Source organism: Paraburkholderia sp. XV, from assembly GCF_020177535.1.
Classification (GTDB): Bacteria; Pseudomonadota; Gammaproteobacteria; order Burkholderiales; family Burkholderiaceae; genus Paraburkholderia; species Paraburkholderia caribensis.
This window is the reverse complement of record NZ_JAGUUD010000014.1, coordinates 57,532-108,818: the sequence shown is the minus strand read 5'-3', so window position 1 is coordinate 108,818 and position 51,287 is coordinate 57,532. Positions and strand designations below refer to the sequence as shown.

The 51,287-nt window shown below is 64.3% G+C and carries 43 protein-coding genes; 14 read left to right on the top strand and 29 right to left on the bottom strand.

The window, feature by feature from the left end; translation table 11 throughout:
- Positions 1-129 precede the first annotated feature (129 nt).
- The 3 genes from KFO72_RS10685 to ppsA form a co-directional block, all read right to left on the bottom strand.
- On the bottom strand, positions 130-1,056 hold the full coding sequence (locus KFO72_RS10685; RefSeq protein ID WP_054934483.1) for an SPFH domain-containing protein: 927 nt from the start codon (positions 1,054-1,056) through the stop codon (positions 130-132).
- A 67-nt stretch (positions 1,057-1,123) separates the two neighbouring features.
- Positions 1,124-1,576 carry an NfeD family protein gene (locus tag KFO72_RS10680; RefSeq protein WP_225032003.1) on the bottom strand — a complete coding sequence of 151 codons (453 nt, stop codon included), beginning with the start codon at positions 1,574-1,576 and terminating at the stop codon, positions 1,124-1,126.
- Between the two features lie 119 nt (positions 1,577-1,695).
- Positions 1,696-4,098, bottom strand: coding sequence for a phosphoenolpyruvate synthase (ppsA, locus tag KFO72_RS10675; protein ID WP_062915258.1), 2,403 nt, complete (start codon positions 4,096-4,098; stop codon positions 1,696-1,698).
- A 12-nt stretch (positions 4,099-4,110) separates the two neighbouring features.
- On the opposite strand from ppsA, the gene KFO72_RS10670 reads away from it, so the two are divergent.
- Entirely contained in the window at positions 4,111-4,611 is a 501-nt protein-coding gene (locus tag KFO72_RS10670; RefSeq protein WP_156516589.1) for a hypothetical protein, read from the top strand.
- 22 nt (positions 4,612-4,633) lie between these two features.
- Positions 4,634-5,449, top strand: coding sequence for a pyruvate, water dikinase regulatory protein (locus KFO72_RS10665; RefSeq protein WP_060601265.1), 816 nt, complete (start codon positions 4,634-4,636; stop codon positions 5,447-5,449).
- Between the two features lie 28 nt (positions 5,450-5,477).
- Here the strand turns inward: KFO72_RS10665 and KFO72_RS10660 are convergent, their stop codons facing one another.
- The 16 genes from KFO72_RS10660 to rpsB all read right to left on the bottom strand — a co-directional run bounded on the left by KFO72_RS10660 (position 5,478) and on the right by rpsB (position 21,713).
- On the bottom strand, positions 5,478-6,263 hold the full coding sequence (locus tag KFO72_RS10660; RefSeq protein WP_054934484.1) for a TrmH family RNA methyltransferase: 786 nt from the start codon (positions 6,261-6,263) through the stop codon (positions 5,478-5,480).
- A 69-nt stretch (positions 6,264-6,332) separates the two neighbouring features.
- Positions 6,333-7,082, bottom strand: coding sequence for a ribonuclease HII (gene rnhB / locus KFO72_RS10655; protein ID WP_107200943.1), 750 nt, complete (start codon positions 7,080-7,082; stop codon positions 6,333-6,335).
- Positions 7,079-8,248 carry a lipid-A-disaccharide synthase gene (gene lpxB / locus KFO72_RS10650; protein ID WP_054934480.1) on the bottom strand — a complete coding sequence of 390 codons (1,170 nt, stop codon included), beginning with the start codon at positions 8,246-8,248 and terminating at the stop codon, positions 7,079-7,081. The genes rnhB and lpxB overlap by 4 nt, the downstream gene beginning before the upstream one ends.
- Before the next feature lie 3 nt (positions 8,249-8,251).
- Positions 8,252-9,040: an acyl-ACP--UDP-N-acetylglucosamine O-acyltransferase gene (gene lpxA, locus KFO72_RS10645; protein WP_054934479.1), complete on the bottom strand. Its 789-nt coding sequence runs from the start codon at positions 9,038-9,040 to the stop codon at positions 8,252-8,254.
- A 172-nt stretch (positions 9,041-9,212) separates the two neighbouring features.
- A complete protein-coding gene (fabZ, locus tag KFO72_RS10640) occupies positions 9,213-9,674 on the bottom strand; it encodes a 3-hydroxyacyl-ACP dehydratase FabZ (RefSeq protein WP_035990836.1) in 462 nt (153 codons plus the stop codon).
- A 169-nt stretch (positions 9,675-9,843) separates the two neighbouring features.
- A complete protein-coding gene (gene lpxD, locus KFO72_RS10635; protein WP_060601273.1) occupies positions 9,844-10,920 on the bottom strand; it encodes a UDP-3-O-(3-hydroxymyristoyl)glucosamine N-acyltransferase in 1,077 nt (358 codons plus the stop codon).
- Positions 10,921-11,031: 111 nt separating this feature from the next.
- Positions 11,032-11,568 (bottom strand): OmpH family outer membrane protein, encoded by a 537-nt coding sequence (locus KFO72_RS10630; RefSeq protein ID WP_176052539.1) that lies wholly within the window; start codon positions 11,566-11,568, stop codon positions 11,032-11,034.
- A 41-nt stretch (positions 11,569-11,609) separates the two neighbouring features.
- The gene (gene bamA / locus KFO72_RS10625) at positions 11,610-13,922 is read right to left on the bottom strand and encodes an outer membrane protein assembly factor BamA (protein ID WP_225032002.1); all 2,313 of its coding nucleotides are present in this window, start codon (positions 13,920-13,922) and stop codon (positions 11,610-11,612) included.
- A 65-nt stretch (positions 13,923-13,987) separates the two neighbouring features.
- Entirely contained in the window at positions 13,988-15,376 is a 1,389-nt protein-coding gene (rseP, locus tag KFO72_RS10620) for an RIP metalloprotease RseP (RefSeq protein WP_060602707.1), read from the bottom strand.
- A 7-nt stretch (positions 15,377-15,383) separates the two neighbouring features.
- Positions 15,384-16,589 carry a 1-deoxy-D-xylulose-5-phosphate reductoisomerase gene (locus tag KFO72_RS10615; RefSeq protein WP_054934476.1) on the bottom strand — a complete coding sequence of 402 codons (1,206 nt, stop codon included), beginning with the start codon at positions 16,587-16,589 and terminating at the stop codon, positions 15,384-15,386.
- Positions 16,590-16,610: 21 nt separating this feature from the next.
- On the bottom strand, positions 16,611-17,432 hold the full coding sequence (locus tag KFO72_RS10610; protein ID WP_225032001.1) for a phosphatidate cytidylyltransferase: 822 nt from the start codon (positions 17,430-17,432) through the stop codon (positions 16,611-16,613).
- Complete coding sequence (uppS, locus tag KFO72_RS10605) at positions 17,426-18,208, bottom strand: polyprenyl diphosphate synthase (RefSeq protein ID WP_054934474.1); 783 nt, start codon at positions 18,206-18,208, stop codon at positions 17,426-17,428. The genes KFO72_RS10610 and uppS overlap by 7 nt, the downstream gene beginning before the upstream one ends.
- A gap of 73 nt (positions 18,209-18,281) precedes the next feature.
- Positions 18,282-18,842, bottom strand: coding sequence for a ribosome recycling factor (gene frr / locus KFO72_RS10600; RefSeq protein WP_054934473.1), 561 nt, complete (start codon positions 18,840-18,842; stop codon positions 18,282-18,284).
- 94 nt (positions 18,843-18,936) lie between these two features.
- Complete coding sequence (pyrH, locus tag KFO72_RS10595) at positions 18,937-19,650, bottom strand: UMP kinase (protein WP_012400732.1); 714 nt, start codon at positions 19,648-19,650, stop codon at positions 18,937-18,939.
- Positions 19,651-19,890: 240 nt separating this feature from the next.
- Positions 19,891-20,772, bottom strand: a complete 882-nt coding sequence (tsf, locus tag KFO72_RS10590) for a translation elongation factor Ts (RefSeq protein ID WP_054934477.1) — start codon at positions 20,770-20,772, stop codon at positions 19,891-19,893.
- Positions 20,773-20,960: 188 nt separating this feature from the next.
- Positions 20,961-21,713: a 30S ribosomal protein S2 gene (rpsB, locus tag KFO72_RS10585; protein ID WP_054934472.1), complete on the bottom strand. Its 753-nt coding sequence runs from the start codon at positions 21,711-21,713 to the stop codon at positions 20,961-20,963.
- A 441-nt stretch (positions 21,714-22,154) separates the two neighbouring features.
- Here rpsB and map point away from each other — a divergent pair, with 441 nt between their 5' ends.
- Genes map through KFO72_RS10570 form a run of 3 tightly spaced genes read left to right on the top strand, consistent with a single transcriptional unit; the run spans position 22,155 to position 27,635 of the window.
- On the top strand, positions 22,155-22,967 hold the full coding sequence (map, locus tag KFO72_RS10580) for a type I methionyl aminopeptidase (protein WP_054934471.1): 813 nt from the start codon (positions 22,155-22,157) through the stop codon (positions 22,965-22,967).
- 24 nt (positions 22,968-22,991) lie between these two features.
- Positions 22,992-25,571 (top strand): [protein-PII] uridylyltransferase, encoded by a 2,580-nt coding sequence (locus tag KFO72_RS10575; protein ID WP_225032000.1) that lies wholly within the window; start codon positions 22,992-22,994, stop codon positions 25,569-25,571.
- 6 nt (positions 25,572-25,577) lie between these two features.
- Positions 25,578-27,635 carry a pseudouridine synthase gene (locus tag KFO72_RS10570; RefSeq protein ID WP_225031999.1) on the top strand — a complete coding sequence of 686 codons (2,058 nt, stop codon included), beginning with the start codon at positions 25,578-25,580 and terminating at the stop codon, positions 27,633-27,635.
- 79 nt (positions 27,636-27,714) lie between these two features.
- On the opposite strand, the gene def is transcribed toward KFO72_RS10570, so the two are convergent.
- Positions 27,715-28,248, bottom strand: coding sequence for a peptide deformylase (gene def / locus KFO72_RS10565; protein WP_007580570.1), 534 nt, complete (start codon positions 28,246-28,248; stop codon positions 27,715-27,717).
- The gene (gene ligA, locus KFO72_RS10560; RefSeq protein ID WP_224100961.1) at positions 28,245-30,296 is read right to left on the bottom strand and encodes an NAD-dependent DNA ligase LigA; all 2,052 of its coding nucleotides are present in this window, start codon (positions 30,294-30,296) and stop codon (positions 28,245-28,247) included. Before ligA ends, def begins: the two co-directional genes overlap by 4 nt.
- A gap of 251 nt (positions 30,297-30,547) precedes the next feature.
- Between ligA and KFO72_RS10555 the strand changes: the two genes are divergently transcribed.
- On the top strand, positions 30,548-31,387 hold the full coding sequence (locus KFO72_RS10555) for a hypothetical protein (RefSeq protein ID WP_224100960.1): 840 nt from the start codon (positions 30,548-30,550) through the stop codon (positions 31,385-31,387).
- Between the two features lie 229 nt (positions 31,388-31,616).
- Here KFO72_RS10555 and KFO72_RS10550 read toward each other — a convergent pair whose 3' ends face one another.
- From KFO72_RS10550 to KFO72_RS10535, 4 genes are all read right to left on the bottom strand, one after another.
- On the bottom strand, positions 31,617-32,855 hold the full coding sequence (locus KFO72_RS10550; protein WP_060601283.1) for a cell division protein ZipA C-terminal FtsZ-binding domain-containing protein: 1,239 nt from the start codon (positions 32,853-32,855) through the stop codon (positions 31,617-31,619).
- A gap of 170 nt (positions 32,856-33,025) precedes the next feature.
- Positions 33,026-36,544, bottom strand: a complete 3,519-nt coding sequence (smc, locus tag KFO72_RS10545; RefSeq protein WP_225031998.1) for a chromosome segregation protein SMC — start codon at positions 36,542-36,544, stop codon at positions 33,026-33,028.
- A gap of 167 nt (positions 36,545-36,711) precedes the next feature.
- Positions 36,712-37,689 carry a DMT family transporter gene (locus KFO72_RS10540; protein ID WP_060601287.1) on the bottom strand — a complete coding sequence of 326 codons (978 nt, stop codon included), beginning with the start codon at positions 37,687-37,689 and terminating at the stop codon, positions 36,712-36,714.
- On the bottom strand, positions 37,686-37,844 hold the full coding sequence (locus KFO72_RS10535; RefSeq protein ID WP_225031997.1) for a hypothetical protein: 159 nt from the start codon (positions 37,842-37,844) through the stop codon (positions 37,686-37,688). The genes KFO72_RS10540 and KFO72_RS10535 overlap by 4 nt, the downstream gene beginning before the upstream one ends.
- Positions 37,845-38,122: 278 nt before the next feature.
- On the opposite strand from KFO72_RS10535, the gene dapC reads away from it, so the two are divergent.
- The 6 genes from dapC to cls all read left to right on the top strand — a co-directional run bounded on the left by dapC (position 38,123) and on the right by cls (position 44,554).
- A complete protein-coding gene (dapC, locus tag KFO72_RS10530) occupies positions 38,123-39,340 on the top strand; it encodes a succinyldiaminopimelate transaminase (protein WP_225031996.1) in 1,218 nt (405 codons plus the stop codon).
- A 95-nt stretch (positions 39,341-39,435) separates the two neighbouring features.
- Positions 39,436-40,263 (top strand): 2,3,4,5-tetrahydropyridine-2,6-dicarboxylate N-succinyltransferase, encoded by an 828-nt coding sequence (gene dapD, locus KFO72_RS10525; RefSeq protein WP_035990804.1) that lies wholly within the window; start codon positions 39,436-39,438, stop codon positions 40,261-40,263.
- A gap of 2 nt (positions 40,264-40,265) precedes the next feature.
- Positions 40,266-40,634 carry an ArsC family reductase gene (locus KFO72_RS10520; protein ID WP_054934458.1) on the top strand — a complete coding sequence of 123 codons (369 nt, stop codon included), beginning with the start codon at positions 40,266-40,268 and terminating at the stop codon, positions 40,632-40,634.
- 130 nt (positions 40,635-40,764) lie between these two features.
- Positions 40,765-41,904 (top strand): succinyl-diaminopimelate desuccinylase, encoded by a 1,140-nt coding sequence (dapE, locus tag KFO72_RS10515; RefSeq protein WP_060602712.1) that lies wholly within the window; start codon positions 40,765-40,767, stop codon positions 41,902-41,904.
- A gap of 15 nt (positions 41,905-41,919) precedes the next feature.
- The gene (gene prmB / locus KFO72_RS10510) at positions 41,920-42,807 is read left to right on the top strand and encodes a 50S ribosomal protein L3 N(5)-glutamine methyltransferase (protein WP_054934457.1); all 888 of its coding nucleotides are present in this window, start codon (positions 41,920-41,922) and stop codon (positions 42,805-42,807) included.
- Positions 42,808-43,114: 307 nt separating this feature from the next.
- The gene (cls, locus tag KFO72_RS10505; protein ID WP_054934466.1) at positions 43,115-44,554 is read left to right on the top strand and encodes a cardiolipin synthase; all 1,440 of its coding nucleotides are present in this window, start codon (positions 43,115-43,117) and stop codon (positions 44,552-44,554) included.
- A 7-nt stretch (positions 44,555-44,561) separates the two neighbouring features.
- On the opposite strand, the gene KFO72_RS10500 is transcribed toward cls, so the two are convergent.
- Positions 44,562-45,053: a glutathione peroxidase gene (locus KFO72_RS10500; protein WP_054934456.1), complete on the bottom strand. Its 492-nt coding sequence runs from the start codon at positions 45,051-45,053 to the stop codon at positions 44,562-44,564.
- Between the two features lie 126 nt (positions 45,054-45,179).
- Between KFO72_RS10500 and KFO72_RS10495 the strand changes: the two genes are divergently transcribed.
- Both KFO72_RS10495 and KFO72_RS10490 read left to right on the top strand, forming a co-directional pair.
- Positions 45,180-47,117 (top strand): ATP-binding cassette domain-containing protein, encoded by a 1,938-nt coding sequence (locus tag KFO72_RS10495; RefSeq protein ID WP_224100956.1) that lies wholly within the window; start codon positions 45,180-45,182, stop codon positions 47,115-47,117.
- Between the two features lie 57 nt (positions 47,118-47,174).
- Positions 47,175-48,302 carry a CaiB/BaiF CoA transferase family protein gene (locus tag KFO72_RS10490; protein ID WP_098021538.1) on the top strand — a complete coding sequence of 376 codons (1,128 nt, stop codon included), beginning with the start codon at positions 47,175-47,177 and terminating at the stop codon, positions 48,300-48,302.
- Here the strand turns inward: KFO72_RS10490 and KFO72_RS10485 are convergent.
- The 3 genes from KFO72_RS10485 to alr form a co-directional block, all read right to left on the bottom strand.
- A complete protein-coding gene (locus KFO72_RS10485) occupies positions 48,299-48,562 on the bottom strand; it encodes a DUF2866 domain-containing protein (RefSeq protein WP_035991350.1) in 264 nt (87 codons plus the stop codon). The genes KFO72_RS10490 and KFO72_RS10485 overlap by 4 nt on opposite strands.
- Before the next feature lie 139 nt (positions 48,563-48,701).
- Positions 48,702-50,078 (bottom strand): DNA repair protein RadA, encoded by a 1,377-nt coding sequence (radA, locus tag KFO72_RS10480; RefSeq protein WP_035990795.1) that lies wholly within the window; start codon positions 50,076-50,078, stop codon positions 48,702-48,704.
- Positions 50,079-50,123: 45 nt separating this feature from the next.
- Positions 50,124-51,194, bottom strand: coding sequence for an alanine racemase (gene alr, locus KFO72_RS10475; RefSeq protein WP_054934454.1), 1,071 nt, complete (start codon positions 51,192-51,194; stop codon positions 50,124-50,126).
- Positions 51,195-51,287 lie beyond the last annotated feature (93 nt).

Here is a 51,287-nt window from a genome sequence, read left to right as displayed (position 1 = left end):
AAAGAAAAGTAGGTGCCGCCCCGCACAGGGGCGACGCCTGAAGCACGCTAACAATTCGCGGATGCCAGCGAAAACACAATTCGCGGATGCCAGCGCGCCCCCCCAGCCTCGCCGACACAAAAACCCTAATCACCCGGCACTCTTCGCCTGCTTCACGATCGTCAACGCCGACGCAATCATCGACCCCATATCCGCCATATTCCCCGGCACGATCAACGTATTCCCGGCCTTCGCCAGATTCGCAAAAGCACCCACATACTGCTCAGCGACCTTGAGATTCACCGCCTCCATCCCGCCTGTAGACTGAATCGCCGCCGCAATTTTTTGGATTGCCTGAGAATTAGCCTCGGCGACCGCCAAAATCGCCGCCGCCTGGCCCTGCGCCTGGTTAATCGCCGCCTGCCGTTCGCCCTCCGACTTCTGGATCGCCGCCTCACGCCCGCCCGACGCGATATTGATCTGCTCCTGCTTGCGCCCTTCCGATGCCGCGATCAGCGCGCGCTTCTCGCGCTCCGCCGTGATCTGCGCCTGCATCGCGTGGAGAATCTCCTTAGGCGGCGTCAGATCCTTGATCTCGTAACGCAACACCTTCACGCCCCAGTTCGACGCCGCTTCGTCGAGCGCCGACACGATCGAATGATTGATGAAGTCGCGCTCCTCGAACGTCTTGTCGAGTTCGAGCTTGCCGATCACCGAGCGCAACGTCGTCTGCGACAGCTGCGTGATCGCGAACACGAAGTTGCTCGACCCGTATGACGCCTTCATCGGATCGGTAACCTGAAAGTACAGCACGCCGTCCACCTGCAACTGCGTGTTGTCGCGCGTGATGCAGACCTGGCTCGGCACGTCGAGCGGAATTTCCTTGAGCACATGCTTGTACGCAATCCGGTCGATGAACGGCACCACGAAACTCAAGCCCGGCGTGAGCGTCGCGTGATAGCGCCCGAGGCGCTCCATCACCCACGCGTGCTGCTGCGGCACGATCTTGATCGTCTGCGCAGCGACCACGATCACGACAATCAGCAACACCAGTCCGACGATACTCGACGATTCCATTCCTGCACCCCCATCTGCTTTTGAATTGTTGTGCGCGTTCAGTTGCGCCTGCACTGCATCTGACGGCTCAGGCCCTCGCCGGCGCACGCTTGCTCGCGACAACGACGAAACAGTTGCCTCGCAATGCAGTGATTTCATAGAGACTGGCGTCTTCCGGCTCGCCGGGCGCGAGTTCGACATCCCATGACGCGCCACGATACCTGGTGCGCGCGTGTCCATCGTGCCACGCGCGCACGGTCAGCGTCGAGCCGATATCGAGGTTCACGTCGGGATTGCGCGCGGCTTCGGCGCGCGCTTTCGTTTTCCGTCCGAAGCGCGACTTGCGCAGCAACAGCATCGCGGCAAGCGCCACGGCAGCCGCAATGCACAGTTGCAGCGGCAGATCAGCCCCTGCGAGACGCGCCAACGCCGCCGCAATAAAGCCGAGCGCCACCATCAGCAGATAGAACGTGCCGTGCATCAGTTCGAGCACGATCAGCACGCCTGCGCCGATCCACCAGAACAGTCCACTTTGGAACACTCGCGCCTCCACAAAGCAAAACACCCCGGATCTACCGGGGTGTTTATAGCATGAAGCGCCAGCGTTTTATCGTTCGTAGCAGCACCTTTTACGCGCCGCTACAAATCGATGCGCAATGCTTACTTCGTCACTTTTGCCAGCGCCTGCCACGTATCGATGATCGTGTCCGGGTTCAGCGAGATAGACGCAATGCCTTCCTGCGTCAGCCACTCGGCGAAGTCCGGATGATCCGACGGGCCCTGGCCGCAAATGCCGACGTACTTGTCCAGACGCAGGCAGGTTTCGATCGCGCGCTTGAGCAGGAACTTGATGGCGGGATCGCGCTCGTCGAAGTCCGCTGCCAGCAATTCCATGCCGGAGTCGCGGTCGAGGCCGAGCGTCAACTGCGTCAGATCGTTCGAACCGATCGAGAAGCCGTCGAAGTACTGCAGGAACTCTTCCGCGAGGATCGCGTTCGACGGCACTTCGCACATCATGATCAGGCGCAGACCGTTCTCGCCGCGCTTGAGGCCGTACTTCGCCAGCAGCCCGACCACGCGCTCCGCCTGCTTCAGCGTACGCACGAACGGCACCATGATCTCGACGTTGTCGAGGCCCATCTCTTCACGCACGCGCTTGAGCGCGATGCACTCCATTTCGAACGCCTGCGCAAAGTCTTCCGCGATGTAACGCGACGCGCCGCGGAAGCCCAGCATCGGGTTTTCCTCGTCCGGCTCGTAGCGCGAACCACCGATCAGCTTCTTGTACTCGTTCGACTTGAAGTCCGACAGACGCACGATCACGGGCTTCGGATAGAACGCAGCGCCGATCGTCGCGATGCCTTCCGTCAGCTTGTCGACATAGAACGCACGCGGCGATGCGTGACCGCGCGCGACGCTTTCGACGGCCTTCTTCAGGTCCTGATCGATGTTCGGGTACTCGAGAATCGCCTTCGGGTGAACGCCGATGTTGTTGTTGATGATGAATTCGAGGCGAGCAAGACCGACGCCCTTGTTCGGCAGTTGCGCGAAGTCGAATGCGAGCTGCGGATTGCCCACGTTCATCATGATCTTGACGGGAATGTCCGGCAGTTCGCCACGCTGGATTTCCGTCACTTCCGTTTCGAGCAGACCGTCGTAGATCTTGCCTTCGTCGCCTTCCGCACACGAAACGGTCACCAGCGCGCCGTCCTTCAGCACGTCCGATGCATCCCCGCAACCCACCACGGCGGGCACACCCAGTTCACGCGCGATGATCGCCGCGTGGCAGGTACGGCCGCCACGGTTCGTGACGATCGCGGCTGCGCGCTTCATCACGGGTTCCCAGTTCGGGTCGGTCATGTCCGCGACCAGCACGTCGCCCGGCTGCACGCGCTCCATTTCCGAAGGATCGTGAATCACGCGCACGGGGCCCGCGCCGATCTTCTGGCCGATTGCCCGGCCCGTCGCCAGCACCTGCGACTGGCCCTTCAGCTTGAAGCGCTGCTCAGCCTTGTTGCCGCCCTGGCTCTTCACCGTTTCGGGGCGCGCCTGCAGAATGAAAATCTTGCCGTCGCGACCGTCCTTGCCCCACTCGATGTCCATCGGACGCTGGTAGTGCTTTTCGATGATGACCGCGTACTTCGCCAGTTCGATCACGTCTTCGTCAGTGATCGAGAAGCGGTTGCGCTGCTCGTGCGGCACGTCGACTGTCTTCACGCGGCCTTCTTCGCCCGCCTTCGTGAACTCCATCTTGATGAGCTTCGAACCGATCGAGCGGCGGATGATCGGGTACTTGTTCTGTGCGAGCGTGGTCTTGAAGACGTAGAACTCGTCCGGATTCACCGCGCCTTGCACGACGGTTTCGCCGAGGCCGTAGCTCGACGTAATGAACACGGCGTCCTTGAAGCCCGATTCCGTGTCCAGCGTGAACATCACGCCCGCTGCGCCGACGTCCGAGCGCACCATGCGCTGCACGCCCGCCGACAACGCGACTTCAGCATGCGTGAAGCCCTTGTGGACGCGATAGGAGATGGCGCGGTCGTTGTAGAGCGACGCGAACACGTGCTTCATGCGATCGAGCACGTCTTCGATGCCGACCACGTTCAGGTAGCTTTCCTGCTGACCGGCGAACGATGCGTCCGGCAGGTCTTCCGCCGTCGCTGACGAACGGACCGCGAACGACAGTTCCTCAGGCGAGCTCTTTTGCAGCGTGTCGAAGCCTGCGCGGATTTCCTGTTCGAGACGCGCCTGCAGCGGGGCGTCGACGATCCATTGACGGATCTCCTTACCCGCAGCGGCGAGTGCCTTCACGTCGTCGACGTCGAGCGTCTCGAGACGTTGGGCGATACGTTCGGTCAGGTTGTTGTGATGCAGAAAGTCGCGGAATGCGAGCGCCGTTGTCGCGAAACCCGTCGGCACGCGCACACCCGCTTCGGCGAGCTGACTGATCATCTCGCCGAGCGAAGCATTCTTGCCGCCGACGATTTCCACGTCGGTCATTCGCAACTGCTCGAATGGAACTACATACGCCTGATCCTTAGCAACGTTAACTGCGTTAGTCATACAAGCCCCTAAGTGGAAAAAATGCTCGATTGCGCAAGTGGGCTCGAACACGAGGCGCCCATTGGGAGCGTGACTCGTGCCTTGCGCAACCTGTTGGAGAAGCAATCGCGGAAGGCTTCAGGCGCGGCACGAAGCCCGACGAAGCAGAAGATTGAACGAATTTGCAGCGTTGCCGTGCAACTTACGAACAAATCACGACGCAATCAAAGAGCGATAACAGATAGTTACACGCGATTTGGCTGCAATTGCTTATCCAACAGGTTGCCGCTATTCTACCGTGCCGACTCTCAAAATGTGACAGTCGGACGAGAAATGCGCCTCGAACGGCGCGCGCGGCTTGCCGACGGGGTTTGCGTGACAGCCCGCGGCGTCAACCTGGCCGCGCGTGGGGCTGTTTGCCCGTTCGGGCGCACGCTGCGCCGCGTGTCGTCTGGTGTTGCGCCGCTGCCGTTTTCCGGCCAGCCACCGGGCAGCGCGCGCCACGCGGCAATGTCTGATTCGAGCGGATTTTGACGCTCATGTTCCCTGCCCACTGATGCCGCCCACCGTATTCATCGTCTCCGACGGTACCGGGATCACTGCCGAAACCTTCGCGCATTCGATCCTCTCCCAGTTCGACCAGAAATTCCGTCTGGTCCGTGTGCCCTTCGTCGATTCGACGGAAAAAGCCTACGCCACGCTCGAAAAAATCAACGAAGCCGCGCATCACGAAGGCCGCCGCCCAATCGTCTTCACGACCCTCGTGGACAGCGCGTCGAACCAGATCGTGAAGGATTCGAACGCGCTCGTGCTGGACATGTTCCAGACCTTTGTCGAGCCGCTCGAACAGGAACTGGAACTGAAGTCGAGCCACGCCATGGGCCGCGGCCACCAGAACGCCGACACCGAGGAATACAAGAACCGCATCGAGGCGATCAACTTCTCGCTTGCGCACGACGACGGCCAGTCCAATCGCAATCTGGAAGAAGCCGACGTGATCCTCGTCGGCGTGTCGCGCAGCGGCAAGACGCCGACCAGCCTCTACCTGGCGATGCAATACGGCGTGAAAGCGGCAAACTATCCGCTGATCCCCGAAGACTTCGAGCGCGGCAAGCTGCCCACGCCGCTGCTCGCGCATCGCACGAAGATGTTCGGCTTGTCGATCGATCCGCAGCGGCTTTCGGAAATCCGCAACGAGCGGCGTCCCGGCAGCAAATATGCGGCGCTCGAAAACTGCCGCTACGAGATCAACGAAGCCGAGACGATGATGCGCCGCGAAGGGATCAAGTGGCTCTCGTCGACGCACAAGTCGATCGAGGAAATCGCGACGACCATCCTGCAGGAAATCAGGCTGGACCGGTCGTCGTATTGATGGCGCGAGTCGATTTCGATAAGTGAATTCAGCCGGCAGCGCGCTGCTGCCGGCACTGCTCGAAAAGACACACGGCGGCGGCCGCCGCCACATTGAGCGACTCCATCCCGCCGGGCTGCGGAATCGTCACGCGGTATGTCACCGCGTCGCGCCATGGCTGCGAGACGCCCGCCCCTTCATTGCCGAACACCCACGCGACAGGCCCCGACAGATCGGTGTCGTAGATTGCCTGCGCGCCGTGCGAATCCGTGATCGCGACGGGCACGTCTAGCCGTTCGATCAACGTCTGCGGCTCGATGTCCTCGTGAATCTGCAGCAGAAAATGCGCGCCCATCCCCGAGCGAAGCACCTTCGACGACCACGCGTACGCGGTGCCCGGCGCGCAGAACACATGACCGATGCCCGCTGCCGCAGCGCTGCGCAGAATCGATCCGACATTGCCTGCGTCCTGCACGCCGTCTAGCACGACGCAGCCCTGCGTCACGCGCCCGGGCAGCGGCAGGTCGAGCTTCTCGACGAGCAGTAACAGGCCGACGCCGTTGACGACGTTCGACAGTTGTCCAAACAGCGCGTCGGGCAGCGTGACGATGCGCCGTTCCTCGATCCGCGCGACCAGCGCCTGCGCCTCGTCGTGGCGCAGCGCGCCTTCCGTGACGACGCACATTTCCGGCTGGCCCGCGACGTCGAGATACGCGCCCGCCAGGTGAAACCCTTCGAGCAGCGCATGGCCGCTCTTGCGCTGTTGATGCGTCGAGCCGGCCAATGCCTTCAGACGCTTGTAGAGCGGATTGTCCCGCGAGGTGATGGCTTTCACAGGCAGCACGAAAAGAATAGCGGTGAAAAGAAAAGCGCCCGCAGGCGCTTGATCGTGTTTTGCGTGGCGTCAGAACGGCGCGCTGTCGTCGGCGAGGAATGCTGTGTCGGCGGCTGCGGGCGGCATGACGATCGCCCCTTCCTGCAAACCAATGGCGGTGCCGAGCCGCACATGCGCTTCACGCACGGGCGCGAACGAGCGCCGGTGATGCTCGCACGGACCATGCTCGCGCAGCGCCGTCAGATGCTGCGGCGTGCCGTAGCCGGCGTGTGCATCGAAGCCATATACCGGGAACATCTGATGCAGTTCGAGCAGCATCCGGTCGCGCGTGACTTTCGCGAGAATCGACGCGGCCGAAATGCACGGCACCAGCGCGTCGCCGCTGATGATCGCCTCGCTGCGAATGCTCAGCGTCGGACAACGGTTGCCGTCGATCTTCGCCAGCGTCGGCGTGACCTTTAGCCCTTCGACTGCGCGCTTCATCGCGAGCATGGTTGCGTGCAGGATGTTCAGCGAATCGATTTCTTCCACGGAAGCCGACGCGACGCAATACGCAAGCGAACGCTCGATGATCTTCTCGTAGAGTTCGTCGCGCTTTTTCGCCGTCAGCGCCTTGGAATCGTCGAGGCCGCGAATGCGCGGCTTCGACGGATCGAGGATCACGGCGGCAGCAACCACGGGTCCGGCCAGCGGACCGCGCCCCGCTTCGTCGACGCCGCAAATGACGTCTTCCGGCGACGAAAAATCGAGGCCGCCCTGGTCCGCTTTGTTCGCCGACGCTTTGCGGCGCGGCGCAGCCCCGCCCGTCGCGCGGGTCATGGACGCCCCCGGCGCGCTTCGATGACGGCGACGACCGCTTCCGCAGCCCGCTGCGCGGTGTTTTGCCTGAGCACGTGATGCATCTCGGTGAAAATTTCCGTCAGCGTGCGCCGGTTTGCGTCGTCGCGCAACTGGGTCAGCGTGGCATCCGCCAGCGCTTCGGGCGTCGCGAAGTGCTGCAGGATTTCCGGCACGACGAAACGGCCGGCCAGAATATTCGGCAAGCCGACGTACGGCAGATAACCCTGCCGGCGCATGATCTGCCCCGTGAGCCAGGGCACCTTGTACGAGATCACCATCGGCTTTTTCAGCAGCGCCGCTTCCAGCGTGACCGTGCCGCTTTTCACGAGAATCGCGTCGGCGGCCGTCATGGCGATCTGCGCGTTGCCGTCCGTCAGCGTCAACGGCAGCTTCGGATGCGCTTCGACGAGCGGCTTGAGCAGTTCGCGCAGCGCCGGCGTCGCGGCCGGCATGACGAAACGCACGCCCGGCTCGCGCTGCAACATCAGTTCCATCGCGTCGAAGAACGTCGGGCCGATCAGTGAGATTTCCGAGCGCCGGCTGCCCGGCAGCACGGCGATCACCGGGCCGCTTTCGGGCAGCCCGAGCACGCGGCGCGCGCCTGCCGTGTCTGGTTCGAGCGGGATCTCGTCAGCGAGCGGATGACCGACATAGGTCGCCTTCACGCCCGATTTCTCGAGCAGCGCCTTTTCGAACGGGAACACGCACAGCATGTGATCGACGGCCTTGACGATCTTCTTGATGCGGCCGCCGCGCCACGCCCAGATGGATGGGCAGACGAAGTGAATGGTCGGTATGCCCGCGTCGCGCAACGGATGCTCGAGGCCGAAGTTGAAGTCGGGCGCATCGACGCCGATAAAGGCGGACGGCGGCTCGGCCAGCAACTGGCGCTTCAGTTCGTTGCGAATGCCGAGAATCTCGGGAATGTGCTTCAGCGCTTCGACGTAGCCGCGCACCGACAGCTTTTCCATCGGAAAATGCGCGTCGAAGCCCTTCGCGATCATGCGCGGGCCGCCAATGCCGAAGTACTGTGTGGTGTCGGGCAGACGGGCGGCGAGCCCGTCCAGCAACGAAGCCGCCAGCAGATCGCCCGACGGCTCGCCGGCCACCATTGCGAGCCGCAGCGGACTGGTAGGCAACGGCATCGGTTAGCGGATGATGCCGCGCTGCGACTGCTCGACGAATTCGACGAGCGCGCGCACCGGCTCGTCGCCGTCGCCGCCCGCCGCTGCGAGTTCGCGCAACTGCACTTTTGCCTCTTCGAGCGACAGACCGTTCTTGTACAGCAGACGGTAGGCCGAGCGCAGTGCCGAAATCGCATCCGGTGAAAAGCCGCGACGGCGCAGCCCTTCGACGTTGATGCCGTGCGGCTCCGCCTTGTTGCCCGCCGCGATCACGAACGGCGGAATGTCCTGCACGAGCGCCGACGCGCCACCGAGCATGGAATGCGCGCCGATCCGCACGAACTGATGCACGCCCGACATGCCGCCGACGATCGCGTGATCGCCGATGATCACGTGACCCGCCATCTGCGCGTTGCTCGACAGGATCACGTTGCTGCCGATCTGGCAGTCGTGGCCGATATGCACGTAGGCCATGATCCAATTGTCGTCGCCGAGCGACGTGACGCCCTTGTCCTGCACGGTGCCCGTGTGGATCGTGGTGAACTCGCGGATCGTGTTGCGATTGCCGATCACGAGCCGCGTCGGCTCGTCCCTGTACTTCATGTCCTGCGGACGCCCGCCGACCGATGCGTAGTGACCGATCCGGTTGTCTTCGCCGATCGTCGTGTGACCTTCGATCACGCTGTGCGAACCGATGGTCGTACGTGCGCCGATCGTGACGTGCGCGCCGACAATGGCGTACGGTCCGATTTCGACCGATTCGTCGAGCTGCGCGCCCGACTCGATGATCGCAGTAGGATGAATCCTGCTCATGCGCCCTCGCTAGTATTTCCGCGTATCAGTTACATACCGCCGATGACGCTGCGGCGTCATCCGACGCGTTGAAGCGGTCACGATGCAACCCGTTTTGTGACCGCTCAAGGTTTCGATGGTTCTGCCTCGCGCGTGCCCGGACACGCCGCTCACGGCTGCCCGGCCGCCGGCATCACTCGCTGTCCGTCTGGCGCACCGCGCACATCAGGTCGGCTTCGGCAGCCACCTGGCCGTCCACTTCCGCGCGCGCCTTGAACTTCCAGATGCCGCGCATATGGCGCTCGAACGTGACGTTCAGGATCAACTGGTCGCCCGGCTCGACGACCCGCTTGAAGCGCGCATTGTCGATGCCGACGAACAGATACAGCGTGTTGTCGGGATCGTGCGGCTCTTCCGCGAAGGTCAGGAGCGCTGCCGTCTGCGCGAGCGCTTCCAGAATCAGCACGCCAGGCATAACCGGGCGCTTCGGGAAGTGACCCATGAAGTACGGTTCGTTGATCGACACATTCTTCAGCGCTTTGATGCTCTTGTGCGGCTCGAGTTCGAGCACCCGATCGACCAGCAGGATCGGATAGCGGTGCGGCAGCAGCGTGAGAATCTTGTGAATGTCGAGATTGATTTTTTCGGTGCTCATGGTGTTTCTGCTCACGCGGGGGTTGCGCGATGATGACTTCGAATGCTGGGTGCAAGGGCCTGATTGATGACGACGCGCCCTGCCGCCCGTTCCTGTTCCGGCTGCGCGCGATCCGGGGGCCGCGCGCGCCGGCGTTTCCTTCCGGTCGTGCCGATGATGCCGGCGATCCTTACGCCTTGTCTCCGGAGGCGCTGGCGACTGCGGCTTCGAGCGCCTTGATGCGATCGCGCAACTTGTCGAGGTTGCGCATCAACGCGGCACTCCTGTTCCAGTCGGCGTGATCGACGGCCGGGAATGCGCTCGTGTACATGCCGGGCTTCAGAAGCGACTTCGATACACCCGACTTTGCCGTGACGATCACGTAGTCGGCCAGGGTGACGTGGCCGGCAATGCCGACCGCGCCGCCGATCATGCAGTGGCGGCCGATTGTGGTGCTGCCCGCAATGCCCGCGCAACCGGCAATCACCGTGTAGGCGCCGATCTTGCAGTTATGGCCGATCTGCACGAGGTTGTCGATCTTCACGCATTCTTCGATGACAGTATCGGCCATCGCGCCGCGGTCGATCGTGGTATTTGCGCCGATTTCGACGTCCGGTCCGATCGACACGCCGCCAACCTGCGGGATCTTGACCCAGCTGCCCGTACGCGCATCGCCTTCGCCGACGAAGTCCGGCGCGAAGCCGAAGCCGTCCGAGCCGATCACGGCGCCCGCGTGAATGATTACGCGCTCGCCGATCTTGCAGCCGTGGTACACGGCGACGTTCGGATACAGATGCGAGCCCGCCGCGATCTGCGTGCCACGACCGACGAATACGTTCGCGTCGAGGCGCACCTTCTCGCCGATCGACGCGCCCGCTTCGACCGTCACGTTCGGGCCGATCACGGCGCTCGCGGCGATCTGCGCCGACGGGTCGATGGTCGCGCTCGGATGCACGCCAGGCTTCGCCTTCGGCGACGCCATGTCGATGAAGGCCTGCGCGAGGCGCGCGAAGTAAGCGTACGGATTCGGCGTGACGATGAAATTACGAGCGTCGCGCGACGTCACCTTCTCCAGATCCGCCGCGTTGATCAGCACCGCGCCCGCGCGCGTCGTCTCGACTTGCGCCAGATACTTCGGGTTGGCGAGAAACGCCAGTTGATCGGGGCCAGCCTGATCGAGCGGCGCCAGATTGCTGACGCGGTGCGCGCGATCGCCGACGATCTCTCCGCCGAACTGCTGGACGATCTCCTCGAGCGTGAATGCCATGCGTGTACTGCTCCTGCTGTTCAGTTGCCCAACTTGCGCGCGTCGTGCACTTCTCGCGCGCGCCAGGGGTTTGGCGCCGGACGGCTGGCGTGGGCGCCGTCCGGCCCGGCTTCAGTTGCCCGATGCGGCCAGCGCCTTCAGCACCTGGTCGGTGATGTCGATACGCGGGCTGACGTAGACGGCCTCCTGCACGATCAGATCGTAGTGTTGCTGCTCGGCGATCTGCTTGATGACCTTGTTCGCGCGATCCAGCACGGCCGCCAGTTCTTCATTGCGGCGCTGGTTCAGGTCTTCGCGGAATTCCCGCTGCTTGCGCTGGAAATCCGTGTCGAGCTGCGACAGGTCGCGCTGTTTTTGCGCGCGGTCGGCCGGCGCCAGCGACGCGCCGTTCTTGTCGAGCGAGTCGGACAGCGACTTCAGACGCTGCGCCATGTCCTGCAGGTCCTTGTCGCGCTTCGCGAACTCCGCTTCGAGCTTGGTCTGCGCCGCTTTCGCCGCCGCCGATTCACGCAGGATGCGATCCGAATTCACCGCGGCGATTCGCGCTTCCTGCGCCAGCGCGGCATTCGCCGCGCCAACGCCGAGCGTCATGGCAAGCACCATTGCACACGCCACACGTTTCGAAAACATACCAGTTAGCAAAGTCATCCTCTCGATGCTGTAAGGGGTTCCAGTTCCGGTGCGCGCAATCAGAACGCCGTACCGATCTGGAACTGGAACTTCTGATACTGGTCGCCCGTATGTTTCTGGAGCGGGAAGCCCAGCGACAGCTTGAGCGGCCCGATCGGCGAAATCCACGCGAGACCGACACCATAACCGTAACGCAAGCCGTTCGAACCGACCGTCGTGTCGCCGCCCTGACGCGCATCGCCCCAGACGTTACCGGCGTCGAGGAAGGTGAACACACGCAGCGTGCGGTCATAGCCCGTGCCCGGCAGCGGGAACGTGAGTTCGATGTTGGAGACGAACATCTTGTTGCCGCCGATCGGGTCGTTCGTGACCTTGTCGCGCGGACCCAGCGAGCTCGGTTCATAACCCCGGACCGAGCCGATACCGCCCGCGTAGTAGTTCTTGAAGATCGGGTACGCGTTGCCGATGCCGTTGCCGTAACCGCCCTGCACGTTGAAGCCGATCACGAAGCCGCGCGAGAACGAGTAATAGTACTGCGCCTGCAAGTCAGCCTTGTAATACTCGGTGCCGCCGATCGGCGTGCCGTATTCGGCATTGGCCTGCGTGAAGTAACCGCGGCTCGGCACCAGCGCGCTGTCACGCGCATCGCGCGACCAGCCGACCGTCAGCGGCACGTTGTTCGACACGCGGCCGAAGTCCTGCACGTAGTTCTTGTAGGCCTGCGGCGTGTTCGCATCGACGTCGAGCGTATTCTGCTCGAAGCCCGCGCCGAAATACACCGTGTCCACTTCCGAGAACGGAATGCCGAACTTCAGGTCGCCACCCATCGTGACGATACGGAAGCTCGAATCCGTCGAGTAGTACAGCGGCTCGTACGTGCGGTAGTAGACGTCGGTGATGCGCTTGATGCCGTCGACCGTGAAATACGGGTCGACCTGCGTGACCGTCAACGTGCGGTACGTCTTCGCGGTGTTCACGTTCACCGAGAGGCTCGTGCCCGAACCGAACACGTTGTCCTGCGACACGCCCGCCGACAGCACCACCTTGTCCGTCGACGAGAAGCCCGCGCCCAGCGTGATCGCGCCCGTCGGCTTTTCGGCGACCTTCACGTCGACGTCCACCTGGTCCGGCGTGCCTTCGACGGGAATCGTCGTCACGTCCACGTCCGTGAAGTAGCCCAGACGGTTGATACGGTCCTTCGACAATGCCAGCCGGTTCGAATCGAACCACGAGCTTTCGAGCTGGCGCATTTCCCGGCGCACGACTTCGTCGCGCGTACGCGTGTTGCCCACCACGTTGATGCGGCGCACGTACACGCGGCGGCTCGGATCGACCTGCAGCGTCAGGTCGACCTTGTGATGCTCCTGGTCGATCTGCGGCAGCGCGTTCACGGTCGCGAACGCGTAGCCGTATTCGCCGAGCTTGTCGACGATCGCCTTGGTCGTGGCCTGCAGTTTTTCAGCAGAGAACTTGTCGCCCGGTTTGATCTTGATCAGCTTGTTCAGCTCGGCTTCGCGGTCGAGCAGATTGCCCGCGAGCTTGATGCTGTTGATCGTGTACGGCTCGCCTTCGTGCAGCGTCACCGTCAGATACATGTCCTTCTTGTCGGGCGTGATCGACACCTGCGTCGACTCGATGTTGAACTCGAGATAGCCGCGATTCAGGTAGTACGAGCGGACGTTCTCGAGGTCGCCCGTGAGCTTTTCTTTCGAATACAGGTCGTTCTTCGTGTACCACGAGAACCAGTTCGGCGTGGACAGCTGCATTTCGTCGCGCAGCGTGCCCGTGCTGAAAGCCTTGTTGCCGATGAAGTTGATCTGGCGGATCTTCGCGCTCGGACCTTCGATCACGGCGAACAGGACCGCAACACGGTTGCGATCGATCGGCGTGATCGTAGTCGTGACTTCAGCTGCGTAGAAACCGCGCGTCAGATACTGGCGCTTCAATTCCTGTTCGGCCTTGTCGACGAGCGCCTTGTCGTAATAGCGGCCCTGGGAGAGGCCAACGGCACGCAGCGCCTTGATCAGGTTGTCCTTCTCGAACTCGTGCAGGCCGGAGAAGTCGATCGTGCCGATGGCGGGACGCTCGAGCACCTGAACCACCACGACGTCGCCTTCTGTGGCGATCTTCACGTCGTTGAAGAAACCCGTCGCATACAGCGCGCGAATGGCTTCGGAAGCCTTTTCGTCGGAAAACGTATCGCCTTGCTTGATGGGAAGATAGGAGAACACCGTGCCGGGTTCTACGCGTTGCAGCCCTTCGATCCGAATGTCTTTCACCACAAAAGGTGTCGTCGCGTGAGCTGCCAGCCCATGCGCGGCGATTGCCGCGGCTACAACCGTCTTTGGAACAAAGCGATGAGGTTTAAACAACGTGCTTCCCCAGTGTGTATAGCTGCATCAGGTCAGGCGGGCGCCATCGTACGCCGCCAGACACTTTAAAAATGGATTAAACGCGCAAGATCGTTGAACAGCGCGATCGCCGACAAGGCGACGATACAAGCCAGTCCCGCTCTTTGAAGAACGAGCTGCCAGCGATCCGATACGGCTTTGCCGGTAACAGCTTCAACCAGATAATATAACAGATGCCCCCCGTCCAATACCGGTATTGGTAAAAGGTTGAGCACGCCGAGGCTTATGCTGACAAGCGCAAGGAACGACAGGAATGCTGACGGACCGAGTCTCGCGCTCTTGCCTGCATAGTCCGCAATGGTCACGGGACCGGACAGATTCTTCAGCGACGCTTCGCCGACGATCATCCTGCCGAACATCCGCACGGAGTACACAGCAAGGTCCCACGTACGATGCGCGCCGAGCCGCACGCTGTCGACGGGACCATAGCGGACGTCGATGGACGGCACCTGGGTGGCGAGCTCGGCGCCGATCCGGCCGATGGGTTGCCCGGTCGTTTCGTCGCGCTGTGCGCCCGGCACGATGGTTAGATTCTGTAATGCACCCGTCTGCTGGTTCTTCGCGCCGCGCTCGATCTGCAGCACGATCGGCTTGCCCGCGTGCGACTTGATGTAGTTGATGAAGGTGGTCGCGTTGTCGGCGGGATGGCCGTCAACAGCGCGAATCCGGTCGCCCGCCTGCAGCCCCGCCTGCAAGGCCGCGCTGCCCGGCTGCACGCCCGCCACCGACAACGTCCCGCCGCCCGGTTCGAAACCGAGGCGCGACATGAAATCGTCATCGACTTCCTTGTCGGAAAGATTCTGCAAGTCGAGCGGGAAGTCGAACGTGCCGTGCGTGTCCTTCGCGGTCAGCACGACGCGTTTGTGGTCGAACGCAGCGCCCAGCAGCTTCCAGCGCAGATCGGACCACGAGCGCACGGGTTCCGATTCGCCCGCATTCGCATCGCGCACGGCCACCACCGTCTCGCCGCCGTCAAAGCCCGCGCGCGCGGCGGCCGTTTCGACAGCGGGCGCCGCGACGATCGCCGCGGGCTCGGTGACGCCCGTCGCGAACACGGCGGCGAACAGCACGACAGCAAGAATGAAGTTGGCGATCGGGCCCGCCGCCACGATTGCAATGCGCTTGCCGACCGACTGACGGTTGAACGCACGCGGTAAATCGGCGGGCTCGATGGGCGCGCCCTCTTCGCGCTCGTCGAGCATCTTGACGTAGCCGCCGAGCGGCAGCGCCGCGATGGTCCACTCGGTTCCCGTCTTCTTGCTGACCCAGCGCGCGAGCGGCTTGCCGAAGCCGATCGAAAAACGCAACACCTTGACGCCGCACAGGCGCGCGATGCTGTAGTGGCCATACTCATGGACGACCACCAGTACGCCAATCGCGACTGCGAAGGCGACCACTTCGATCAGCAGGTTCATAAACGCCTCACTGGACGGCGCGTTCCGTAAGGCGGGCGCCCGCCGGCAGACCGTCGATGAAAGCGTGGGCGGCGCGTCGCGCAGCGGCGTCGGCGTCGACCACATCGGCGAGGCTCGATGCCTCGCGGTTGGGCAATGCGTTCAGCACGGCATCGACGACCTGGGCGATCGCCATGAAGCCGATGCGGCGCGTCAGGAATGCCTCGACGGCGATCTCGTTCGCCGCATTCAGCGCTGCGCTTGCGACGCCGCCCTCGGCCAGCGCCTTCATCGCCAGCGCGAGACACGGGAAGCGCGTGTAATCGGGCTTTTCGAACGACAGTTGAGCGATCTGCGCGAGATCGAGTTGCGCGACGCCGGAATCGACGCGATCCGGGAACGCCAGTGCGTGCGCGATGGGCGTGCGCATGTCCGGGTTGCCCAGTTGCGCGAGCACCGAACCGTCCGCGTACGACACGAGCGAGTGAATCACGCTCTGCGGGTGAATCAGCACCTCGATGCGGTCGCCCGGGAGATTGAACAGCCAATGCGCCTCGATGACTTCGAGGCCCTTGTTCATCATCGTCGCGGAATCGACGGAAATCTTGCGGCCCATCACCCAGTTCGGGTGCTTGCATGCCTCTTCCGGCGTGACGTCGCCGAGGCTGGAGGGCTCGCGCGTGCGGAATGGGCCGCCCGACGCCGTCAGGATGATCTTCGACACGCCGCCATGCAGCGCCGATTCACGCGGCAGGCACTGGAAGATCGCGTTGTGCTCGCTGTCGACGGGCAGCAGGATCGCGCCGTTGTCGCGCACGGCGTCCATGAAGATCGCGCCCGACATCACCAGCGCTTCCTTGTTGGCGAGCAGGATGCGCTTGCCCGCGCGCGCCGCCGCAAGACTCGGCTCGAGGCCCGCCGCGCCGACGATCGCCGCGACCACGGTGTCGCAGCCGTCGCTCTTCGACACATCGACCAAGGCCTGCGTACCGTAAGTCACCTCGGTCTTGCAGCCCGCTGCGCGCAGTTTCGCGGCCACGCTCGCGGCCGTATCGGCGTCGCCGACCACGGCGACTTCGGGCTGAAAGCGCAGGCATTGCTCGACGAGCTTGTCGCCATTGCGGTGCGCCGTCAGCGCATACACCGAGAAGCGCTCAGGATGACGCGCGACGACGTCGAGCGTGCTGTCTCCGATCGAGCCCGTAGAACCGAGCAAACTAATTCGTTTTTGCATATCTCTTTCTCTAGCCGATGGCTACGACAACACGAGCATCGCAAGCGGCAGCACCGGCAACAAAGCGTCGATGCGGTCGAGCACGCCGCCGTGACCCGGCAGCAGATTGCTCGAATCCTTTACGCCGGCCTGGCGCTTGAGCATCGATTCGAACAGATCGCCCACCACGCTGAACACGACCAGCAAGGTCAGCGTAGCGAACGCACGAGCGGTGCCCAGACGGTCGAGCAGCGCGGAAAACAGGGTCGGCGCAAAGGCATGCGTGATGACAGCGAGCGCCGCGACGATCATCACGGCCAGCCACCCGCCGATCGCGCCTTCCCAGGTCTTGCCGGGACTGATCGACGGCGCGAGTTTGTGCTTTCCAAACGCCTTACCCGCAAAGTATGCGCCGATATCGGCCAACCAGACCACCAGCAGCAGGGAAAGCACGAACGGCACGCCCGCCATCCGCGCCGCGACGAGCGCATGCCAGCAGGCGGCGAACACGACCACGCCCGCCAGCAGCAGGAACGGCCGCCATGCGCCCTGCGAGAGCGTCGGCTTGCGCAGCAGCACGAACGGGCCGGCGAATATCCAGAAGATTGATGAAGCCTCGAACAGCGGGCGAGGCGCCGTGACGCCCGTGCCGAGCTTCGTGCTGGCGACCAGCGCCAGCGCGGCGACGATCGCGTAGATGACGGGACCGGCGCCCGGCAGCTTCAGAAGCCGCGCCCATTCCCACGCGGCAAACACGACGACGAACGCGATCAGCGCACCAAAGCCGCCGATCGGCGCCCAAAGCGTGACAGGCAGAAGAATGGCCAGCAGGACGATCGCCGTGATGACACGGGTTTTTAGCATGGAAGCGAATCGACGTTTTGCGATTGCGGCTCGAGCTGCGCGCTCGTGCGTCCGAAGCGCCGCTCGCGCCCCGTGTACGAACCAATGGCGCGGCCGAGCGCGTCGGCGTCGAAATCCGGCCAATAGGTATCGGTGAAGTAGAACTCGGTGTAGGCGAGCTGCCACAGCAGGAAGTTGCTGATGCGCTGCTCGCCGCCCGTGCGGATGAACAGATCCGGCTCGGGCGCGTAGGCCATCGCGAGGTGCTCGGCGAAGGCGTCTTCGTTCACCTCGACGGAACGCCCCGCCGCCACCGACTGCTCGACCAGCTTGCGCGTGGCCTGCATGATGTCCCAGCGGCCGCCGTAGTTCGCGGCGATGGTAAGCGTGAGGCGTGTGTTGCGCGCCGTCTTGGTTTCGGCGCGCGCGATCAGATCCTGGATCTTCTTGTCGAACATCGACAGATCGCCGACCACGCGCAGGCGGATGCCGTTCGCGTGCAGCTTGCCGATCTCTCGCTCTAGCGCGGTCACGAACAGGCGCATCAGAAACGACACTTCGTCGGTCGGACGGCGCCAGTTTTCCGAACTGAATGCGAACAGCGTCAGATATTCGACGCCCTGGCGCGCGCACGCCTCGACGGCTGCGCGCACGGCGTCGACGCCGCGCGTATGGCCCGCCACGCGCGGCAGGCGGCGTTGCGTCGCCCAACGGCCATTGCCGTCCATGATGATCGCGATATGACGCGGTACGGCTGAGACGTCAGGGACGCGAACGGTTGAGCTTGTATAGGTCATGGCCGTCGGGTAAAGCTGCAAAGAAAGAAACGATGATCAGTGAAAGTCTTGAGGTCTGGTATGCGCCAGGTCCTCAAACCGTCATGATCTCGCCTTCCTTGGTCTGTACGAGCTTGTCGATTTCGGCCACGAATTTGTCCGTCAACTTCTGGATGTCTTCGCTACCACGGCGCTCGTCGTCTTCCGAAATTTCCTTGTCCTTCACGAGCTTCTTCAGCGCTTCGTTCGCGTCGCGGCGCAGGTTGCGCACGGCCACCTTGGCCGTTTCGCCTTCGCTCTTGACGACCTTCGTCAGTTCGCGGCGGCGCTCTTCCGTCAGCGCGGGCATCGGTACGCGGATCACGTCGCCTTGCGACGCCGGGTTCAGACCCAGATCCGATTCGCGAATCGCCTTTTCGACGACCGTGATCATCTTCTTTTCCCACGGTTGCACGCCGATCGTGCGCGCGTCGATCAGCGTCAGGTTCGCGACCTGCGAGATCGGCACAGGCGAGCCGTAGTAATCGACCTGGATGTGATCGAGCAGGCCCGTGTGCGCACGGCCCGTGCGGATCTTCGACAGATCGTTCTTGAACGCGTCGATCGAGCGCTGCATCTTTTGCTCAGCGCCTTTCTTGGTGTCAGCCACAGACATGATTAAACCTCCGAACCTTCAAAACGATGCGGGCCCATAAGCGCGCGAGGCGCAGCCTGAGCCCGCGTTCAAGCCCACAGACGTGAAAGAGAGTTTACACGTGGACGAGCGTGCCTTCGTCCTCGCCCTGCACGATGCGCTTGAGCGCGCCCGGCTTGACGATCGAAAACACGCGGATCGGCAGCTTCTGGTCGCGGCACAGCGCGAACGCCGTGGCGTCCATCACTTGCAGATTGCGGCCGATCGCCTCGTCGAAACTGATCGTCGTATAGCGCGTGGCCGACGGGTCTTTTTTCGGGTCGGCCGAGTAGACACCGTCCACCTTGGTCGCCTTCAGCACCACTTCGGCGCCCACTTCCGAGCCGCGCAGCGCAGCTGCCGTGTCGGTCGTGAAGAACGGATTGCCCGTGCCGGCCGCGAAGATCACGACCTTGCCTTCTTCCAGCTGGCGGATCGCGCGGGGGCGGATGTAAGGCTCGACCACCTGGTCCATGCGCAGCGCCGACTGCACGCGCGCCTCGATGCCGGCGTGACGCATTGCGTCCTGCAGCGCCAGCGCGTTCATCATCGTGGCCAGCATGCCCATGTAGTCAGCCGTTGCACGGTCCATGCCCGCCGCGCCGCCCGCGACGCCACGAAAGATATTGCCGCCGCCGATCACCACCGCCAGTTGCGTGCCGAGCCGCACCACCTCGGCCACGTCCGCCACCATTCTTTCGATCGTCGCACGATTGATGCCGAATGCATCGTCGCCCATCAGGGCTTCGCCAGAGAGTTTGAGGAGGACGCGTTTATAGGCAGTGGGCATAGAGATATCCGGGTCGCGCTGAGCAGGGCAAAAAGCCGCCAAACAACAAGAAACTAACTGTAGGGGTGAAATAGGGGTTCGGGCAAGCGCCGCCAAATTGACGCGCCTCAACCCTTTGATCGAGGCCTGCCAACGGGTGGCTGCAACGCCTGTCGCGCGCACAGCCCGGAGGCGCTGCCGGCCGCGGCGAAGTCCAGCTCCGCCGCGGTCAAACGGTACTGCGTGAAACTTAAATAACGCTTATTGTTGCTTTGCAGCAGCGACTTGCGCAGCCACTTCAGCCGCGAAGTCGTCCTGACGCTTCTCGATGCCCTCGCCGACCACGAACAGCGCAAACTTCTGCACGCTCGCGTTCGCTGCCTTCAGCATCTGCTCGATCGTCTGCTTGTCGTTCTTCACGAACGGCTGGTTCAGCAGCGACACTTCCTTCAGGTACTTCTGCACCGAGCCGTCGACCATCTTGGCGACGATCTCAGCCGGCTTGCCCGATTCGGCAGCCTTCTGTTCGGCGATGCTGCGTTCCTTGGCGATGAGGTCAGCGGGAACGTCGTCCGACGACAGCGAAACCGGCTTCATGGCCGCGATGTGCATCGCGACGTCCTTGCCGACCTGCTCGTCCGCGCCCGTGTACTCGACCAGCACGCCGATACGCGTGCCGTGCAGGTACGCAGCCAGCTTGTTCGACGTTTCGAAACGTGCGAAACGGCGGATCGACAGGTTTTCACCGATCTTGCCGACCAGCGCCGAGCGCACTGCGTCGACCGTCGAGCCTTCCAGCGGCAGTGCCGACAGAGCAGCGACGTCAGCCGGGTTTTGCTTGACGATGAGTTCGGCGACCTGCTTCGTGAAGCCGATGAAGTCGTCGTTCTTCGAAACGAAGTCGGTTTCGCAGTTCAGCTCGACGATCGCGCCGACGCCGCCTTCGATGAACGAAGCGATCACGCCTTCAGCCGTGACGCGCGACGCTGCCTTGCTGGCCTTGTTGCCGAGCTTCACGCGCAGCAGTTCTTCCGCACGCGCCATGTCGCCGTCGGCTTCCGTCAGCGCCTTCTTGCATTCCATCATCGGCGCATCGGTCTTCGCGCGCAGTTCTGCCACCATGCTTGCGGTAATTGCCGCCATCATTCGCTCCTTGAGTCTGTCTGTCACACGCCGCCCGCATTCGATGCCGGCGGCAGGATTTCGTTTCCTGCGCAGCGCACATTTTTCGGGCGCCGCCGCGTGCCCGTTGCGGCACGCTCATTCAGATCGTCGCGACTAAAAAAAAGGGGACTATAGAGAGCCCCCTTTTTTGCCGGACACAGGGTGCTTTACGCTTCCCCGTTGACCTCGACGAACTCGTCGCCGTCGGTGCCGCGGACAGCCTGCACGACTTCGTTGACCGCGTTCGCACGGCCTTCGAGGATCGCGTCGGCCACGCCTTGCGTGTACAGCGCGACAGCCTTGCTGGCGTCGTCGTTACCCGGGATCACGTAGTCCACGCCTTCGGGCGAGTGGTTCGTATCGACCACGGCGATGACGGGCACGCCCAGCTTGTTCGCTTCCGTCACGGCAATCTTGTGATAGCCGACGTCGACGACGAAGATTGCATCAGGAATGCCGCCCATGTCCTTCACGCCGCCAATCGACTTTTGCAGCTTGGCGATTTCGCGTTCGAACAGCAGCGCTTCCTTCTTGCTCATCTTTTCGAGCTCGCCTGCCTCGACTGCTGCTTCCATGTCCTTCAGGCGCTTGATCGAAACCTTCAGCGTCTTGAAGTTGGTCAGCATGCCGCCGAGCCAGCGCGCGTTGACGAACGGCATGCCTGCGCGTTGCGCTGCTTCAGCGATCGTGTCGCGCGATTGACGCTTCGTGCCGACAAACAGGATCGTGCCGCGGTTCGCTGCCAGTTGACGCACGTACTTCAGCGCGTCGTTGTACATCGGCAGCGTCTTTTCGAGATTGATGATGTGAATCTTGTTGCGATGGCCGAAGATGAAGGGGGCCATCTTGGGATTCCAGAAGCGCGTCTGGTGACCGAAGTGGACACCGGCTTCCAGCATTTGACGCATGGTAACTGCCATGAAAATCTCCGCTAGGGTTGGGTCTTAAGCCGGCTGCCGTATCCGCCGCGCCGCCTTCACCGCTTCGGGAAGACCTGACGCCGCGAACACCCTGGGTGCGCCGGCTTGCGAATTCCGCGAACCGCGCCGCATGTTTATGCATGCACGACACCGCTCACGAAGAAGCCCACCGTCGAGGTGAATACTGAATATTCAAACTGACGATTGACTTAGCCAAAGAGTATAGCACGCGAGCATTGCAGGACTCAACCTGCCCGGTGGCCCCATCTGCGCCGCGGGTTGCACCGTAACGCCCCGCTCGCGCGCAACCCGGCCGCCCGGCAAGGCCGCGCGCAACGCCCGCCGCAAGCGCCGCTGCCAACCTTCGCGCCCCGCAATTTCCAGCGATCGCGTGAATAAGGTGCGATAATTACACGATAAACCGCATTTCAGGCCCGACTCATGGCTATTACGCTCAAAAACGAAGACGATATCGCGCAGATGCGCATCGCCGGACGGCTCGCGAGCGAGGTGCTCGACTACATCACGCCGTTCGTCAAACCCGGCGTCACGACGGGCGAACTCGACCGTCTGTGCCACGAATACATGACGAACGTGCAGGGCACGATTCCCGCGCCGCTGAACTACCAGCCGCCGGGCTATCCGCCGTTTCCGAAGGCGGTCTGCACGTCGGTGAACGACGTGATCTGCCACGGCATCCCCGGCGACAAGGCGCTGAAGAACGGCGACGCGCTCAATATCGACGTCACCGTTATCAAAAACGGCTACTACGGCGATACGAGCCGCATGTTCATCGTCGGCGAGGGCTCGATCATGGCGAAGCGCCTCGTCCAGACCACGTACGAATGCATGTGGCTCGGCATCGAGCAGGTGCGCCCGGGCGCGCATCTCGGCGACATCGGCCATGCCATCCAGAAGCATGCGGAAGGCCTCGGCTACAGCGTCGTGCGCGAGTATTGCGGCCATGGCATAGGCCAGGTTTTCCACGACGATCCGCAGGTGTTGCATTACGGCCGCCCCGGCACGGGCATCGAACTGCAGGCGGGCATGATCTTCACGATCGAACCGATGATCAACGCTGGCCGCCGCGACATCCGCACGATGCCCGACCAATGGACAGTCAAGACGAAGGACCGCAGCCTGTCGGCGCAATGGGAGCACACCATTCTCGTCACGCCGACCGGCTACGAAGTGCTGACTGTTTCCGCCGGCACGCCCGCCCGCCCGCAGATCGCGGCCGCCGCCACAGCCTGATCCTCTTCCCGCCACCCGCCGCCTATGAGTAGCGTTCACGCTGTCGCCCTTTCCGATGCCACGTCTCTCAAGGCGGACTACAAGGTGGCCAAGACCCCGCTGCTCGATCGCTTCAAGACTGCGACCAATGTCGACACGTTGATGCACGCGCTCGCGCGCATCACCGACGACGCGCTGCGCGGCGCGTGGGCCGCGTGCGAACTGCCTGCGTCGCTGGCGCTGCTGGCCGTCGGCGGCTACGGGCGCGGCGAGCTCGCGCCCCACTCCGACATCGACATTCTGGTGCTGCTGCCCGACGAGCCGGTGGCACATCTCGAAGCGCGCATCGAGCGCTTCATCGGGCTCGCGTGGGATCTGGGGCTGGAACTCGGCAGCAGCGTACGCACGGTGTCGCAATGCATCGAGGAATCGGCCAATGACGTCACCGTGCAGACTTCGCTGCTCGAAGCGCGGCGTATCGTCGGCAGCACGACGCTGTTTGAGAGCTTTTCGCTGCGCTACCGCGACGCTCTCGATCCCCGCGCGTTCTTTCAGGCGAAAGTCCTGGAAATGCGCCAGCGTCACGCGAAATTCCAGGACACCCCTTACTCGCTCGAACCGAACGTCAAGGAAAGTCCGGGCGGCCTGCGCGACCTTCAACTGATTCTGTGGATCACGCAGGCAGCGGGCTTCGGCAGCAGCTGGCGCGAACTGGACGCGCGCGGCCTGATCACCGACCGTGAAGCACGCGAACTGCGCCGCAACGAAGGCTTCCTGAAGGCGCTGCGCGCCCGTCTGCACGTGCTGGCGGGGCGTCGCCAGGACATTCTGGTCTTCGACCTGCAGAATCCGCTCGCCGAGAGCTTCGGCTTCAAGGCCACGTCCACGCGCCGCGCCAGCGAACAGCTGATGCGCCGCTATTACTGGGCCGCCAAAGCCGTCACGCAGCTGTCGACCATTCTGATCCAGAACATCGAAGCGCAGCTTTTTCCTAGCACGAGCGGTATTACGCGTGTGTTGTCCGATCGTTTCGTCGAGAAACAGGGCATGCTGGAAATCGCCAGCGACGACGTGTTCGAGCGCGAGCCGAACGCGATCCTCGAAGCCTTCCTGCTGTATGAAGAGACGCCCGGCGTCAAAGGGTTGTCGGCGCGCACGCTGCGCGCGCTGTACAACGCGCGCGACAAGATGGATCACCGCTGGCGGCGCGATCCGGAAAACCGGCGCCTCTTCATGGAAATCCTCAAACAGCCGCAGGGCGTCACGCATGCGATGCGTCTGATGAACCAGACCAGCGTGCTTGGGCGCTATCTGCTGAACTTCCGACGTATCGTCGGACAGATGCAGCACGATCTGTATCACGTCTATACGGTCGATCAGCACATCCTGATGGTGCTTCGGAACATGCGGCGCTTCGCGGTGGCCGAGCACGCGCACGAATACCCGTTCTGCAGCCAGCTGATCGTGAACTTCGAGCGGCCATACGTGCTGTACGTGGCCGCGCTGTTCCACGACATCGCGAAGGGCCGCGGCGGCGATCACTCCACCCTCGGCATGGCCGACGCGCGCCGCTTCTGTCGCGAGCACGACATTTCCACCGACGACACCTCGCTGATCGTCTGGCTCGTCCAGCATCACCTGACGATGAGCCAGGTCGCCCAGAAGCAGGACACGAGCGACCCGGAAGTGATCAAGCGGTTCGCCGATCTGGTCGGCACCGAGCGGCGCCTGACGGCGCTCTATCTGCTGACGGTGGCCGACATTCGCGGCACCAGCCCGAAAGTCTGGAACACGTGGAAAGGCAAGCTGCTCGAAGACCTGTACCGTGCGACGCTCGCCGTGCTCGGCGGTGCCCGTCCGGACGCGCATTCGGAACTCAAGCAGCGCCAGGAAGAAGCGCTAGCGCTGCTGCGCCTCGAAACGGTGCCCGAGAACGCGCACCGCGCGCTGTGGGACAAGCTCGACGTCGGCTACTTCCTGCGCCACGACGCCGCCGACATCGCGTGGCAAACGCGCGTGCTGCACCGTCATGTCGAGACGGAGACGCCGATCGTGCGCGCGCGGCCCTCGCCTATCGGCGAGGCGCTGCAGGTGCTTGTCTACGTGAAAGACCGTCCCGATCTGTTCGCGGGCATCTGCGCGTATTTCGACCGCAATTCGCTGTCCGTGCTCGATGCGCGCGTGAGCACCACCCGACACGGCTATGCGCTCGACAACTTCCTCGTTGCGCATACCGAGCAGGACGTCCACTATCGCGACATCGCCAACCTGGTCGAACAGGAACTGGCGGAACGCCTGAGGGCGGAAGGCACGCTGTTGCCGGAACCGTCGAAGGGCCGTTTGTCGCGCCTGTCGCGCACGTTCCCCGTGACGCCGCGCGTCGACCTGCGGGCCGACGAGCGCGGCCAGTATTACATCCTGTCCGTGTCGGCCAACGACCGGCCGGGCCTTCTTTATTCGATCGCGCGCGTGCTGGCCGAGCACCGGGTCGGCGTCCATGCGGCGCGGATCAATACACTCGGCGAACGCGTCGAGGACGTGTTCCTACTCGACGGACACGGCCTCTCTGACAACCGACGACAAATCCAGGTCGAAACGGAGCTGCTGCGCGCGATCGCAGTGTGAGATTTCATGCGAGTCAAACTGACAGCCAAGCATCCGCGGCCGAGTTCGTCCGAGCGCACCCCTGTGCGTCCGGGCAGCACGACGGCACGCAAGACGACGCGGCCCGCCGCCCCAGCCAAAGGTGCTTCTTCAACGGGGCCGCGCGGCGGCGCCGGCTCAGCGGGCGCAAGCACGGCGCGCCGCGGCGCAACGGCGAGCGGCGAAGTACCGAGGCGCCCTGCCGGCAAGCCGGCGGGTGCGCGTGACGGCGCGTCACCGCGCTTCGGCGATCGGCCCGCGCGTGCAGCGGGCACGGGTTCACGCGAACGCGGCGATTCCAGTTCGTTCGAACGCCGCTCGACGGGTGACCGGACCGAACGACGCGCGCCGTCGGATCGTCCTTCGCGTGGCGCCGCTTCGGCGGGCGCAGCGGAGCGCGCGCCACGTTTCGCGCGTGAAAGTGACGAACGCCGTGGGCCTCGCGCACCGCGTGAAGGCGACGAACGCCGTAGCGCACCTCGCGCTCCGCGTGAGGGTGACGAACGCCGCAGCGCACCGCGCTTCTCCCGTGATGGCGACGAACGCCGCGCGCCTCGCGCACCGCGTGAGGGTGACGAACGCCGTAGCGCACCACGCTTCTCCCGCGATGGCGACGAACGCCGGGCACCCCGCGCACCGCGTGAGGGTGACGAACGCCGTAGCGCACCACGCTTCTCCCGTGATGGTGACGAACGCCGCGCGCCCCGCGCTCCGCGTGAGGGTGACGAACGCCGCAGCGCACCACGCTTCTCCCGCGATGGCGACGAACGCCGCGCGCCTCGCGCCCCGCGTGAAGGCGATGAACGCCGTAGCGCGCCGCGCTTCTCCCGCGATGGCGACGAACGCCGCGCGCCTCGCGCTCCGCGTGATGGCGACGAACGCCGGGCACCCCGCGCTCCGCGCGAAGGCGACGAACGCCGCAGTGCTCCGCGTTTCTCCCGTGAGAGCAACGAACGCAGCGCACCCCGCGAACGCAGCGAATCGCCCCGCTCACGCTTCGGTGCCGGGCGCGACGCCGCCACCGACCGCCGCCCACGCAGCGACGCCGCGGAAGCCCGCGTCGAACGCACCTACGCGAAGCCCGTCAAAAGCGCCTACGCGAGCCGCACCGACGACGCGCCGCCCAAGGCCGCACCGCGCGCCGTGAAAGCAAAACGCGACCCGCGCTCGCTCGACGACAGCTTCGACCGCCCAGCCCAATTCGACCGCGCCGCCCCGAAACCAGCGCGCAAGGCTCGCCCGGAGGCCGCCCCGCGGCATCGCGACGAGGGCGAATACAACGACGCGCCCGGGAACCTGCGCCTGTCGAAGCTGATGTCCGAACTCGGCCTGTGCTCGCGCCGCGAAGCGGACGAATGGATCGAGAAAGGCTGGGTGACCGTCGACGGCGTCGTCATCGATACGCTCGGCACGAAGGTTCGCCCCGACGCCGACATCCAGATCGATCCCGCCGCGCAAGCCATGCAGATGAAGCTGGTGACGATCCTTGTGCACAAGCCGGTCGGCTTCGTGTCGGGCCAGGCGGAAGATGGCTACGAGCCGGCCGTGACGCTCGTCAAACCCGAGAACCATTGGGACGGCGATCACACGGACACGCGCTTCTCGGTCGCGCACCTGCGCCAGCTCGCGCCGGCGGGCCGCCTCGACATCGACTCGACGGGCCTGCTGGTGCTGACGCAGGACGGACGCGTCGCGAAGAAGTTGATCGGCGGCCATTCGGAAATCGACAAGGAATATCTGGTGCGCGTCGCCTACGGCGACGTTGAAACGGACGTCGAACACCACTTCCCGCCGGAACGTCTTGCGCAATTGCGCCACGGCCTCGAGCTGGACGGCGTGCCGCTCAAGCCCGCAATGGTCAGCTGGCAAAACGGCGAGCAACTGCGCTTCGTGCTGCGTGAAGGCAAGAAGCGCCAGATTCGTCGTATGTGCGAGCTGGTTGGATTGCATGTCGTCGGCCTCAAGCGCGTGCGGATGGGTCACGTCATGCTCGGCGCATTGCCCCCCGGACAGTGGCGCTATCTCGGTCCGGACGAGTCGTTCTGAGATCGGGCGCCGTCCATCGGCGCCGCTCGACATGAAAAAGCCCGCTCGCGCGGGCTTTTTCCTTTTCGACGTCTGAAACTCAATCGTCCGATTTCGGATCGAGGTCGGGAAACAGCACCTCGGTAAAGCCGAACTTGGAAAAGTCCGTGATACGCATCGGATACAGCTTGCCGATCAGATGATCGCACTCATGCTGGACGACGCGCGCATGGAAGCCCTCGGCGACGCGATCGATCGGTTTGCCGAACTGGTCGAAGCCGTGATAGCGGATCATGGACAGCCGGCTCACCGCGCCGCGCAGGCCCGGCACCGACAGGCAGCCTTCCCAGCCCTCTTCTGTGTCCAGAGAAACGGGCGTGATGGTCGGGTTGATCAGCACCGTTTCCGGTACGGAAGGCGCGTCGGGATACCGCTCGTTATGGCCGAAACCGAAGATGACGACCTGAAGATCGACGCCGATCTGCGGCGCGGCGAGCCCGGCGCCATTGGCGTCATGCATCGTCTCGAACATGTCCCGGACGAGTTCGTGCAGTTCGGGCGTGTCGAAATGATCGACTGGCTTGGCGATGCGCAGCAGGCGCGGATCGCCCATCTTGAGGATTTCGTGAATCATGTTGTCTGCCCCTCCAGGAGCTTACGCATACCATCTTCGTCGAGCACGGGGATGCCGAGTTCCTCGGCCTTTGCGAGCTTGCTGCCCGCTTCGGCACCCGCCACCACGTAATCGGTCTTCTTCGACACCGAGCCGGCCACCTTCGCGCCGGCCGCCTCCAGCAACTCCTTCGCTTCGTCGCGGCCCATGTTGGGCAGCGTGCCCGTCAGCACGACCGTCTTGCCGGCCAGCACGCCCTGCGGCGCCCTCGGCGCGGGCGGCCCTTCAGGCCATGTCACCTTGCCGGGCGCGCGCAACTGCTCGATGACAGTGCGGTTGTGTTCCTCGGCAAAGAACTGATGAATCGCCTCCGCGACGATGGGGCCGACATCGTTCACTTCGAGCAACGCTTCCACCGACGCATCCATGATCGGCGTGAGCGAGCCGAAGTGCTTCGCCAGATCCTTCGCCGTCGATTCGCCGACATGCCGGATGCCGAGCGCGTAGATGAAGCGCGCGAGCGTGGTGTGCTTGGCCTTTTCGAGCGAGTCGATGAGGTTCTGCGCGGACTTTTCCGCAAAGCGGTCGAGTTCGGCGAGCGTCGCAAAGCCCAGGTTGAAGAGATCGGCGGGTGTGCGCACCAGATTCAGTTCAACGAGTTGATCGATGATCTTTTCGCCCAGGCCGTCGATATCGAGCGCGCGGCGCTGAGCGAAATGCCACAGCGCCTGTTTGCGCTGCGCCGGACAGAACAGGCCGCCCGAGCAGCGCGCGATCGCTTCGTCCGGCAGCCGTTCGATGGCGGAGCCGCACACGGGGCATTGCGTCGGCATGACGAACTCGTGCGCGTCGGCCGGACGCCGGTCGAGCAGCGCGCCGACCACTTCGGGAATCACGTCGCCAGCGCGCCGCACGATCACGGTGTCGCCGATACGAATGTCCTTGCGACGCACTTCGTCCTCGTTGTGCAGCGTCGCGTTCGTCACGGTCGCGCCGCCGACGAACACCGGCTCGAGTCGCGCGACGGGCGTGATCGCGCCTGTACGGCCAACCTGCACGTCGATGGCGACGAGCTTCGTCAACGCCTCTTGCGCCGGGAACTTGTGCGCGAGCGCAAAGCGCGGGGCGCGCGACACGAAACCGAGCGCCTCCTGCTGATCGCGGCGGTTCACCTTATAGACGACGCCGTCGATGTCGTACGGCAGCTTGTCGCGCTTCTCGCCCACTTTGTGGAAGAAGCCAAGCAGCCCTTCAGCGCCCTGCACGACCGCGCGCTCGCTGTTCACGGGCAAGCCCATCTCGTGATACCAGTCGAGCAGCTCGCTGTGCGTAGCGGGCATCTCGAAGCCGTCGAGCACGCCGATCCCATAGGCGAAGAACGACAGCGGACGCTGCGCGGTAATTTTCGAATCCAGTTGCCGCAAGCTGCCCGCCGCTGCGTTGCGCGGGTTCGCGAACTCGCGCTGTTCGGCGTCGCGCTGACGCTGGTTCAGCTTGTCGAAGTCGCGCTTGAACATCAACACTTCGCCGCGCACGTCGAGTAGCTTCGGCACGCGCTTACCCTTGAGCTTCAAAGGTATAGAGCGGATGGTACGCACGTTCTGCGTCACGTCTTCGCCCGTCGCGCCGTCGCCGCGCGTGGACGCCTGCGTGAACTGGCCGTCCACGTAGCGCAGCGAAATGGCCAGGCCGTCGAACTTCAGTTCGCACGCGTAGTCGACGGTCTCTTCGTGCAGCGCGTCCGACACGCGCCTGTCGAAAGCCGCGATGTCTTCATCCGAAAAACCGTTGTTCAGCGACAGCATGGGCATGTCGTGCACGACGGGCTGAAAGCCGCTCGCCACTTCGCCGCCGACCCGCTGCGTGGGGGAATCCGGCGTGATGAGATCGGGATGCTCGCTTTCGACCTGCTGCAGTTCCTTGAACAGCCTGTCGTATTCCGCGTCGGGCAAGTCCGGCTGGTCGAGCACGTAGTACGCGTGGTTCGCGCGCTCGAGTTCGGCGCGCAGCCACAACGCCCGCTCGGCGGGTGCGCTGGTTGCTGGATCAGGGACGTTGGTTCGGGCCATGCTGTCGGCGTTTCGCGGATGGTAACGGGATGTCAGATTATCTCAGGAAGCGCTTCCTGTCGCATCGGCCGGATGGCCAGTTTCGTGCGCGCGCAAACCCAGCACGACGGTATTCCTACAAGTCCTGGCCGATCGGCTAGTTCGCGCGCAAACCGTTGACAGCGCGCGGCTCGCAATGCGACCGTGTCGCCTGCCGTCCATCGCGTGCCTTGATCCACATTGGCACGCATCGACTGGGAGAACCTGTCGCCATGCCCGCTATCGCCGTCCGCTTCGTTCGCTTCGTCCATTCGCTGCTCGTGCTTCTGGGTGCGCTCGCCCTTTTGAGCGCACCAGACGCAAGCGCGAGCGAGCAAGTGGTCAGCGTGCCGCTCGCCAAGGGCGCGTCGATCTCCTATCTGCTCACGCAGCAGGACGGCAGCGCGCCGCGTTGGGTGCTGGTGATGTTCCCGGGCAGCGCCGGAGATCTCGAACTGTCGCAACAGCCCGACGGCACGATCCACATGCGCGAGAAGAACAACTTCCTGGTTCGCGCACGCCAGCTATTCGTGGACGCGCAGTTCGCGACGGCAATCGTCGATGCCCCATCCGATCAACCTCGCGGCTACTCCGATGCGTTCCGCGCGTCGCCACGTTCCGCGCGGGATCTCGCCCAGGTCGCAGCCAGCCTGCATGGCCGCCTCCCTGACGCGAAACTCGTACTGGTCGGCACGAGCCGCGGCACGATCTCGACGGCTTATGTGGGCCGCGCGTTGCCCGATGTCTGGGACGCCGTCGTGCATACGTCCACGCTCAGCAGTCCCGCACGCGGCCGCGCCACGCCGTTGATCGGCTTCGATTACGGCTCGATTCGCCCGCGCCAGCTATTCGTGCACCACGCCGACGACGGCTGCTTCCTCTGCTCGTATGAAGCGCTACGACGCATCGCGGAGAGAGGCCAGTACGCGCTGATCACCGTGCATGGCGGCGATGTGCGCGGCAAACCTTGCGAGGCTTCGTCGCATCATGGGTTCTATGGAAGGGACAAGGTAGTGGTCGCCGGGATCAAGGCGTGGATCAGCGGCCAACCATGGCAGGACGACGTGGGATGAGGCCTGCCGCAGTGTACATGCCAGCACCTGTGCGAAAGGCGAGATTCAAATGAAAACCGCCTGAAGCGGCGGCGCGCGTCAGGCGGTTTGTCCGGGTGTTGGCCCTGTTGTTGGCCCTGTTGTTGGCCCTGTTGTTGGCCCCGTTGTTGGCCCTGTTGTTGGCCCTGTTGTTGGCCCTGTTGTTGGCCCGGCTAAGACGAAGCTTCGTCGCGTAACCTGTGTTGCAGGCTTACTGGCTGAACAGTCGCCGCGTTGCTGGCGAGCCAGCGGGAATCCCCGCCTGTTCGAGCTTCGCGTAAAGCGTCATCAACTGTTGCTCGATCGCGAGCAGCGCACTCTCCGGCAGCGGCCGCCGGCCATCGTCGACCACGCGCCCGCCGATGCGCTCGGCCAGCGACTTCGCGTAATCGCACATCAGGCGGAACGGCAGGATGTCTTCGTCGGCGACGGGCACGTCGAGCACCAGCGTGATCATCTGGCCGCCTTTGTACGTGAGATCGTCGCGCAGGAAGTTGGTGTCGCCGAACTGCAGCATGAACACCGGGCTTTGCTTCACGTCGAGCTTGACGAAGCGCGTGCCGTCGCGCGACAGCAGCAGCCCGTCCTGCGACGCGACGGCCTGCACGTAGTTCGCCGACCACGGCGCGCCGTCGGACAGCACGTTGATCGACAGTTGCGCGTCGCATTGCGCAGCAAAGCCGTCGAGCTCGCGCGCCATCGACACCGTTTCCATCATGTCCGGAAACTCGGGCGATGCGTCGAGCGCATCGGCGAATTGCTGGACACCCGTGACGAACTCGGAAAACTCCAGTTCGTTGAGCGGGCCGCTGCGATTCGCAAGCTGCGCAGCCGCGCGCAGGTCTTCGTAGCGCACGCCGTTTTGCAGGAGTTCCCACGCGCCGCCGCCTTCCGGTTTGCCCTCGATATGCACCGGCTTGCTGCCCGCGCGGCGCAGACGCTGCGCGAGCGGCAGCACCTTGTCGCCCGCCACGGGAGACGACAGCCTGATCGGCACGATACAGTCGATACGCCGATCGACGATCGCGGGCGGCGCCGACGAAATCGTCGTGGCAGCGGGCAAAATCGGCTCGTTGCGCTCGTCGTCGGCCTGCACTTCGGCAGCCGGCTGAGCGGCTTCTTCATCCTCGGGAAAACCGTTCGGCGACGTGTTCTCTGCCTGAATGTCCGCTGGCGTGTCGAGCGGCGCGGCGCCGCCGAAAGTCGGCTCGACGCGCGCGGCTTCCGCCGGCTCGCCCGCGGCGGATTCGCGGCGCGTCGTCGGGCGCGCCGGCTCGATGAACGGGCTTTGCTCGACCTGGTCGTCCCGGACGAGCGGGTCCGCCGCATCGGCGGGCATCGGCCGCGGCATCCTGCGGCGCACCTTCGCACCCTGCCACGCGTTGTAGACCACCACTCCCCCGACCACCACGGCGCCCGCGCCAATCAATCCGAGTGTCAACTCGTCCATGCACGCTCCATCTGCAATTCTTTTCGTCGTTGCGCGCAGCGCCAGGTTCGCGCGGCTGGCAGGTGACACCGTAAGTGACACGCGCCGCCGCTGCGGGCACAGACGCGCAGCGTATTCAGAGTTCTGTTTCAGCAACACCCGCGCAGCCGAAGCGACGCGCGGGTGGACGTTTAAACGATATTCTGGACAAATCCCGCAGCCGTTTCCATGTCGACGGCCACGATCCGCGAGACGCCCTGCTCCTGCATCGTCACCCCGATCAGTTGCTGCGCCATTTCCATCGCGATCTTGTTGTGGGAAATGAACAGGAACTGCGTCTTCTCGGACATCGCACGCACGAGATTCGCGAAACGTTCGGTGTTCGCGTCGTCGAGCGGCGCGTCCACTTCGTCCAGCAGACAGAACGGCGCCGGATTCAGCTGGAACATCGCGAACACGAGAGCCGTCGCCGTCAGCGCCTTTTCACCGCCCGACAGCAGGTGAATCGTCGAGTTCTTCTTGCCCGGCGGCTGCGCCATCACCTGCACGCCGGCGTCGAGAATCTCGTCGCCCGTCATGATGAGCTTCGCCTGGCCGCCGCCGAAGAGACGCGGGAACAGCTCGCCGAAATGATGGTTCACCTGGTCGAACGTGCCTTGCAACAGCGTGCGCGTTTCCTGGTCGATCTTGCGGATCGCGTCTTCGAGCGTTTCGATTGCGTTGGTCAGGTCGGCCGATTGCGCGTCGAGGAAAGTCTTGCGTTCGGACGCCGCCTTCAGTTCGTCGAGCGCGGCCATGTTGACGGGCCCGAGCGCGGTGATCGCGTTGTTGATGCGCGTGACTTCGCCCTGCAGGTACGACGGCTTCATGTCCGGCGTGAGCTTCGCCTGCAAATCGGCTTCGTCGACACCCGCCGCCGTCAGCTGCTCGATGAACTGCTCGGCGTTCAGGCGTGCCGCCTGTTCCTTCAACTGCAATTCGGTGATGCGGTCGCGCAACGGCTGCAATGCGCGCTCGGTAGTCAGACGCAGTTCGTCCGACGCGCGCAGCTTCGCCGTCAGATCGTCGAGTTCGAGACGCGCCGCGTGCAGCGCCTCTTCCTTCGCGCGGCGGATTTCGAGCGCGTCCTGCAGGCCCGTGTGCGCCGTCTGCTCGTTGATGGTTTCGAGTTCGGCGCGCGCGTCTTCGAGCGAACCGGCGACGCGCTCGCTCTGCTCGTGCGCGACCTGGATGCTGCGCTTGAGCTCGTCGATACGGTTCGCCGAGTTCCGCGCGGCAAAGCGTGCATCCGTGGCGGCGCGGTCGAGATCGCGTGCTTCGTTGCGCGCGTTGCCGAGTTCTTCGTCGAGTGATTCGAAGGCGAGCTGGTTGTCTTCGAAACGCGCCTGCAATTGCGCGAGTTCGCTGTCGTGACGCTCGAAGTTCGCCTCCGATTCGGCACGCAACGCGCGTTGCTCGTCGATCTGCGCGGTGATCTCTTCGAGCTCCTCGCTGATCTGCGTGCTGCGCTGCGTGTAGCGTTCGTGCGCCTGCGTGAGCTTGAGCACGTCCATCTGCAGCGCGTGCACGCGCTGGGTCGCGCGCTCGGCCTGCTGGCGCACTTCCGTCAACGCGTTCGATGCCTGCGTATGCGCGGCTTCCGCGCGAATCGCGGCCGCCTTCGCCTCTTCGGCGAGCAGCGCCTGCGCGCGCACCTGGCGCGTCAGGTTTTCGATTTCCTGCTGACGCGCGAGCATGCCTGCCTGCTCGGAATCCGCCGCGTACAGTTGCACGCCGACGCGCGTCACCACGTGCCCGGCCTTCACGACGAACGCGCCGCCTTCCGGCAATTGCGCGCGCATCGACAGCGCCTGGGGCAGATCGTCGGCGATGAACGCGTTGCCGAGCCAATCGTTGAGCACCGCGCGGATGCCAGCGTCGTCGATGCGCACCAGGGAAAGCAACGGCCGCAGCGACGCCGGCGCCGCCACCGGCTGACCGGCCGCGGGCGGCGCGTAGAACGCGAGCTTGGCGGGCGGCGCGTCGCTGACGAAGTGTTTCACCCAGTCGAGATTCGACACTTCGACGGCGGCAAGACGCTCGCGCAGCACGGATTCGAGCGCCGTTTCCCAACCGGCTTCGACATGCAGCTTCTTCCACAGACGCGGCAGCGCGCCCAACTCGTGCTTGTCGAGCCACGGCTGGATCTTGCCTTCCGTCTGCACGTTTTCCTGCAACTGGCGCAGCGCGCCCAGACGTGCTTCGAGCTGATGGATCTGCGCGCTCTCCGCCTGCACGCGTTCCTGCGCGGCGCGGCGCTCGCCGTCCAGACGCGGCAGCGTGTCCTGCGCATCGGCGAGACGCGCTTGCGTTTCGCTCAGAATCTCTTCGTGCTCGGCAAGCTGCATGCGCAGTTCTTCGAGCTGCGCCTCGTCGGGTGCGTCGAGCCCGCCCGCTTCCGTCTTGAGACGTTCCTGCCGCTGCTGCAACTGCTGCAACTGCTGGTCGGCGTTGCGCTGGTGCGCGGCTTCGAGCTTGAGCGCCTGCTCGGTCTGCGCAATGCCGGCGCGCTCTTCATTCAGTTGCGCCTGCGCATCGCGCCAGCGCGCTTCGAGCGCGGGCATCGCGTCGTGCTTCGCGGCCGCCGTCTCTTCGGCGATCACCGCCTTCTCTTCGCCTTCGCCGAGCTGGATTTCGGCGTCTTCGAGATCGTCCTGGGCCTTCTGTGCCTGCGCGAGCCACTGCTCGCGCTGCGCCGTCAGCGCGGCGATCTGCGCCTGCACGCGGTTGCGCGATTCGACGATGAACTTGATTTCGGCTTCGAGACGGCTCACTTCGGCGTTCGCTTCGTACAGCGCGCCCTGTGCGCCCTGCATCGCGTCGCTGGCCGAATAATGCGCGACGCGCAGCGTTTCGAGCTGCGCTTCGACTTCGCGCAGCTTCGCCGTGTGCGCTTCGAGGTCGATCTGCGCCTGTTCGATCGCGCGTTTCTGCCTGTCCTGCTCGGTGCCCGCTTCGTTCTTGCGCAGCAGCCACAACAGGCGCTGCTTCTCTTCGCCTTCGGCCTGCAGTTGCTTGTACTTCGTCGCGACGACAGCTTGCGCTTCGAGCTTTTCCAGATTCGCCGTCAACTCGCGGACGATATCTTCGACGCGCGTCAGATTCTCGCGCGTGTCGTGCAGACGGTTCTCGGTTTCGCGGCGGCGTTCCTTGTACTTCGACACACCCGCGGCTTCTTCGAGGAACACGCGCAGTTCTTCGGGCTTCGCCTCGATGATCCGCGCGATCATGCCCTGCCCGATGATCGCGTACGCACGCGGCCCGAGGCCCGTGCCGAGGAAGATGTCCTGGATGTCGCGGCGGCGCGCGGGGAGATTGTTGATGTAGTAGCTCGACGTACCGTCGCGCGTCAGCACGCGCTTGACGGCGATTTCGGCATACTGGCCCCACTGGCCGGCGGCGCGGCCGTCGGCGTTGTCGAACACCAGTTCGACGCTGGCGCGGCTACCCGGCTTGCGCGCCGTCGAGCCGTTGAAGATCACGTCCTGCATCGATTCGCCGCGCAGCTCCGAGGCGCGCGATTCGCCGAGCACCCAGCGCACGGCATCGATGATGTTGGACTTGCCGCAACCGTTGGGACCGACCACGCCGACGAGCTGGCCCGGAACCTGGAAATGCGTGGGATCGACGAATGACTTGAAGCCAGCGAGTTTGATCGAGGTCAGACGCACGGCGATTTCGCTGTTTGAGAAATAATTTATGGAAACGGAACGCGCGGGTTCATGTGCGAACCGCCACGAGGTTCAACCCCCGACTGACGGCACGATGTAGCGCGAGCCCGCTGCGATTCCGGCGCCGCGGTGCGCCCTACGCTGCACCGCCGGCCAATGAGGGGCAATCATACCATCGCGCGTGGTCGATTCTTACCGTTGCCGTCGGCGTTTCCGTCCTTGCCCGTGTCCGTCTTCTCCGCAGCCTTCGCGCGATGCACCCAGCTCGACAGCGCCGACGCCAGCACGATGCAAGCGCCGCCCGCCCATTCGCGCGGACCGGGGACTTCGCCCGCGAACAGCCATGCCGTTAGCGCCGTGATGACGATCTCGAACAGCATGATGATCGACGCCCGGTTGGCAGGCACGCGCGCGAGTCCGTATTGCACGAGCATGTTGTTGGTGGCGAGCACGAAGCCGATGGCAAGCACGAGAAACACGGCCATGCCGATGTGCTCGCCCGCCGGCGGCGCGGGCATCGATTCGAAGAACGACGCGCAGCCGCCGAAGATCGCCGCGCCGCCGAAGATCACGGCCGTGCGCATCTCCGCCTTCATGCCGGGCAGCACGCGGCTCGTCTTGAGGATCAGCACGTTGCTCATCGCGAAGGACATGCCCGCCGCGAGCCCCGCCCATTCGGCGAGGCTGCCGGGCACGGGAATGCCGAGTTGCGGCGACCACAGCATCATCATCGCGCCCGCCAGCGACAGCGCCGCGAGCCCCGCGCCCGCCCACGTCAGCCGCTCGTGCAGGATGAAATGCGCGAACAGCGCGGTCCATGCCGGCGTCAGATAGAAAAGCAGCAGCACGCGCATCACCTGGCCGTGGATCGCGCCCCACACGAAGCCAAGATTGGTGATGCCCGCGAACAGCGCGAGCGCGGGCAGCAGCCAGTGCCAGCGCATCGTTTTGATCGCACTGCGCCGCACGAGCAGCACGAACAGGCATCCCGCGCCGCTCGTCAGCGCGCTCGCGGCCGTGCCCGTCACGCCGAGCGCGTGCAGCATGCGCAGCGGATACCAGACCATGCCCCACACCGACGCGCCCAGCATGATCGCGAGCGTCGGCCACGCGTTGCCCACAGTGTTGCGAAGCGAGAGATTCATCGCGCGGCGCTCCCGCCGGTGCCCAGCGTGTCTTGCATGACTGCCTTGCGTTGCGTGTTGCCCTTGTTGTACTGCTGATTGCCGCAGGCGGCGCGTGATCGCTGCCAGCCGTTGCCGCTGAATCCGTTACCGTTGCATCCGGTGACTGCCCGCATTGTGTCTCCGCTTTCTTCTGTGTGCCGGGCGCACCGGGTCGGTCGCGCCCATCTCGTTGCCGGCGCCGCAAAGCCTTGTCCAGATGGACGATGCGCCGTGCCGCAGCCCGCCGACACGCTATAATCGACCGCTCGTCGCCGGTGCCGCGCAGCCGTTTCGATGCCACCGCATCCGAGGCCTTGCGCATCGTGTCCGCCGCGCGCCGCTTTCGCTGTGTCAGCCTGTGTCCGTCCGACAATCCGTCCTGCAACACGCCGAACCTACGCCGAACCGCCAAGTGAATCCGCTACTCGACTCCCTTCAGTCCTATCCCTTCGAAAAGCTGCGCCTGCTCTTCAAGGACGTCACGCCGCCCGCCAGTCTCGCGCACATCAGCTTCGGGATCGGCGAGCCGAAACATCCGACGCCCGAGCTGATCAAACAAGCCGTGATCGATTCGCTCGGCGGTCTTGCAGCCTATCCGCTCACGCTCGGCACGCCGGCGCTGCGCGAAGCGATCGCGAAGTGGGTCGGACAGCGCTACAACCTGCCGCACGTCGAACCCGCCACCCAGGTGCTGCCCGTGTCCGGCTCGCGCGAGGCGCTGTTCGCACTGGCGCAGACGGTGATCGACCCGAAGAAAAACGCTCGCGGCGAGCCTGCGATCGTACTCTGTCCGAACCCGTTCTATCAAATCTACGAAGGCGCGGCGCTGCTGGCGGGCGCGCAGCCGTACTTCGCCAACAGCGACCCGGCCCGCAACTTCGCGTGTGACTACTCCGCCATTCCCGACGACGTCTGGGCGCGCACCCAGCTGCTCTACGTCTGCTCGCCGGGCAACCCGACGGGCGCCGTGCTGACGCTCGACGACTGGCGCGAGCTGTTCGAACTGTCGGACCGTCACGGCTTCGTGATCGCGTCGGACGAATGCTACTCGGAGATCTATTTCGACGAGGCGCGTCCGCCGCTCGGCGGTCTGGAAGCGGCGCACAAGCTCGGCCGGGGTTTCGAGCGGCTCGTGATGCTGTCGAGCCTGTCCAAGCGCTCGAACGTGCCGGGCATGCGCTCGGGCTTCGTCGCGGGCGACGCGGCCATTCTCAAGCAGTTCCTGCTATACCGGACTTATCACGGCGCCGCCTTGTCGACGGTCTTTCAAACTGCGAGCATTGCTGCGTGGAGCGACGAGGCCCATGTGCGCGAAAACCGCGCAATGTACGTGCAGAAGTTCTCGACCGTCACGCCGATGCTCGCCGACGTGCTCGACGTCAGGCTGCCCGACGCCGCGTTCTACCTGTGGGCGAACGTCGCGCGCACGGGCCTGTCGGACGACGAGTTCGCCCGCCGCCTGTACGCCGACTATAATGTGACGGTTCTGCCCGGCTCGTTTCTCGCGCGCACCGCGCACGACACGAACCCCGGTCGCGATTTCGTCCGCCTCGCCCTGGTCGCGGGCGTCGACGAATGCACGGAGGGCGCGCGGCGCATCGTCGAGTTCTGCCGCTCGCTGAAAAGCTAGATCCGGCATTTCTCACAGGCCGCATGGAGCGCCGCCGTTGCGCTCCGCTCTCACCCGCTTTCCGATTTCAACCTTCTCGAAAGAGCACCACGAACATGTCGCAACAACTTCAGCAGATCATCGATACCGCCTGGGACAACCGCGCCGACCTGTCGCCGAAGGCCGCGCCCGCCGACGTGCGCGAAGCCGTCGCGCATGCCATCGAGCAGCTCGACAAGGGCGCGCTGCGCGTCGCCGAAAAGAAGGATGGCGACTGGGTCGTCAACCAGTGGCTGAAGAAGGCCGTGCTGCTGTCGTTCCGCCTCGAAGACAACGCGCCGATGCCGGCTGGCGGCTACTCGCAGTTCTACGACAAGGTGCCGTCGAAGTTCGCCAACTACACGGCTGAAGACTTCGCCGCCGGCGGCTTCCGCGTCGTGCCGCCCGCCATCGCGCGCCGCGGCTCGTACATTGCGAAGAACGTGGTGCTGATGCCGTCGTACACCAACATCGGCGCCTACGTCGACGAAGGCACGATGGTCGACACGTGGGCCACCGTCGGCTCGTGCGCGCAGATCGGCAAGAACGTGCACCTGTCGGGCGGCGTGGGCATCGGCGGCGTGCTGGAGCCGCTGCAGGCCAACCCCGTCATCATCGAAGACAACTGCTTCATCGGCGCGCGCTCGGAAGTCGTGGAAGGCGTGATCGTCGAAGAGAACTCGGTCATTTCGATGGGCGTGTACCTCGGCCAGAGCACCAAGATCTACGACCGCGAAACGGGCGAAGTCACGTATGGCCGCATTCCGGCGGGCTCGGTGGTGGTGGCGGGCAACCTGCCGTCGAAGGACGGCTCGCATAGCCTGTATTGCGCGGTGATCGTCAAGAAGGTCGACGCCAAAACGCGCGCGAAGGTCGGCCTGAACGAACTGCTGCGAGGCGACTGATCGTGGCACGCGCTTCCGCTACGACCGTCGTCTACGGCATTCCGAATTGCGACACCGTGAAGAAGGCGCGCGTGTGGCTCGAGGAACACGGCGTCGAGTTCGAGTTTCACGACTTCAAGAAGGCCGGCGTGAACGACAAGCTGATTGAAGACTGGCTCAAGGATGTGCCGCTCGATCAGCTCATCAACAAGCGCGGCACGACCTGGCGCGGCCTGTCGGACGTGCACAAGGCCGAAGCCGGCACGACCGCCGGCGCGATCGCGCTGATGATCCACAAACCGTCGATCATCAAGCGGCCTGTGATCGTCGTGAACGGGCGTGTGAAGACGCTGGGCTTCTCGGCGGACAATTACGCGTCGCTGTTCGCCTGAGCTTTCTGCGCTTCGGCGCACGCATGTAAAAGCTGTTGCCGGCCCGCTCGGGCCGGCATTTTTTCACCCCTGGATTCAAGCGTGGCGGTTACGCGCGCGTCTCACCTGCTGGTTGGAAGGAACTGAATCGATGTCCGGCACCCTTGCCCTTACCGAAGCCCTGATCGGCCGCGCGTCCGTCACGCCCGACGACCAGAACTGCCAGCGCCTGCTGATCGAGCGCCTGTCCGCGATCGGCTTTGAATGCGAAACGATCGAATCGAACGGCGTGACGAACCTGTGGGCCGTCAAGCGCGGCACCGCGGGCCAGGACGGCAAGCTGCTCGCGTTCGCGGGTCACACCGACGTCGTGCCGACGGGCCCGCTCGATCAATGGACCTCCGCGCCGTTCGAACCGTCCCATCGCGACGGCAAGCTGTACGGACGCGGCGCCGCCGACATGAAAGCGTCGATCGCGGGCTTCGTGGTGGCAAGCGAAGAGTTCGTCGCCGCGCATCCGCAGCATCGCGGTTCGCTCGCCTTTCTTATCACCAGCGACGAAGAAGGCCCTGCAACGGACGGCACCGTGAAGGTCGTCGAAGCGCTGCAGGCGCGCGGCGAGCGTCTCGACTATTGCGTGGTGGGCGAGCCGACGTCGAGCGTGCAGTTCGGCGACATGGTGAAGAACGGCCGCCGGGGTTCGATGTCGGGCAAGCTGACCGTCAAGGGCGTGCAAGGGCACATCGCCTATCCGCATCTGGCGAAGAACCCGGTGCATCTGCTCGCCCCCGCGCTCGCCGAACTGGTCGCCGAGCATTGGGACGCAGGCAACGAGTATTTCCCGCCCACCACCTGGCAGGTTTCGAACATCCACAGCGGCACGGGCGCGACCAACATCATTCCGGGCCACGCGGAAGTGATGTTCAACTTCCGCTTTTCGACGGCGAGCACGGTTGAAGGACTGCAAAGCCGCGTGCATCAGATCCTCGACAAGCATGGCCTCGAGTACGACCTGAAGTGGACCGTGAGCGGCCTGCCCTTTCTGACGCCGCGCGGCGAGTTGTCGAATGCGCTGGAAAGCGCGATCCACGCCGAAACGGGTCTCACGACGGAACTGTCCACCACGGGCGGCACGTCCGATGGCCGCTTCATCGCGCGCATCTGCAAGCAGGTGATCGAATTTGGGCCGTTGAATGCGAGCATCCACAAGATCGACGAACATATCGAAGTTGCACATATCGAGCCGCTCAAGAACGTCTATCGACGCGTGCTCGAACAACTGATCGCCTGACGGAGGGCCCAGACCATGACTCATCCGTTTTCCACGGTTCGCGATGTGCTGCGCCATGCGGTGACGCAGTTCAACCAGGCCGGCCTGGCGTTCGGCCACGGTTCGTCGAACGCTTATGACGAAGCCGCGTATCTCGTGTTGCACACGCTGCATCTGCCCATCGACCTGCTCGAGCCGTTTCTCGATGCGCGCCTCACGTCCGCAGAAATCGACGCGGTGCTGAAAGTGGTCGAGCGGCGCGCGAAGGATCGCGTGCCGGCCGCCTACATCACGCAGGAAGCATGGATGCACGGCTATCGCTTCCATGTCGACGAGCGCGTGATCGTGCCGCGCTCGTTCATCGGCGAGCTGCTGCAGGACGGCTTGCAGCCGTACGTCGAGGACCCCGAACAGGTTGGCGCGGTGCTCGAATTGTGCACGGGCTCCGGGTGCCTCGCGATTCTCGCGGCGCACGCCTTCCCGAATGCCGACATCGACGCCGTCGATCTGTCGCCCGCCGCGCTCGAAGTCGCGGCACGCAATGTCCACGACTACGAGCTGGACGAACGCGTCGCACTGTTCGAAGGCGATCTGTACGCGCCGCTGCCCGAGCGCCGCTACGACGTGATCATCACCAATCCGCCGTACGTGAACGCGGAATCGATGAAGGCGCTGCCCGCCGAATACAAACACGAGCCGGAAATGGCGCTCGCGGGCGGCGCGGACGGCATGGATATCGTGCGCCGCATCATCGCCGATGCCCGCAACTGGCTGACCGACGAAGGCGTGCTGGTGGTCGAGATCGGCAACGAGCGCGCGCATGTCGAAGCGGCGTTTGGCGGCCTCGACCTGGTGTGGATGTCGACCAGCGCCGGCGACGACAACGTGTTCCTGATCCAGGCCAGCGATCTGCCCGGTAACTGACGAATCCGACGGCCGCACGCTTCTGATCCACGCACGACACGACGCACGCCGCCCGCCTGGGCGCCGTGCGTCGCGTGCTTTTCAGCCCGCGCATTCGATGCGCAAAAGCATCGAATTGCGCAAAAAGCCCTTCACGCATTGACGAAGCGCCGACCGCGACGCGGGCGCTTTCGGTAATATGAGCGCGACCGCGCTGCTGTCGCCCGGTATTGAAGCTCAGTCAAGTAGTCAGTCACGCGAGCCCGGCCTCGATAAGTGCCGCCACGAAGTCAACTACGCGCAGCGGAAGGCCATCGCTCGCACGCTTATGCAATTCGATCTGCTTCACATCGGCACGCTTGTGTTTCTCGCCCACGCGCTGGGCGTGATCGCGGCCTGCCACGCCATATTGCATACCCGCACATCGCAAGGCGCGATCGCGTGGGCGGTGTCGCTCGTCGCGATGCCGTATCTGACGCTGGTTCCGTATCTGTTCCTCGGGCGCAGCAAGTTCGCCGGTTACGCGGACGCGCGCCGCCTCGAGAACGAAACGCTGCGCACCCGCGCGCATCCGCCGGAGTGGGATACGGAAGCCTCGTCGCATGGCCGTCCGACGGAAGCGCTCGGCCATCATTTCGTACGTTCGCTCACGCGCCTGTCGGGCATGCCGTTTCTGCCCGGTAACCACGTGCGCACGCTCGTGAACGGCGAAGCGACGTTCGCCGCGATTCTCGATGCGATCGAAAACGCGCAGCGCTACATCGTCGTGCAGTTCTTCATCGTGCGCGCCGATGCGCTCGGCGAGATGCTCAAGGACGCGCTGCTCGCAAAGGCCGCGCAAGGCCTGCGCGTGTACGTGCTGTACGACAGCATCGGCAGCTTCGACCTGCCGCACCGCTATGTCGCGTCGCTGCTCGCGGGCGGCGTGCAGATGCATCCGTTCGCGACGAACCGGCAGTTCGTCAACCGTTTCCAGCTTAACTTCCGCAACCACCGCAAGATCGTCGTGGTGGATGGCGAGCGTGCGTTTGTCGGCGGACACAACGTCGGCGTCGAGTATCTGGGTGGCAAGCCGCCCCTGTCACCGTGGCGCGACACGCACATAGAAGTGCGCGGCCCCGCCGTCGCCAGCATCCAGTTCGTGTTCACGGAAGACTGGTACTGGGCCACGCAGGATCTGCCGCACTTCGACTCGCCGCCACCCGCGGGGCCTGGCGACGGCATGCACTGCCTCGTCGTGCCGACGGGTCCGGCCGACAAGCAGGAGACCTGCTCGCTCTTTTTCGTCGAAGCGATCAATGCGGCGCGCGAGCGCGTCTGGATCACCACGCCCTACCTCGTGCCCGACGAAGCCGTGTTCGCGGCCTTGCGGCTCGCGGCGCTACGCGGCGTCGACGTGCGCATCCTGATTCCGTGCCGGCGCGACCACCGTGTCGTGTTCGAAGCGTCCAAACTCTACGCGTACGACTCGATCCGCGCGGGCGTGCGCGTGTTCCGTTACCGCCCGGGCTTTCTGCATCAGAAAGTGGTGCTGATCGACGACGTCGCGGCAGCCGTGGGCAGCGCGAATCTCGACAACCGGTCGTTCCGCCTGAACTTCGAGATCATGGTGCTGACCGTGGATCACGGCTTCGCGCTCGAAGTCGAAGAGATGTTGCTGCGCGACTTCGCCGAATCGTTCGAGATCGACCGCAGCGAGTATCGCAACGCGCCCGCGCTGCGGCGCGTGTTGATGCATGTCGCGCGGCTCTTCGCGCCCATCCTCTGACGCGCGCTTACAGCAGCGCTTCGATGTCGTCGGTGATCGTTTCGGGCTTCGTGGTGGGCGCGTAGCGCTTGACGACCTTGCCGCTGCGGTCGACGAGGAACTTCGTGAAGTTCCATTTGATCGCTTCGATGCCGAGCACGCCGGGCGCCTCGTCTTTCAGAAATTTGAACAACGGGTGCGCGTCCGGTCCGTTGACGTCGATCTTGTCGAACATCTGGAACGTGACGCCGTAGTTCTTTTCACAGAACGCGCCGATCTGCGCGGCGTCGCCGGGTTCCTGCTTGCCGAACTGGTTACACGGAAACCCCAGCACCTGCAGCCCGCGCGCCGCATACTGCTCGTGCAGCTTCTGCAAACCCGCGTACTGCGGCGTGAAACCGCATTCGCTCGCCGTGTTGACGATCAGCATCACCTTGCCGTCATAGCGATCGAGATTGACCGGCTCGCCACCCAGTGTGCGAGCCGAAAAGGAATAAACCGAAGACTTGTCCGCTGCCATGTGCCGCCCTCCAGGAATGTCGTTAGTGTAGGTGTTTCGACGCCGCGCGCCACCTGGCCGATCGGCCAATGCCTGAGCGCGCGCCGCGCAGTCTAAAATAGCGTTTTTCTTCGAGCCGGCCCTGCTGTGATCCGCTTTAACCAGTTCAGTCTCGCGCGCGGCACCAAGCCGCTCTTCGAACAAACCACGTTCGCGCTCAACCCCGGCGAGAAGGCCGGTCTCGTGGGTGCAAACGGCGCGGGCAAATCCACTTTGTTCTCCGTCCTGCTCGGCGAACTGCACGCGGACGGCGGCGATGTCTCGATCCCGCCGTCGTGGCAGATCGCGCACGTCGCGCAGGAAACACCCGCCGCCGACAAGACCGCGCTCGACTACACGCTCGACGGCGACGCGGCCTTGCGCGCGATCGAATCGCGCATCGCCACGGCCTCCGCCGCCCATGACGGCGCAGCCGAAGCCGAAGCGCACGCCGCGTTCGCCGATGCAGACGGCTATACGGCGCCCGCGCGTGCCGAGGCATTGCTGCTCGGCCTCGGCTTCACGCTCGAACAGACACGCGCGAGCGTAGGCAGTTTCTCGGGCGGCTGGCGCATGCGCCTGAACCTCGCGCAGGCGCTGATGTGCCGTTCGGACCTGCTGCTGCTCGACGAGCCGACCAACCACCTGGACCTCGATGCGATCGTCTGGCTCGAAGACTGGCTGCACCGCTATCCGGGCACGCTGATCGTGATCTCACACGACCGCGAATTTCTCGACTCGGTCTGCAATGTTACGCTGCATCTGGAGAACCAGCAGATCAAGCGGTACGGCGGCAACTACTCGCAGTTCGAAGTGCTGCGCGCGCAGCAACTCGCGCTGCAGCAGAACGCTTACGAAAAGCAGCGCAAGACCATCGAGCATCTGCAGAGCTTCGTCGACCGCTTCAAGGCAAAGGCGACCAAGGCGCGCCAGGCGCAAAGCCGGATGAAAGCACTCGAAAAGATGGAGCTGATCGCGCCCGCGCATATCGCGTCGCCGTTCACGTTCGAGTTCCGCACGCCCGTCTCCGCGCCTAATCCGATGATGGTGATGGAAGAGGTGCGCTGCGGTTATCACGCGGAGGACGGCGGCGAGATTCCCATTGTCGAGCGTGTCGCGCTGTCCATCCAGAACGGGCAGCGCATCGGCCTGCTCGGCGCGAACGGCCAGGGCAAGTCGACACTCATCAAGACGCTCGCGGGCACGCTGGCGCCGCTCGGCGGCCATGTGCGCGAGGGCAAGGGTCTGCAGATCGGCTACTTCGCGCAGCATCAGCTGGAAACACTGCGGCCCGACGATTCCCCCTTGCAGCATCTGGCGCGGCTCGCGCCCGACACGCGCGAACAGGAACTGCGCGACTTCCTCGGCAGCTTCAACTTCTCCGGCGACATGGCGACGGCCGCCATCGCGCCCTTCTCCGGCGGCGAAAAAGCGCGTCTGGCGCTGGCGCTGATCATCTGGCAGAAACCGAACCTGTTGCTGCTCGACGAACCGACCAACCACCTCGACCTCGAAACGCGCCATGCACTCACCATGGCGCTCGCGCAGTTCGAAGGCACGCTGATTCTCGTGTCGCACGACCGGCATCTGCTGCGCGCCACCACGGACCAGTTTATGCTCGTCGCGAAGCACAAGCTGCAGCCGTTCGACGGCGATCTCGACGACTATCGCGACTGGCTGCTGCAACACGCCGCAGAGCAACGCGCGGCGCTCAAGGCGGAAGCATCGAACGGCGATGTGAACGGCGCGGATGCGTCGGTGAATCGCAAGGAACAGCGCCGTCTCGAAGCGGAAACGCGCCAGAAGCTCGCGCATCTGAAGAAGCCGTTGCAGACCCGCATCGCGAAGATCGAAAAGGAAATGGATGCGCTGAACGCGGAAAAAGCGACGCTCGATACCTTCGTCGCCGATCCCGCCAGCTACGCCGCCGAGCAAAAAACCAGGCTGACGGAGGCCATACGCCGTCAGGCAGATGTCAGCGCACGCCTCGAAACGCTCGAAGCCGACTGGCTCGAAGCGCACGAGGAACTCGAACAAATCGGCTAACGGCCCCTTCGCCGCCGCGAAGGCACAGACAGGGAATCGAGGCCGCGCCAGCAATCGATGGAGGGCTGGGCATTGTCGTCTACTGCCGCATTGAAGGGCTTGCGCGTGCTCGATCTGACACGCCTGTTGCCCGGTCCCGTCGCGACGCTCCGGCTCGCGGAAATGGGCGCCGACGTGTTGAAGATCGAAGCGCCCGGCGCCGGCGACGCCACGCGCACGATGATGCAAAGCAGCGCCGACCGCGTGGCGGGACGGCCCGGTGCGTTCTACCGGCTGGTGAATCGCGGCAAGCGCGAGACGCGGCTCGATCTGAAGTCTGAAGGCGGGCGCACCGTGCTGATGGCGCTCGCGCGCGAAGCGGACGTGCTGATCGAGAGCTTCCGGCCTGGCGTGATGGAGCGGCTGGGCCTGGGCTATGACGTGTTGCGCGTGATCAACCCTAAGCTCGTCTATTGCGCGATTTCGGGCTACGGCGCAGACGGGCCTTTCGCGCAACTGGCCGGGCACGATCTGAACTACATCGGCTATGCGGGCGTGCTCGACCAGTTGGCTTCGCGCGACGGCGCGCCGATCGTCCCCAACTTCCAGATCGCCGATCTGCTCGGCGGCGCGCTGTCGGCAGTCAACCAGATTCTTGCCGCGCTATGGGCCGTGGCGCGCGGCGGCGATGGACGGTTCGTCGATGTGTCGATGGCGCATTGCACGTACGCGAACAACGTCGTCGCGCAAGTCGCGCTCGCCAATGACGGCACGGCGCCCGTCGCGGGCAGCAGCCTGTTGAACGGCGGCGTGCCCTGCTACAACCTGTATCGCACGCTCGACGGGCGTTGGCTCGCCGTCGGCGCGCTCGAACTTAAATTCTGGGAAACGCTGTGCATGGCGCTCGACCGCCCCGACTGGGCGACGCGCCACTGGAGCCTCGGCCAGGCGATCGCCGGACCGGACGCGGTGCAGTTGATCAAGGACCTGGCCGACGTGATTGCCGCGCGGACGCTCGACGAATGGGCCGCGCTGCTGGTGCCGCTGGATTGCTGCGTATCGCCCGTGCTGACGCCGGCGGAAGCCGCCCACCATCCGCTCTTCAATGCGGCCGCGCGCGAGGCGCTGATGCAGCGGCAGGCGAGCGACGCAGAGTCCGACGAGGCGCCCGACGGACTCAGCGAAAGCCGCGCGGGGAAACCTTAGCGCCGCGGCAAGGTCTGCCGTGGCTCCCGCTCGTCGTCGATCAACCGGTGCTTGCGGCCTTCAACGTGGTGCCGGATCGTGGCCCGCACCTCGTCGGGCGTCACATCTTCCGCGACCACGCGTCGCGAAATCTGCCCCGTCGTGTCGATCCATTCGACGATCCGGCAGCCGCCGCCCCAAAGCCCTTGAATGGGCGCGGATACGCGACAGCCGCGCAGGTTCGAGAGAAACTCGCCCGAGGATTCATGAGACTGTTTCAAGACGCTTCCTTTTTCCGCTCGTGACATTCCACTTCACGAGGATAGGGAAAACGAAAGTCGCCTGGGTTACAGCCGCAGTTGAGAAATTTACAGCGGATTACGACAGAAAGCCGACGCAATCCGCCAACGTCTGGGCCGGCTATTCGAGCGTTCGGATACGGTCGATTGCCTGCTCAATACGCTCGACGGCGATCACCTGCAATCCGTCGATGGCTTGCTTCGGAGCATTCGCCTTCGGAATCAGCGCAATCGAAAAACCGAGTTTCGCGGCTTCCTTCAGACGTTCCTGACCGCGCGGCGATGGCCGGATTTCGCCCGCCAATCCGACTTCTCCGAACACGATCAGCCCCTTCGGCAGCGGCTTGTTGCGCATCGACGAATGAATCGCGAGCAGCACGGCGAGGTCGGCGGCCGGCTCGGTGATCTTCACGCCGCCCACCGCGTTCAGGAACACATCCTGATCGAAACAGGCGATGCCCGCGTGCTTGTGCAGCACGGCGAGCAGCATCGCGAGACGGTTCTGTTCGAGGCCGACGGCAAGCCGGCGCGGATTCGGCACGTTCGCCGCATCGACGAGCGCCTGCACTTCGACCAGCAGCGGCCGCGTGCCTTCCTGCGTGACCAGCACGCACGAGCCAGGCACGATCTGCTCGTGCTGCGACAGGAACAGCGCCGACGGATTCGCGACGCCGCGCAGGCCGCGTTCCGTCATCGCGAACACGCCCAGCTCATTGACGGCGCCGAAGCGGTTCTTGAACGCGCGCACCAGCCGGAACGACGAATGCGTGTCGCCTTCGAAATACAGCACGGTATCGACAATATGCTCGAGCACGCGCGGACCAGCCAGCGCGCCCTCTTTCGTCACGTGGCCGACCATGATGATGGCCGTGCCGGACTGCTTGGCGACGCGCGTCAGTTGCGCGGCGCACTCGCGCACCTGCGCGACCGAGCCCGGCGCCGACGTCAGCGCTTCCGAATAGATGGTCTGGATCGAGTCGATCACGGCGACGTCCGGCTTTTCGTCGGCGATGGTCGCCTGGATTTTCTCCAGTTGGATTTCGGCCAGCAGCTTCAGCTCGCTGGCGTGCGAACCCGGTTCGAGCAGCGACAACCGTTGCGCGCGCAACGCAATCTGCGCCGCCGATTCCTCGCCGCTCACATAGAGCGCCCGCCGCTCGCTGGCGATTTCCGCGAGCGACTGCAACAGCAGCGTCGATTTGCCGATCCCCGGATCGCCGCCGATCAGCACGACGCCGCCCGCCACCAGTCCGCCGCCGAGCACGCGATCGAACTCGCCGACGCCCGTCGAAAAGCGCGGCACGTCCGACGCATGGATTTCAGCCAGCCGCTGCACCGGCTGGCTCTTGGCAAGCGCCTGGAAGCGGTGCGCGGAAGGCGACTCCGCGACCGATTCGACGAGCGTGTTCCACGCATGACATGCAGGGCACTGGCCCTGCCACTTCGGCGATTGCCCGCCGCATTCCGTGCAGATGTACAACGTTTTCTGTTTAGCCAACTTGTTTCGTCACGCGTCGTGATGCTTCGTTGTTCTGGATAGGGATCATTCGGCGCGCACGGGCACGCGCGGCGCGACGGCGCACATCAGCTCGTAGCCGATCGTGCCGCATGCCTGCGCGACATCGTCGATGGGCAACTGCGCGCCCCACAGCTCGACGCGCGAGCCGACGGTCGCCTGCGGACAGGGCGTGAGGTCGACGGTAATCATGTCCATCGACACGCGCCCGACGATCCGCGTACGGATGCCGTCGACGATCACGGGCGTGCCTTCCGGCGCGACACGCGGATAGCCGTCCGCGTAGCCGCACGCAACGACGCCGATGCGCATGCCTGCGCGCGCGGTGAAAATCGATCCGTAGCCGATCGTGCTGCCTTCCGCGAGGGTCTGCACAGCGATCAGTTCCGAGCTCAACGTCATGGCCGGCTGCAGGCCCGTGTCCTTGATGTCCGCGCTCAGGCCCGACGGCGACGCGCCGTACAGCATCACGCCCGGGCGCACCCAGTCGAAATGCGCCTCCGGATACCAGAGCGTAGCGGCCGAATTGGACAGGCTGCGCGCGCCCGCGATGCCCTGCGCACCGCGCTCGAACGCTTCCATCTGATGGGAGATGCCGCGCTCGCTGTCGGCGTCCGAGAAATGGGTCATCAACGTGATCTGACCCACGCCCTGGCAGGCCCGCGCACGCTCCCACGCGGCGCGGAACTTCTCGGGCAGATAGCCGAGCCGGTTCATGCCGCTGTTCATTTTCAGCTGGATATTGACGGGTTTGGACAGCCGCGCCATTTCCAGCATGCGCAATTGCTCGTCCGAATGCAGCGCCGTGGTGAGGCTGTAGCGGTCGATCACGTCGATATCCGTCGGCCGGAAAAAGCCCTCGAGCAACAAAATTGGGCCGGCCCAGCCCAATTCACGCAACTTCACGGCTTCTTCGAGGTCGAGCAAACCAAAGCCGTCGGTTGCGCGCAGGCCTGGGAACGCCCGAGCGAGCCCGTGACCGTAGGCGTTGGCCTTGACGACGGCCCAGATCTTGGACTTCGGCGCGTAACGGCGGGCAACGGCGAGGTTATTGGCGAGAGCGGCGGTATGAATCGTGGCTGAGACTGGGCGCGGCATGGGATATTTTCGTAAAGACATTGTCGAATCAGCAGCTTACAGGGCGTTTGTAACGCTCCCGCGGCAACCGCGACAATGCGATCAAGGATTCTG

Coding starts and splice junctions, on each gene's coding strand:
- KFO72_RS10610 (WP_225032001.1), bottom strand. CDS start 17,432: ATGCTAAAAACCCGTGTCATCACGGCGATCGTCCTGCTGGCCATTCTT.
- lpxA (WP_054934479.1), bottom strand. CDS start 9,040: ATGAGCAGGATTCATCCTACTGCGATCATCGAGTCGGGCGCGCAGCTC.
- tsf (WP_054934477.1), bottom strand. CDS start 20,772: ATGGCGGCAATTACCGCAAGCATGGTGGCAGAACTGCGCGCGAAGACC.
- rpsB (WP_054934472.1), bottom strand. CDS start 21,713: ATGGCAGTTACCATGCGTCAAATGCTGGAAGCCGGTGTCCACTTCGGT.
- lpxD (WP_060601273.1), bottom strand. CDS start 10,920: ATGGCATTCACGCTCGAGGAGATCGTCCAGCAGTTCGGCGGAGAGATC.
- lpxB (WP_054934480.1), bottom strand. CDS start 8,248: ATGCCGTTGCCTACCAGTCCGCTGCGGCTCGCAATGGTGGCCGGCGAG.
- KFO72_RS10535 (WP_225031997.1), bottom strand. CDS start 37,844: ATGCGGGCAGTCACCGGATGCAACGGTAACGGATTCAGCGGCAACGGC.
- cls (WP_054934466.1), top strand. CDS start 43,115: ATGCAATTCGATCTGCTTCACATCGGCACGCTTGTGTTTCTCGCCCAC.
- uppS (WP_054934474.1), bottom strand. CDS start 18,208: ATGACCTATACAAGCTCAACCGTTCGCGTCCCTGACGTCTCAGCCGTA.
- frr (WP_054934473.1), bottom strand. CDS start 18,842: ATGTCTGTGGCTGACACCAAGAAAGGCGCTGAGCAAAAGATGCAGCGC.
- KFO72_RS10575 (WP_225032000.1), top strand. CDS start 22,992: ATGAGTAGCGTTCACGCTGTCGCCCTTTCCGATGCCACGTCTCTCAAG.
- alr (WP_054934454.1), bottom strand. CDS start 51,194: ATGCCGCGCCCAGTCTCAGCCACGATTCATACCGCCGCTCTCGCCAAT.
- KFO72_RS10630 (WP_176052539.1), bottom strand. CDS start 11,568: ATGACTTTGCTAACTGGTATGTTTTCGAAACGTGTGGCGTGTGCAATG.
- rseP (WP_060602707.1), bottom strand. CDS start 15,376: ATGAACCTGCTGATCGAAGTGGTCGCCTTCGCAGTCGCGATTGGCGTA.
- KFO72_RS10550 (WP_060601283.1), bottom strand. CDS start 32,855: ATGGACGAGTTGACACTCGGATTGATTGGCGCGGGCGCCGTGGTGGTC.
- rnhB (WP_107200943.1), bottom strand. CDS start 7,082: ATGACCCGCGCGACGGGCGGGGCTGCGCCGCGCCGCAAAGCGTCGGCG.
- KFO72_RS10615 (WP_054934476.1), bottom strand. CDS start 16,589: ATGCAAAAACGAATTAGTTTGCTCGGTTCTACGGGCTCGATCGGAGAC.
- dapD (WP_035990804.1), top strand. CDS start 39,436: ATGTCGCAACAACTTCAGCAGATCATCGATACCGCCTGGGACAACCGC.
- KFO72_RS10665 (WP_060601265.1), top strand. CDS start 4,634: ATGCCGCCCACCGTATTCATCGTCTCCGACGGTACCGGGATCACTGCC.
- KFO72_RS10540 (WP_060601287.1), bottom strand. CDS start 37,689: ATGAATCTCTCGCTTCGCAACACTGTGGGCAACGCGTGGCCGACGCTC.
- def (WP_007580570.1), bottom strand. CDS start 28,248: ATGATTCACGAAATCCTCAAGATGGGCGATCCGCGCCTGCTGCGCATC.
- KFO72_RS10685 (WP_054934483.1), bottom strand. CDS start 1,056: ATGGAATCGTCGAGTATCGTCGGACTGGTGTTGCTGATTGTCGTGATC.
- ligA (WP_224100961.1), bottom strand. CDS start 30,296: ATGGCCCGAACCAACGTCCCTGATCCAGCAACCAGCGCACCCGCCGAG.
- dapE (WP_060602712.1), top strand. CDS start 40,765: ATGTCCGGCACCCTTGCCCTTACCGAAGCCCTGATCGGCCGCGCGTCC.
- KFO72_RS10570 (WP_225031999.1), top strand. CDS start 25,578: ATGCGAGTCAAACTGACAGCCAAGCATCCGCGGCCGAGTTCGTCCGAG.
- KFO72_RS10555 (WP_224100960.1), top strand. CDS start 30,548: ATGCCCGCTATCGCCGTCCGCTTCGTTCGCTTCGTCCATTCGCTGCTC.
- KFO72_RS10490 (WP_098021538.1), top strand. CDS start 47,175: ATGGAGGGCTGGGCATTGTCGTCTACTGCCGCATTGAAGGGCTTGCGC.
- pyrH (WP_012400732.1), bottom strand. CDS start 19,650: ATGCCCACTGCCTATAAACGCGTCCTCCTCAAACTCTCTGGCGAAGCC.
- fabZ (WP_035990836.1), bottom strand. CDS start 9,674: ATGAGCACCGAAAAAATCAATCTCGACATTCACAAGATTCTCACGCTG.
- KFO72_RS10500 (WP_054934456.1), bottom strand. CDS start 45,053: ATGGCAGCGGACAAGTCTTCGGTTTATTCCTTTTCGGCTCGCACACTG.
- prmB (WP_054934457.1), top strand. CDS start 41,920: ATGACTCATCCGTTTTCCACGGTTCGCGATGTGCTGCGCCATGCGGTG.
- map (WP_054934471.1), top strand. CDS start 22,155: ATGGCTATTACGCTCAAAAACGAAGACGATATCGCGCAGATGCGCATC.
- ppsA (WP_062915258.1), bottom strand. CDS start 4,098: ATGACTAACGCAGTTAACGTTGCTAAGGATCAGGCGTATGTAGTTCCA.